At 73.5% G+C, this 57,671-nt stretch carries 41 protein-coding genes, 3 pseudogenes and 1 riboswitch (1 of these 45 running past the window's edge); of the genes and pseudogenes, 8 read left to right on the plus strand and 36 right to left on the minus strand.

Annotated features, from left to right (window positions below):
• A pseudogene (locus ABT238_RS30980) lies at positions 1–102 on the plus strand (ATP-binding protein); the annotation flags it as partial.
• A gap of 100 nt (positions 103–202) precedes the next feature.
• On the opposite strand, the gene cimA reads toward ABT238_RS30980, so the two are convergent.
• The 22 genes and pseudogenes from cimA to ABT238_RS31090 all read right to left on the minus strand — a co-directional run bounded on the left by cimA (position 203) and on the right by ABT238_RS31090 (position 32,785).
• Positions 203–1,813, minus strand: a complete 1,611-nt coding sequence (cimA, locus tag ABT238_RS30985; protein ID WP_350570158.1) for a citramalate synthase — start codon at positions 1,811–1,813, stop codon at positions 203–205.
• Positions 1,814–2,177: 364 nt separating this feature from the next.
• Entirely contained in the window at positions 2,178–3,290 is a 1,113-nt protein-coding gene (locus ABT238_RS30990) for a branched-chain amino acid aminotransferase (protein ID WP_350570157.1), read from the minus strand.
• A gap of 218 nt (positions 3,291–3,508) precedes the next feature.
• Positions 3,509–4,546, minus strand: a complete 1,038-nt coding sequence (locus ABT238_RS30995) for a 3-isopropylmalate dehydrogenase (RefSeq protein ID WP_350570156.1) — start codon at positions 4,544–4,546, stop codon at positions 3,509–3,511.
• Positions 4,547–4,621: 75 nt separating this feature from the next.
• Positions 4,622–5,186: pseudogene (locus ABT238_RS31000) on the minus strand (Uma2 family endonuclease).
• A gap of 114 nt (positions 5,187–5,300) precedes the next feature.
• Positions 5,301–8,699, minus strand: a complete 3,399-nt coding sequence (locus ABT238_RS31005; RefSeq protein WP_350802043.1) for a S8 family serine peptidase — start codon at positions 8,697–8,699, stop codon at positions 5,301–5,303.
• Positions 8,700–8,934: 235 nt separating this feature from the next.
• Positions 8,935–9,096, minus strand: a complete 162-nt coding sequence (locus ABT238_RS31010) for a hypothetical protein (protein ID WP_350570152.1) — start codon at positions 9,094–9,096, stop codon at positions 8,935–8,937.
• A 319-nt stretch (positions 9,097–9,415) separates the two neighbouring features.
• Positions 9,416–10,999: a phosphoglycerate dehydrogenase gene (gene serA / locus ABT238_RS31015; RefSeq protein WP_350570151.1), complete on the minus strand. Its 1,584-nt coding sequence runs from the start codon at positions 10,997–10,999 to the stop codon at positions 9,416–9,418.
• A gap of 239 nt (positions 11,000–11,238) precedes the next feature.
• Positions 11,239–12,237 carry a ketol-acid reductoisomerase gene (gene ilvC / locus ABT238_RS31020; protein ID WP_350550163.1) on the minus strand — a complete coding sequence of 333 codons (999 nt, stop codon included), beginning with the start codon at positions 12,235–12,237 and terminating at the stop codon, positions 11,239–11,241.
• 156 nt (positions 12,238–12,393) lie between these two features.
• Complete coding sequence (gene ilvN, locus ABT238_RS31025; RefSeq protein ID WP_030302941.1) at positions 12,394–12,918, minus strand: acetolactate synthase small subunit; 525 nt, start codon at positions 12,916–12,918, stop codon at positions 12,394–12,396.
• A gap of 35 nt (positions 12,919–12,953) precedes the next feature.
• Positions 12,954–14,807 (minus strand): acetolactate synthase large subunit, encoded by a 1,854-nt coding sequence (locus ABT238_RS31030; protein WP_350570149.1) that lies wholly within the window; start codon positions 14,805–14,807, stop codon positions 12,954–12,956.
• Between the two features lie 308 nt (positions 14,808–15,115).
• The gene (locus ABT238_RS31035; protein ID WP_350570165.1) at positions 15,116–18,025 is read right to left on the minus strand and encodes a putative bifunctional diguanylate cyclase/phosphodiesterase; all 2,910 of its coding nucleotides are present in this window, start codon (positions 18,023–18,025) and stop codon (positions 15,116–15,118) included.
• Between the two features lie 619 nt (positions 18,026–18,644).
• The gene (locus ABT238_RS31040; RefSeq protein ID WP_350570148.1) at positions 18,645–21,692 is read right to left on the minus strand and encodes a helix-turn-helix transcriptional regulator; all 3,048 of its coding nucleotides are present in this window, start codon (positions 21,690–21,692) and stop codon (positions 18,645–18,647) included.
• A 119-nt stretch (positions 21,693–21,811) separates the two neighbouring features.
• Positions 21,812–21,973 carry a hypothetical protein gene (locus ABT238_RS31045; RefSeq protein WP_350570147.1) on the minus strand — a complete coding sequence of 54 codons (162 nt, stop codon included), beginning with the start codon at positions 21,971–21,973 and terminating at the stop codon, positions 21,812–21,814.
• A gap of 222 nt (positions 21,974–22,195) precedes the next feature.
• Positions 22,196–23,704 (minus strand): Asp-tRNA(Asn)/Glu-tRNA(Gln) amidotransferase subunit GatB, encoded by a 1,509-nt coding sequence (gene gatB, locus ABT238_RS31050; RefSeq protein ID WP_350570145.1) that lies wholly within the window; start codon positions 23,702–23,704, stop codon positions 22,196–22,198.
• 92 nt (positions 23,705–23,796) lie between these two features.
• On the minus strand, positions 23,797–24,057 hold the full coding sequence (locus ABT238_RS31055; RefSeq protein WP_350570143.1) for a hypothetical protein: 261 nt from the start codon (positions 24,055–24,057) through the stop codon (positions 23,797–23,799).
• Positions 24,054–25,547, minus strand: coding sequence for an Asp-tRNA(Asn)/Glu-tRNA(Gln) amidotransferase subunit GatA (gene gatA / locus ABT238_RS31060; RefSeq protein ID WP_350570141.1), 1,494 nt, complete (start codon positions 25,545–25,547; stop codon positions 24,054–24,056). Before gatA ends, ABT238_RS31055 begins: the two co-directional genes overlap by 4 nt.
• A gap of 5 nt (positions 25,548–25,552) precedes the next feature.
• Complete coding sequence (gene gatC, locus ABT238_RS31065) at positions 25,553–25,849, minus strand: Asp-tRNA(Asn)/Glu-tRNA(Gln) amidotransferase subunit GatC (RefSeq protein WP_035845952.1); 297 nt, start codon at positions 25,847–25,849, stop codon at positions 25,553–25,555.
• A 209-nt stretch (positions 25,850–26,058) separates the two neighbouring features.
• A pseudogene (locus tag ABT238_RS31070) lies at positions 26,059–27,711 on the minus strand (putative bifunctional diguanylate cyclase/phosphodiesterase); the annotation flags it as partial.
• A 374-nt stretch (positions 27,712–28,085) separates the two neighbouring features.
• Positions 28,086–30,467: an NAD-dependent DNA ligase LigA gene (gene ligA, locus ABT238_RS31075; protein WP_350570163.1), complete on the minus strand. Its 2,382-nt coding sequence runs from the start codon at positions 30,465–30,467 to the stop codon at positions 28,086–28,088.
• Positions 30,468–30,492: 25 nt separating this feature from the next.
• Complete coding sequence (locus tag ABT238_RS31080; protein WP_350570137.1) at positions 30,493–31,521, minus strand: methionine synthase; 1,029 nt, start codon at positions 31,519–31,521, stop codon at positions 30,493–30,495.
• A gap of 36 nt (positions 31,522–31,557) precedes the next feature.
• Complete coding sequence (locus ABT238_RS31085; RefSeq protein WP_350802076.1) at positions 31,558–32,247, minus strand: SDR family oxidoreductase; 690 nt, start codon at positions 32,245–32,247, stop codon at positions 31,558–31,560.
• Positions 32,248–32,260: 13 nt separating this feature from the next.
• Positions 32,261–32,785 (minus strand): LOG family protein, encoded by a 525-nt coding sequence (locus tag ABT238_RS31090; RefSeq protein WP_350570134.1) that lies wholly within the window; start codon positions 32,783–32,785, stop codon positions 32,261–32,263.
• A gap of 109 nt (positions 32,786–32,894) precedes the next feature.
• Between ABT238_RS31090 and ABT238_RS31095 the strand changes: the two genes are divergently transcribed.
• Complete coding sequence (locus ABT238_RS31095; RefSeq protein WP_350570132.1) at positions 32,895–33,275, plus strand: hypothetical protein; 381 nt, start codon at positions 32,895–32,897, stop codon at positions 33,273–33,275.
• Between the two features lie 127 nt (positions 33,276–33,402).
• On the opposite strand, the gene mnmA is transcribed toward ABT238_RS31095, so the two are convergent.
• Together mnmA and ABT238_RS31105 are read right to left on the minus strand one after the other, a co-directional pair.
• Positions 33,403–34,542, minus strand: coding sequence for a tRNA 2-thiouridine(34) synthase MnmA (gene mnmA / locus ABT238_RS31100; RefSeq protein ID WP_350570130.1), 1,140 nt, complete (start codon positions 34,540–34,542; stop codon positions 33,403–33,405).
• A 62-nt stretch (positions 34,543–34,604) separates the two neighbouring features.
• Positions 34,605–35,786 (minus strand): cysteine desulfurase family protein, encoded by a 1,182-nt coding sequence (locus ABT238_RS31105; RefSeq protein ID WP_350570128.1) that lies wholly within the window; start codon positions 35,784–35,786, stop codon positions 34,605–34,607.
• Positions 35,787–36,010: 224 nt separating this feature from the next.
• Here ABT238_RS31105 and ABT238_RS31110 point away from each other — a divergent pair, with 224 nt between their 5' ends.
• The gene (locus tag ABT238_RS31110) at positions 36,011–36,766 is read left to right on the plus strand and encodes an IclR family transcriptional regulator (protein WP_350570126.1); all 756 of its coding nucleotides are present in this window, start codon (positions 36,011–36,013) and stop codon (positions 36,764–36,766) included.
• Here ABT238_RS31110 and ABT238_RS31115 read toward each other — a convergent pair.
• From ABT238_RS31115 to ABT238_RS31150, 8 genes are all read right to left on the minus strand, one after another.
• The gene (locus ABT238_RS31115) at positions 36,702–37,361 is read right to left on the minus strand and encodes a trimeric intracellular cation channel family protein (protein WP_350570125.1); all 660 of its coding nucleotides are present in this window, start codon (positions 37,359–37,361) and stop codon (positions 36,702–36,704) included. The genes ABT238_RS31110 and ABT238_RS31115 overlap by 65 nt on opposite strands.
• A gap of 94 nt (positions 37,362–37,455) precedes the next feature.
• Entirely contained in the window at positions 37,456–38,538 is a 1,083-nt protein-coding gene (locus tag ABT238_RS31120; protein ID WP_350802091.1) for an ABC transporter ATP-binding protein, read from the minus strand.
• Between the two features lie 34 nt (positions 38,539–38,572).
• Entirely contained in the window at positions 38,573–39,643 is a 1,071-nt protein-coding gene (locus ABT238_RS31125) for an ABC transporter ATP-binding protein (RefSeq protein WP_350802093.1), read from the minus strand.
• Entirely contained in the window at positions 39,640–40,650 is a 1,011-nt protein-coding gene (locus ABT238_RS31130) for an ABC transporter permease (RefSeq protein WP_350570121.1), read from the minus strand. Before ABT238_RS31130 ends, ABT238_RS31125 begins: the two co-directional genes overlap by 4 nt.
• A gap of 98 nt (positions 40,651–40,748) precedes the next feature.
• On the minus strand, positions 40,749–42,527 hold the full coding sequence (locus tag ABT238_RS31135) for an ABC transporter substrate-binding protein (protein WP_350570120.1): 1,779 nt from the start codon (positions 42,525–42,527) through the stop codon (positions 40,749–40,751).
• A gap of 56 nt (positions 42,528–42,583) precedes the next feature.
• Positions 42,584–43,573: an ABC transporter permease gene (locus ABT238_RS31140; RefSeq protein ID WP_350570118.1), complete on the minus strand. Its 990-nt coding sequence runs from the start codon at positions 43,571–43,573 to the stop codon at positions 42,584–42,586.
• Between the two features lie 489 nt (positions 43,574–44,062).
• On the minus strand, positions 44,063–45,010 hold the full coding sequence (locus ABT238_RS31145; RefSeq protein WP_502884354.1) for an enhanced serine sensitivity protein SseB: 948 nt from the start codon (positions 45,008–45,010) through the stop codon (positions 44,063–44,065).
• 175 nt (positions 45,011–45,185) lie between these two features.
• Positions 45,186–45,989, minus strand: coding sequence for an enhanced serine sensitivity protein SseB (locus ABT238_RS31150; RefSeq protein ID WP_350570117.1), 804 nt, complete (start codon positions 45,987–45,989; stop codon positions 45,186–45,188).
• Between the two features lie 178 nt (positions 45,990–46,167).
• A riboswitch (glycine riboswitch) is annotated at positions 46,168–46,274 on the plus strand.
• Between the two features lie 216 nt (positions 46,275–46,490).
• On the opposite strand from ABT238_RS31150, the gene gcvT reads away from it, so the two are divergent.
• From gcvT to ABT238_RS31175, 5 genes are all read left to right on the plus strand, one after another.
• Entirely contained in the window at positions 46,491–47,612 is a 1,122-nt protein-coding gene (gcvT, locus tag ABT238_RS31155; protein ID WP_350570116.1) for a glycine cleavage system aminomethyltransferase GcvT, read from the plus strand.
• Positions 47,613–47,698: 86 nt separating this feature from the next.
• Complete coding sequence (gene gcvH / locus ABT238_RS31160; RefSeq protein WP_350570114.1) at positions 47,699–48,082, plus strand: glycine cleavage system protein GcvH; 384 nt, start codon at positions 47,699–47,701, stop codon at positions 48,080–48,082.
• A 125-nt stretch (positions 48,083–48,207) separates the two neighbouring features.
• Complete coding sequence (glyA, locus tag ABT238_RS31165; protein ID WP_350570112.1) at positions 48,208–49,476, plus strand: serine hydroxymethyltransferase; 1,269 nt, start codon at positions 48,208–48,210, stop codon at positions 49,474–49,476.
• A 186-nt stretch (positions 49,477–49,662) separates the two neighbouring features.
• Positions 49,663–51,030, plus strand: coding sequence for an L-serine ammonia-lyase (locus tag ABT238_RS31170; protein ID WP_350570110.1), 1,368 nt, complete (start codon positions 49,663–49,665; stop codon positions 51,028–51,030).
• 157 nt (positions 51,031–51,187) lie between these two features.
• Positions 51,188–51,766, plus strand: coding sequence for a CAP family protein (locus ABT238_RS31175; protein WP_350802105.1), 579 nt, complete (start codon positions 51,188–51,190; stop codon positions 51,764–51,766).
• Here ABT238_RS31175 and ABT238_RS31180 read toward each other — a convergent pair whose 3' ends face one another.
• The 4 genes from ABT238_RS31180 to ABT238_RS31195 form a co-directional block, all read right to left on the minus strand.
• Positions 51,767–55,558, minus strand: a complete 3,792-nt coding sequence (locus tag ABT238_RS31180; protein ID WP_350802110.1) for an nSTAND1 domain-containing NTPase — start codon at positions 55,556–55,558, stop codon at positions 51,767–51,769.
• A 201-nt stretch (positions 55,559–55,759) separates the two neighbouring features.
• Positions 55,760–56,224: a VOC family protein gene (locus tag ABT238_RS31185; protein WP_350802113.1), complete on the minus strand. Its 465-nt coding sequence runs from the start codon at positions 56,222–56,224 to the stop codon at positions 55,760–55,762.
• A gap of 466 nt (positions 56,225–56,690) precedes the next feature.
• Positions 56,691–57,188, minus strand: a complete 498-nt coding sequence (locus tag ABT238_RS31190) for an ATP-binding protein (RefSeq protein ID WP_350570104.1) — start codon at positions 57,186–57,188, stop codon at positions 56,691–56,693.
• A 183-nt stretch (positions 57,189–57,371) separates the two neighbouring features.
• On the minus strand, positions 57,372–57,671 hold the final stretch of the coding sequence (locus tag ABT238_RS31195) for a L,D-transpeptidase (protein ID WP_350802117.1). Its footprint extends 978 nt past the window's final position; the window shows 300 of its 1,278 coding nt (coding positions 979–1,278); its start codon lies off the right edge, out of view — the gene reads right to left on this strand; the stop codon is at positions 57,372–57,374.

Below are 57,671 nucleotides of genomic sequence, written 5' to 3' on the forward strand. Positions count from 1 at the left end.
AGCGACACCCCCGTCATCACCCTCGACGCCCGACGCCGCGACAGCGCCAAGAGCGCCCTCATCACCCTCGTCGAACACGCCCTCCTCGCCCGGCTGCGGTGAGCCGGGGGCACTGCCCGACGACGCACGGCGCGGCCCGCGGACCCTCCGGTCCACGGGCCGCGCCGTCCTGCCTCCGCCACCCGGCGGTGCGGCGGGTCCGCTACTCGGCGTCCGGCTCCAGGCCGGCCCGCAGCAGGCCGTGGGTGTAGGCGTCCTCCAGCGCCAGCCAGGAGGCGGCCACCACGTTGTCGGCCACCCCGACCGTGGACCAGGTCGCGGTGCCGTCGGCGGTGTCGATCAGCACCCGGGTCTTGGAGCCGGTGCCGTGCTGGCCCTCCAGGATGCGGACCTTGTAGTCCACCAGCTCCAGCTTGGCCAGCTGCGGGTAGATCCGCTCCAGCGCGGTGCGCAGCGCCCGGTCCAGCGCGTCGACCGGGCCGTTGCCCTCGCCGGTGGCGATCATCCGCTCGCCCTTGGCCCAGAGCTTGACCGTCGCCTCGTTGCCCGCGGTGCCGCCCGGGCCCTGCTCGCTGATCGTCCGCCAGGACTCCAGGGTGAAGAAGCGCTCGCGGCGGCCGCGCACCTCGTCGCGCAGCAGCAGCTCGAAGGAGGCGTCGGCGGACTCGTAGGTGTAGCCGAGGTTCTCCTGCTCCTTGACCTTGGCGACCACCCGGCCGGCCAGGTCCCGGTCGGCGGAGAGGTCGTAGCCCAGCTCCTTGCCCTTGAGCTCGACGGAGGCGCGGCCGGCCATGTCGGAGACCAGCATCCGCATGGTGTTGCCGACCGTCTCCGGGTCGATGTGCTGGTAGAGGTCCGGGTCGACCTTGATCGCCGAGGCGTGCAGGCCGGCCTTGTGGGCGAAGGCGGAGAAGCCGACGTAGGGCTGGTGGGTGGAGGGGGTGAGGTTGACCAGCTCGGCGATCGCGTGCGAGATCCGGGTCATCTCGGCGAGGCTGCCGGGCGGCAGCACCCGGCGGTCGTACTTGAGCTCCAGCGCGCCGACCACCGGGAAGAGGTTGGCGTTGCCGACCCGCTCGCCGTAGCCGTTGGCGGTGCACTGCACGTGGGTGGCGCCGGCGTCCACCGCGGCCAGGGTGTTGGCCACCGCGCAGCCGGTGTCGTCCTGGGCGTGGATGCCGAGCCGGGCGCCGGTCTCGGCGAGGACGTCGGCGACGGTCTCGCGCACGCCCGACGGCAGCATCCCGCCGTTGGTGTCGCAGAGCACCACCACGTCGGCGCCGGCCTCGTGGGCGGCGCGGACCACGGCGAGCGCGTACGCGCGGTTGGCCCGGTAGCCGTCGAAGAAGTGCTCACAGTCGATGAAGACCCGGCGGCCCTGGGCCCGCAGGTACGCGACGCTGTCGCGGACCATCTCCAGGTTCTCCTCCAGGGTGGTGCGCAGCGCCAGTTCGACGTGCCGGTCGTGGGCCTTGGCGACCAGGGTGATCACGGGCGCGCCGGAGTTCACCAGCGCGGCCAGCTGCGGGTCTTCGGCGGCGCGGCCGCCGGCCCGGCGGGTGGCGCCGAAGGCGACCAGCCGGGCATGCCGCAGGTCCAGCTCCTCGGCGGCGCGGGCGAAGAACTCGGTGTCCCGGGGGTTGGCACCGGGCCAGCCGCCCTCGATGAAGCCGACGCCGAACTCGTCCAGGTGCCGGGCGATGGCGAGCTTGTCGGCCACCGTGAGGTTGATGCCCTCGCGCTGGGCGCCGTCGCGCAGGGTGGTGTCGAAGACGTGGAACGCGTCGTCGGGGAGGTTGGTCGCCTGGGTCATGACCCTGGGTTCTCCGTTCCGGGAGGTCGGTTACTGCTCTGCCGGTTCTGATCCGGCTCCACTGTCCAGCATCCCGCGCGCACCCGGTGTCCCTCGGCCCCTTGTGGGGGCTCCGGCCGGTCCGGGGTAAACAAAAAGACCCCTCGCGGGTGCGAGAGGTCTGCGCGCGGGTCTGGACGCTGGTGGTCGCCCCGCATCGGGTGGTGCGGTGGGCGGTCACTGCGGACCGGCGCGCCTGCTGCTAATCATCAGCGACAGCGAGGACACGTTCGCAGTGTAGGCACATCATCCGCACCGCGGCCCGCCCGTCTCGCCATCCGGGACGGGCGGGCCGGGCGGGCCTCGGGGGCGGCGGCGGGCGGCGTCAGGCGATCTTGTGCAGCCAGCCGTGGGTATCGGGGGCCTGGCCGCCCTGGATGGCGAGGAGGGCGCGGCGCAGCTCCATGGTGACCGGGCCGGGCTCGCCGGCGCCGACGGTCCAGTCGCCGCCGCGGGACTTCACCGAGCCGACCGGGGTGATGACGGCGGCGGTGCCGCAGGCGAAGACCTCGGTGAGGGTGCCGTCGGCGTTGCCCCGCTTCCACTCGTCGGTGGAGATCTTCCGCTCCTCGACGGCGTAGCCGAGGTCGGCGGCGAGCTGGAGCAGCGAGTCGCGGGTGATGCCGGGCAGCAGGGCGCCGGACAGCTCGGGGGTGACGATCCTGGCGTCCTCGCCCTCGCCGAAGACGAAGTACAGGTTCATGCCGCCCATCTCCTCGATCCACCGGTGCTCGGCGGCGTCGAGCCAGACCACCTGGTCGCAGCCCTTGGCGGCGGCCTCGGCCTGGGCGACCAGCGAGGCGGCGTAGTTGCCGGCGCACTTGGCGGCGCCGGTGCCCCCCGGAGCGGCGCGGACGTAGTCCTCGGAGAGCCAGACCGAGACCGGCTTGACGCCACCGGGGAAGTAGGCGCCGGCCGGCGAGGCGATGATCATGAAGAGGTAGGAGTTGGCCGGGCGGACGCCCAGGCCGACCTCGGTGGCGAACATGAACGGGCGCAGGTAGAGGCTCTGCTCCGGCTCGTTCGGGACCCAGGCCTGCTCCTGCTGGATGAGCAGCTCGACGGCCTCGACGAAGGTCTCGACCGGCAGCTCCGGCATCGCCAGGCGGCGGGCGGAGGCCTGCAGGCGACGGGCGTTGGCCTCCGGGCGGAAGGTCGCGATCGAACCGTCGGCCTGGCGGTAGGCCTTGAGGCCCTCGAAGATCGCCTGGCCGTAGTGGAGGGTCATGTTGGCCGGGTCCATCTCGATCGGCGCGTAGGGCGCCAGCTGGGCGTCGTGCCAGCCCACGCCCTCCGTCCAGCGGATGGTGACCATGTGGTCGGTGAACACGCGCCCGAAGCCCGGGTTGGCCAGCCGGGCCTCGCGCTCCGCCGGGGACAGCGGGTGCGCGGAGGGCTTGAGGTCGAACGTGATGGGCGCCTGGGTGGGCGTGCTCATGGCTGTGTGTCCTTCACCGTGGGGTTGGTCCGGGCCGCCCCGCCGGTGGACGTTCCACCCATCTCGGACGGAACGGACGCACGGCGGCACGACCCACTGTCGATACTCGCATCCAGAGGGCCGTGCCGAACAGCCGCGGACTCCTTGGAGATCCGCAAGCTGCCGTTATGGGGTCCGGCCCGCGGGGACCGGAACGCCGTTTGTCGGGTTCCGGCCTCCTAGGCGGATACTCGGGCGGCGAGCGCGTCGCCGACCTGGGCGGTGGTGCGGGCCCCGGTGCGCTCGGCGAGGTCCGCGGCGACCGCGTCCTCGATCCGGGCGGCCTCGGCGGGGTACCCGAGGTGCTCGAGCAGCATGGCGACCGACAGCACGGTGGCGGTCGGGTCGGCCTTGCCCTGGCCGGCGATGTCCGGCGCCGAGCCGTGCACGGGCTCGAACATCGACGGGAAGGCACCGCTCGGGTTGATGTTGCCGCTGGCGGCCAGTCCGATCCCACCGGTGACGGCGGCGGCCAGGTCGGTCAGGATGTCGCCGAACAGGTTGTCGGTCACGATGACGTCGAACCGCTCGGGCTGGGTGACGAAGAAGATGGTCGCCGCGTCGACGTGCAGGTAGTCGGTGGTGACCTCGGGGAACTCCCGGCCGACCTGCTCGAAGATCCGGGTCCACAGGTGACCGGCGTGCACCAGCACGTTGTTCTTGTGCACCAGGGTCAGCTTCTTGCGCGGGCGGGCCTGGGCCCGCCGGTAGGCGTCGCGCACCACGCGCTCGATGCCGTACGCGGTGTTGAGGCTGACCTCGGTGGCCACCTCGTGCTCGGTCCCGGTGCGCAGCGTGCCGCCGTTGCCGACGTACGGGCCCTCGGTGCCCTCGCGGACGACCACGAAGTCGATCTGCGGGTCGCCGGCCAGCGGGGACTTCACCCCGGGGAAGAGCCTGCCGGGGCGCAGGTTGATGTGGTGGTCGAAGGCGAACCGCAGCTTGAGCAGCAGCCCGCGCTCCAGGACTCCGGACGGCACGCTCGGGTCGCCGATGGCGCCGAGCAGGATCGCGTCGTGGGCCTTGAGCTCCGCCAGGACGCTGTCCGGGAGCGTCTCACCGGTGCGGTGGTAGCGCCGGGCCCCGAGGTCGAACTCGGTGGTCTCCAGCTTCACATCGGCGGGAAGCACCGCCCCCAGCACCTTGAGGCCCTCGGCCACCACTTCCTGGCCGATACCGTCACCGGGGACGACTGCGAGACGAATCGTGCGAGACATGCTCGGAGGCTACTCCGGTGTCCCACAGCCTGACATCCCACGTCCACTATCCGGACAACGGCACCGGGGGCCGGATCAGGTGAGATCGATGTCGACCGGGAAGGGACGGTCCAGCTTCAGCTGCTTGTGGTGGATCCCGGTCAGCCCGTAGAGCCCGGTCGCCGGGTCGATCTCGTAGGTGTGGACGATCGCCTGCCCGTGCTCGTCCCCCTCCCCGCCAGAAGTGCGCGATACCGGCGGCGGCGTACTTGCGCGGCTTGACCTCACGGTCGCGTTCCCGGGACTCCGTGGACACGATCTCGATGGCGAGCAGGACGTCCTGGGCGTCGCAGTAGCTTCCGTCGGGCCCCGGGTCCGCGTGCTCGTTCACGACGATGAGATCCGGTTCGGGGCGGTTGCGCAGGTTCAGCCGGATCGTCATCTCCCGCCACACCTGCCAACCGTCCGGGACGGCGGTCTCCAGTGCTCGCTCCAGCCTGCGCAGCGTACGCATGTGGAAGAGGGGCTGCGGGCTCACGAAGATCAGGCTCCCGTCGAGCAACTCGGTGTGCGGCGGGAGATCCGGCAACCGGTCGAGGTCCTCGGCCGTGTACCCCTCGGCCGGGGGCCTGATCCAGTCGGGGTACGGCGCGACGCTCATGGTTCCTCCCGTACGGGCATCCTCGTGGCCGTTCTCAGGCTACTCGGACCGATCCCCCGCTTCTTCACCCTCACGAGGGGCGTGCGCAGATCCGTGCACGCCCCTCGGCACGTGCTACGGCAGGCGCAGGACCTGGCCGCGGTGGGCCTCCGGGTTGAGGTGGTGGAGGAGGAGCAGGCGGGCGGGGGCGGGGTCGGTGCGGTGGATGTCGAGGACGGTGGCGGGGTGGACGGGGGCGGCGAGGGCGGTGGGGCCGCCGGGGCCGGTGCGGACGTCGAGGGCGGGGTGCAGGACGTCGATCGGGAGGGTCGGCCGGGTGCCGTGCAGGCCGATCGCGGAGAAGGCCTCGGCCGGGTCGGGCGTCCCGGGGCCGGCGAGGCCGGTCCACAGCGCGTAGTGGACGGTGCTGCGGCCGGGGGCGATCCCCGGCAGGGCGGACAGGCGGACCGGCAGGACCACGCTGTCGGAGTCCAGCAGCGCGGTGTCGGTGTCGCCCCAGCGGGCGTTCAGCGGCTGGACGTCCAGCTCGGCGCCGGTGCGGGCGTCCAGGGCGCGGGCCACCAGGACGTCGCTGCCGCGCTGCCGGTCGGCCTTGACCACCACGTCGGTCGCGCCGTCCCCGTCGGTGTCCAGCGAGGCCCGGACGGCGAACACCCCGACCGGGGTGGCGGCCGGGGCCCACACCCGGGTGCCGAGGTAGAGCCGGCCCTCGGCGAGCGGGTCGCCGGCGACGGCGGGCGCGTCGGTGGCGGCGCCGGCGGCGCGCAGGTTGGCGGCCCGGTCGCCGGGGCGTTCGACGCAGAGGTCCTGGAGGTGCTCGGCCTCCTCGGTGCTGCCCTCCGGGACGACGCCCGCTCCGGGGCCGACCGCCGCCCCGCTGTCCGGCGGGCAGTCGGGCCAGCGGTCGCCCTCCCCGCCGAGCGCGAGGGCGCTGATCAGACCGGGCGCGCCGCCGGGGGCGTCGGTGCCGGTCAGGGCGACCAGCGCGCCGCCCCGGGCGGTGCGGACCGGGGTGGTGGCGGCCAGGTCGGAGGCCGCCCGCGGCGCGGCGAACAGCGGCACCCGCAGCCCCGGGGCGGCCGGGGCGGCCGGGGCGTCCGGGGTGAGCAGCAGCCGGCCGGAGAGCTCGCCGCGGTAGCTGCGGGCCCGGCCGCCCTGGAGGGTGGCGATCGTCGGGTCGGGGGCACGGCCGAGCGCGCCGGGCACCCGCAGGGTGACCCGCACCCGCGCGGCGCCGCCGGGCGGGACCTCGACCCGGTCGGGCGCGAGCTCGAAGCGGGCGCCGGGCGCATCGGTGGCCGCCGCGTAGCCGGTGCGGTAGGCGACCGGGGCGGCGGAGAGGTTGCGCACCTCCACCTCTCGGACCAGGGCGAGCGGCCCGGTGACGGCGACCGGGCCGAAGGAGACGCCGACGGCGCCCTCGACCGCCCCCTCCCCCGCCGCGTAGGCGACGGCCGGGGTGCGCACGGCGCGGTCCACGGCGGCCCGGCCGGCGCCGGTGCGCTCGGGTCCGTAGACCGGGCCGGTGGCGCCGTCGCCGAGCCAGGTGTCCCCGGCGGTGTTCATCAGCGCGGCCTTGACCTGCTCGACGGTCCAGTCCGGGTGCGCGGCGCGGACCAGCGCGGCCAGCCCGGCGACGTGCGGGGTGGCCATCGAGGTGCCGTCCTCGCGCTGGCCGCCGGCGCCGCTGCCGACCAGGGCGGACCAGATGGTCTCGCCGGGGGCGGCGAGGTCCGGCTTGACGACACCGGGCACGCCGATGCCGCGCGAGGTGAAGTCGGTGAGGGTGTCCAGCCGCTGCGGCTGGTCCTGGGCGACGGCGCCGTGCAGCGGGTTGCCGGGGGCGGCGAGGCGGACCCGGACCGGACCGGCGGCGGCGCCCGCGCGCAGCCGTTCGCCGTCGGCGCGGCCGAGCAGGGCGAGCGGCACCCGGTCGTTGCCGGCGATCTCGGCGAGGTGGTCGTCGTCGGCGGCCAGCAGGGCGCCGATCGCGCCCGCCTCGGCGACGTGGTCGGCGCGCGGGCCCGAGCCGCAGGCGCGCTCGGACTCGCGGGTGCTCCAGGCGAGCACCGCGATCCGCCCGGCGAGCCGCTGCCGGTCGGCCTCGGAGAAGGCCTCGCAGCCGTCCGACTGGTCGGCGGGCAGCGTGAGTTCGCCGGTCACGTCGGCGGTGGACCAGTCCCGGTAGCGGGCGCTCCAGTGGGCGGGGACGGCGCCGGCGAGCGCGGGCGGGTCGAGCACGGTGATGCCGTCGGCGTCGCCGTGCGGGTCGACGGAGGCGGCGACGGCGACCGCCCGGGCGGCGGTGCCGGGGCTGCCGCCGATGCCGTAGACGTCGCCCTCGTTGCCCGCGGCGGCGACCACCACGGTGCCGAGCGCGGCGAGCCGGTCGACGGCCAGGGCGTCGGCGTCGTCGGTGGCGCCGAAGCGGCTGCCGAGCGAGAGGTTGAGGACGTCCAGCCGGTCGCTCGGGTCACCGTCGCCGTCCGGGTCGGCGGCCAGGTCGAGGGCCTGGCCGAGCTGGTCGGTGGAGCCGTCGCAGCCGAAGACCCGGATCGCGTACAGCTGGGCACCGGGCGCGGCGCCGGGGCCGACCCGGAAGCCGGCCGGGTCCAGGCCGGGCCGGTAGGGGCCGCGGTAGGGCTGCCCGTCGGCGGTGACGCCGAGGCCGGCGGCGGTGCCAGCGACATGGGTGCCGTGGCCGTTGAGGCCGCAGTCGATCGGGTTGTCGTCGGGGTGCGGGTCGGGCTGGTAGTGCGGGGCGCCCGGGTCGGGCTGGTAGTCGTCGCCGACCAGGTCGCGCCCGCCCACCACCTTCGCGCTGGGGAACAGCCCCGCGGGCGCGGGCTTTGCGCCGTCGACGGACCGGAACGCCTCCTCGGTGCCGGGGCCGCCGAAGTCGGCGTGGGTGTAGTCGATGCCGCTGTCGGCGACACCGATCCGCACGCCCTGCCCGGTGGTGCCGGCCGCCCCGCCGTCGGAGGAGCCGCCCGCCCAGACCGCGGGCGCGCCGGTGACCGGCACCGAGTGGGCGTTGTCGCGCCGTTTGCGGACGATCGGGTGCACGGCCGCGACCCCGGGCAGGGTGCGCAGCGCGGGCAGCCGGCCGGCCGGCGCGCTCACCGCGAGGCCGGTGACCAGGGTGCGGGTGCGGTAGAGCTCCCGGGCGGCGGGCACGGCGCCGTGGACGGCGTCGGCCAGCCGGTCCAGCGCCGCGGAGGCGCGGGCCCGCTGGGCGGCGCCGGCCCGGGCGGCCTCCCGGTGGGCGGCCTCCGGGGAGCTCCGCCGGCTCCGGGCCTCGTCGCCGGCCCGCCGCCAGACGGGGGCGACGGGCTCGGTGGCGAGTTCCAGCAGGACGGGGACGGGCGTGCCGGCGGCCCGGGCGGCCGGGGCCGCCGGCGGGCTCCCGGCGGCCGGGGCGGCGCCGGCGAGCAGCGCCGGCCCGGCCAGCAGGGCCAGGGCCAGGGCCAGGCCGATCCGGGCGCGCGGTCGGCGGACGGTGGGACGACGCATGGGGTCCTCTCCCCCCGGCCGGGGGAACTGATCCGCATACCGTGCCGCTGACGCCCGCCCGTGCGGCCGTCGATCACCCTTCCGGGGGCCCCAAATTAGGAATATCGCGCCGGTCGGGGCGAGCAACCTCCCCCGAACGGTGGCAAGTTGCACCCTTCAGGGTGATGCTCCGTCAGCCCGTTCGGCCCATTCGGCGGATGAACGCCACCGTGCACGGCGGCCCGGCGGCGACCGGTCAGTGGTGGCCGGTCACGCCGCCGTTGTCGCGGCGGTCCAGCGCCCGCTGGAGCGCGGCGGCGGCGAAGGGGTTCCGCTCGGCGGCCCGGCGGCGGCGCGGGACGCGGGTCTGCGGGGTCGCGGGGGCGGAAGCAGCGTGGCGGTCGGCAGTCGGGGGCATACCGGGGCTCCTTGGTGCGATACGCGCCGTGGGAACGGACGCGGCGGTTGGGGAGGAGGGAGGGGTACACCGGGCGGGGGTCGCCTGCCCATCGGGCGTACGCGCACGCACGGGCCGCTCACCCTGGCTACAGGGGCGGCGCACCGTACGGCTTCCACCACCGTACGGCCCCGGCCCGGCGGTGTCTGCACGAATACTTGGATTTCCTACTATCTGAGACGGCCGTCACCCGGAGGAACGCAAATGTCCGACACGCCCAAAGGCCCGGACCGCCGTGGGGACGGCGGTCCGGGCCCTGGTCAGGGGCCTTGCGGGGCGGTCAGGCGCCCAGGTCGACCGAGCGGGCGAAGCGGGCGCCGATCTCGGCGGCGATGGCCGACAGCACCTCCTGCGGGATCTCGCTGTCCACCGTGAGGGAGGCCAGCGCGCCGCTGCCGTCGCGGGCGACCTGCATGCCGGCGATGTTGATGCCGGCGTCGCCGAGGTGGCGGCCGAGGACGCCGACCACGCCCGGGCGGTCCTCGTACTTGAAGAAGGCCATGTGGTCGGTGAGCGCCACGTCCACGTCGAAGGCGTCCACGCCGACGATCTTCTGGACCTGCTTGGGGCCGGCCAGCGTGCCGGAGATGGCGATCTCCTCACCGTTCGCGAGGGTGCCGCGCACGGTGATGACGTTGCGGTGCTCGGGGCTCTCGCTGGAGGTGGTCAGCCGGACCTCGACGCCGCGCTCCTGGGCGAACAGCGGGGCGTTGACGTAGGACACCGTCTCCGCCACGACGTCCTCGAACACGCCCTTGAGCGCGGACAGTTCGAGCACCTTGACGTCGTGCTGGGTGATCTCGCCGCGCACCTCGACGTCGAGCCGCACGGCCACCTCGCCGGCCAGCGCGGTGAAGATCCGGCCGAGCTTCTCGGCCAGCGGCAGGCCCGGGCGGACGTCCTCGGCGATCACGCCGCCCTGGACGTTGACCGCGTCCGGCACCAGCTCGCCGGCCAGCGCCAGGCGCACCGAGCGGGCGACGGCGATGCCGGCCTTCTCCTGGGCCTCGTCGGTCGAGGCGCCCAGGTGCGGGGTGGCCACCACGTTGTCGAGGGCGAACAGCGGGGAGTCGGTGCACGGCTCCTTGGCGTACACGTCCAGGCCGGCGCCGGCCACCCGGCCGTCGCGCAGGGCACTGAGCAGCGCGTCCTCGTCGACGATGCCGCCGCGGGCGGCGTTGACGATCCGGACCGACGGCTTGACCTTGTGCAGCGCCTCGTCGCCGATCAGGCCGATGGTCTCCGGGGTCTTCGGGAGGTGGACGGTGATGAAGTCCGAGACCTCCAGCAGCTCCTCCAGCGAGACCAGCTTGACGCCCATCTGCGCGGCGCGGGCGGCCTGGATGTAGGGGTCGTACGCGACGATCTTCATGCCGAACGCGGACATCCGCTGGGCGACCAGCACGCCGATCCGGCCGAGGCCGACCACACCGAGGGTCTTCTCGCTCAGCTCGACGCCGGTGTACTTGTTGCGCTTCCACTCGCCGCCCTTGAGCGCGGCGTTGGCCGGCGCGATGTTGCGGGCGACGGAGATCAGCAGGCCGCAGGCCAGCTCGGCGGCGGTGACGATGTTGGAGGTCGGGGCGTTCACGACCATGACGCCGGCCTTGGTGGCGGCGGAGACGTCGACGTTGTCGAGGCCGACGCCGGCCCGGGCGACGACCTTGAGCCTGCGGGCGGCGGCCAGCGCCTCGGCGTCGACCTTGGTGGCGGAGCGGATCAGGACGGCGTCGACGTCCGCGATGGCGGTCAGCAGTTCGGTGCGGTCCGCGCCGTTGCAGTGGCGGATCTCGAAGTCGGGGCCAAGGGCGTCGACCGTGGCGGGCGAGAGCTCTTCGGCGATCAGAACTACGGATTTGCTCACGACAGTGGTCCTTAACTGTCCGGTTCCCCCGGGCACGAAGGTGGCGTGGAGGGCGGGGGAAGGTGGCATGCCGCGTAGGTAGACGCACGACGCTGTGGGCCTGACGCGCACTCGGAAGTGTATCGACGGGCTGGGTACCGGGCTGCTCCCGTCCGGCGAAATCACCCGGACGGGAGCAGCCTAGTTGTACAAGGGCGTTACAAAATCGAGAGGGTCCGATTCCGCGCGCCCGGCGTGGATCAGGCCTCTTCCTTGACCCAGCTCATCAGCTTGCGCAGCTTCTTGCCGGTGGTCTCCAGCAGGTGGTCCTCGTCGGCCTTCTTGTACTCGTTGTACTTGGGCAGACCGGCCTTGTACTCGGCGATCCAGGTGTTGGCGAAGGTGCCGTCCTGGATCTCGGCGAGGACCTTCTTCATCTCGGCCTTGGTGGCGTCGGTGATGATCCGCGGGCCGGTGACGTAGTCGCCCCACTCGGCGGTCTCGGAGACCGACCAGCGCATCTTCTCCAGGCCGCCCTCGTACATCAGGTCGACGATGAGCTTCAGCTCGTGCAGGCACTCGAAGTAGGCGATCTCCGGCTGGTAGCCGGCCTCGACCAGGGTCTCGAAACCGGCCTTCACCAGGGCGGCGGTGCCACCGCAGAGGACGGCCTGCTCACCGAACAGGTCGGTCTCGGTCTCCTCGGTGAAGGTGGTCTTGATGACGCCGGCCTTGGTGGCACCCAGGCCCTTGGCGTAGGACAGCGCCAGGTCGAAGGCCTTGCCGGAGGCGTCCTGCTCGACGGCGACGATCGCCGGGACGCCGCGGCCCTCCTCGTACTGGCGGCGGACCAGGTGGCCCGGGCCCTTCGGGGCGACCATGCAGACGTCGACGTCGGCCGGCGGCTTGATGAAGCCGAAGCGGATGTTCAGGCCGTGGCCGAAGAACAGGGCGTCGCCGGCCTTCAGGTGCGGGGCGATGTCCGCCTCGTAGACGTCGGCCTGGATCGGGTCCGGGACCAGGATCATGATGACGTCGGCCTCGGCCGCGGCCTCGGCGGGGGTGACCACGCGCAGGCCGGCCTCCTCGGCCTTCTGGCGGGACTTGGACTCCGGCTTCAGGCCGACCCGGACGTCCGCGCCCGAGTCGCGCAGGGACAGCGCGTGGGCGTGGCCCTGGCTGCCGTAGCCGATGACCGCGACCTTGCGGCCCTGGATGATGGACAGGTCGGCGTCGTCTTCGTAGAACAGCTCGGCCACGGGGGCACATCTCCTTGCGAGTGGTTTGCCTGGGTCTGCGTCGGTTCCTACCGTATGCGGACCCGGTGAAGGGGTGGAGCGGTGATTCGGAAAGGGGTGCCGCGCGCCAGCGCGCCGTTGGAAGGGCGGTGGTGGGCGACGGGTGGGCGGCGGCTGCTAGGCGCTGCGGTCGAGGGCGCGCAGCGAGCGGTCCGTGATCGAACGGGCGCCGCGTCCGATGGCGACCAGGCCGGACTGGACCAACTCCTTGATGCCGTAAGGCTCCAGCATCCGGAGCATGGCCTCCAGCTTGTCCGAGCTGCCGGTGGCCTCGATGGTCACCGCGTCCGGGGACACGTCGACCGTCTTGGCGCGGAACAGCTGGACGATCTCGACGATCTGCGACCGGGTCTCGTTGTCGGCGCGGACCTTCACCAGGACCAGTTCCCGCTGGATCGCAGCGGACTGGTCGAGTTCGACGATCTTTATCACGTTGACGAGCTTGTTGAGCTGCTTGGTGACCTGTTCCAGCGGGAGGTCCTCGACGTTGACCACGATGGTCATCCGGGACACGTCCGGATGCTCGGTGGGGCCGACGGCGAGGGAGTCGATGTTGAAGCCCCGACGGGAGAACAGCGCGGCGATCCGGGCGAGCACGCCGGGCTTGTTCTCGACCAGGACGGAGAGGGTGTGCTTGGACATGGGGCGTGGGTTCCCTTGGTCGTTCCGGAAGGGGCTCAGTCGAGGTCGTCGCCGAAGTCGGGGCGCACCCCGCGGGCGAACTGGATCTCGTCGTTGCTGGTGCCGGCCGCGACCATCGGCCAGACCATGGCGTCCTGGTGGACGATGAAGTCGATGACCACCGGGCGGTCGTCGATCGCCATCGCCTGCTCGATCACCGCGTCGAGGTCCTCGGGGCGCTCGCAGCGCAGGCCGACGCAGCCCATCGCCTCGGCGAGCAGGACGAAGTCGGGGATCCGGGTGCCCTGGGCGGGCGGCTCGATGCCGTCGTGGCCGGGGCCCGCGTGCAGCACGGTGTTGGAGTAGCGCTGGTTGTAGAACAGCGTCTGCCACTGACGGACCATGCCCAGCGAACCGTTGTTGATGACCGCGACCTTGATCGGGATGCCGTTCAGGGCGCAGGTGACCAGCTCCTGGTTGGTCATCTGGAAGCAGCCGTCGCCGTCGATCGCCCAGACCGCGGCGTCCGGGCGGCCCGCCTTGGCGCCCATCGCGGCCGGCACGGCGTAGCCCATGGTCCCGGCGCCGCCGGAGTTGAGCCAGGTGCCCGGCTTCTCGAAGCGGATGAACTGCGAGCTCCACATCTGGTGCTGGCCGACGCCCGCCGCGTAGATGGCGTCCGGGCCGACCAGCCGGCCGATCCGCTCGATGACCTGCTGCGGGGAGAGCTGGCCGCCCGCCGCGGGGTCGTAGCCCAGCGGGTAGGTCCGCTTCCACTCGTCGAGCCGCTCCCACCAGTCGCTGTAGTCGCCCTTGTGGCCGGCGTCGAACTCGGCCTGGACCGCGACGATCAGGTCGGCCAGCACCTCGCGGGCGTCGCCGACGATCGGCACGTCGGCCGGGCGGTTCTTGCCGATCTCGGCCGGGTCGATGTCGGCGTGGACGACCTTGGCGTACGGCGCGAAGCTGTCCAGCTTGCCGGTGACCCGGTCGTCGAAGCGGGCGCCGAGGGTGAAGAGCAGGTCCGCCTTCTGCAGCGCGGTGACGGCCGGGACGGAGCCGTGCATGCCGGGCATGCCCAGGTGCTGCGGGTGGCTGTCCGGGAACGCGCCGAGCGCCATCAGGGTGGTGACCACCGGGGCGCCGGTCAGCTCGGCGAGGATCCGCAGCTCGGCCGTGGCGCCGGCCTTGATGACGCCGCCGCCGACGTACAGCACCGGGCGCTTGGCGGTGACCAGCATCTTCGCGGCCTCGCGGATCTGCTTGGCGTGCGGCTTGGTCACCGGGCGGTAGCCGGGCAGCGAGGTCTCGACCGGCCAGCGGAAGGTGGTGGTGGCCTGCAGGGCGTCCTTGGCGATGTCGACCAGGACCGGGCCCGGGCGGCCGGTGGCGGCGATGTGGAACGCCTCGGCGATCACCCGGGGGATCTCGGCCGGGTCGGTGACCAGGTAGTTGTGCTTGGTGATCGGCATCGTGATGCCGCAGATGTCCGCCTCCTGGAAGGCGTCCGTGCCGATCGCCTGGGAGGAGACCTGGCCGGTGATCGCGACGATCGGCACCGAGTCCATGTACGCGTCGGCGATCGGGGTGACCAGGTTGGTCGCGCCCGGGCCCGAGGTCGCCATGCAGACGCCGACCCGGCCGGTGGCCTGCGCGTACCCGGTGGCGGCGTGGCCGGCGCCCTGCTCGTGACGGACCAGGATGTGGCGCACCTTGGTGGAGTCCATCAGCGGGTCGTACGCGGGAAGGATGGCCCCGCCGGGGATGCCGAAGACGGTGTCCGCGCCGACGGCCTCCAGCGAGCGGATGAGCGACTGCGCGCCGGTCATGGTCTCGACGACGTGCTGCGGAGCGGGAGCGTGGGCGGCCGGGGTGTCCCCGCGGCGGGGGGCTGCGGCGTGCTCAGTCATCTGCCTGTCTCTTCTCGGTTCTGGCCGGCCCGGAGGTTGCGGGCCCCGGGGTCGAGGGATGGGGTCCCGCTTGCGGGCCGATCGCCGGCTCTGCCCCAATCGTCCCTTTCGAGGGGCCACGGGGCCAGGGGTATTGCAGTGGTGGAACGGCGTCAGTGCAACAAAAAACCCCTCGTGCCCAAGGGCATGCGAGGGGTGGCGCGTCGGTCTGTCACAAGCGGGGCATGGCCCGCTCAGCCGACGCGCCCGCCAAGTACGAGAATTCGGGTGCGCATGGCAACGACCTTCCTCCCGTCAAGGCCCGGCTGTCAAGCAGGTGGGACGACCGTCTCGCCATGCGGACCCGCTCCCGGACCGCTCACGGCCTGGTGTTCGGGCAGGTCGGAGGGGTTGTGGTGAGCTGCGACACGTCCCTGCCCGGCCTCGGCGCGCCCACTCGTCCGGGTGTCCGCGGCCGGATAGGCTCGCCGGGCCGGCGGCGGGCCGGGCGGTCGCGGCACGGGGTAGGCGCGGCGGGCCAGGGCGCGCCGCAGCCTGGTCTCGTCCAGTGGCGCGGAGAAGGCCGAGCCCTGCACCTGGCGGCAGCCCAACTCCTGCAGCACGGCCACCTGTCGCGGCAGGTCGACGCCCTCGGCGCCGGTGACCAGGCCGAGGTCCCGGCCGAGCCGCAGGGCGTGCCCGGCGAGCGTGCGGGCGAGCGCGGAGTCGCCCAGGTCGTGCACCAGCGAGCGGTCCAGCTTCAGGCCGTCGAAGGGCAGCCGGGCGAGCGCGCCGAGCGAGCCGCCGCCGGCCCCGAAGCCGGCCAGCGCGGTGGAGACGCCGAGCCGGCGCAGCGCGGCGAGCCGGCGGCCGAGTTCGTCGGCGAACTCGTCCGGGCCCATCCGGGCCACCTCGACGATCAGTTGGCCGCCGGGCAGCCCGCTGTCGCGCAGCGCGGCGGCGACCGTCTCGTACAGGCCGGGCGCGCAGAGCCGTTCGGCGGAGAGCCGGACGGACACCGGGACCGGCGGCGGGGCGGGGCGGCCGCGGGCGGGCATGCCTCGGCGCAGGGCGGCGGCGGAGACCGCCTCGCGGACCAGCCAGCGGGAGAACCGGGCGGCGGCGTCGCCGTGTTCGGTGGAGCGCAGGAACTCGGCGGGGGTGAGCAGCAGCCCCTGCGCGGAGCGCCAGCGGGCCTGCGCCTCGACGGCGGTGACCGCGCCGCTCGCGAGGTCCACCACGGGCTGGTGGAGCAGCGCGAAGCCGCCCTCCCGGACGGCCGCCCGCAGCCGCTCGTCCAGTTCGGTACGGCGCTCCAGGTCGGCGCGCATGGCGGGGGTGTAGAGCATCACCCGGCCCTTGCCCTCGGACTTGGCGCGGTACATCGCGAGGTCGGCGTTGCGCATCAGCTCGTCGGCGGCGGCGCGCGGGTCGGCGGCGGGGCCGCGTTCGGGGCTGCCGAAGGCGATGCCGATGCTGGCGGCGACGCTGAGCTCGCTGCCGCCGATCCAGTACGGCTCGGAGAGCGCGGTGCGTAGCCGTTCGGCGAGCTCCTGGACCTGGAGGCGGCCGAGCGGGCCGCAGACCAGGGCGGCGAACTCGTCGCCGCCGAACCGGGCCACGGTGTCGCCGCAGCGGACGGCGGCCTGGAGCCGGCGGGCGGCCTGGACCAGCAGTTCGTCGCCGACCTGGTGGCCGGCGGAGTCGTTGACCGCCTTGAAGCCGTCCAGGTCGAGGAAGAGCACGGCGACCCCGGTGCCGGCCTCCTCCTGCGGGCCGCGGGCGGCCAGGGCCGCCCGCAGCCGCTGGGTGAACAGCGCCCGGTTGGGCAGGTCGGTGAGCGGGTCGTGGAAGGCGTTGTGCTGCAACTGGGCCTGCAGCATGACCCGTTCGGTGACGTCGCGGCTGTTCAGGATGAGGCCGTCGCGGTACCGGTCGACGGTCGACTCGACGTGCAGCCACTCGCCGGCGCCGGAGCCGATCCGGCACTCCACCCGGGCGGCGGGCAGCGGTTCGGCGCCCGGGTCGCGGTGGGCGGCCAGCCGGCCGCGGGCCAGGAACCGGCGGACCTCCAGCAGCACCCGGTCGACGTCCTCGGGGTGGATGAGGTCCAGCAGGTTGCCGCCGACCAGCTCCTCCGGGTCGCGCCCGTAGACGCCGAGCGCGGCCGGGGAGACGTAGGAGAGCACGCCGTTGGCGCCGGCGATCATGATGACGTCGCTGGAGCCCTGCACCAGGGAGCGGAAGTGCGCCTCCTTGTGGGCGAGTTCCTGGGCCAGCGAGAGGTTGTCGAGCAGCATGATGCCCTGGCGCAGGATCAGCGCGAGGCCGACGGTGCAGGCCGCGGCGGCCACCACCCGGTCCAGCGAGCGCCCGCCGAGGGCGTTGTAGAGGATCCCGGCGGTGCAGACGGCGGCGGCCGCGTACGGGGTGAGCGCGCTGAAGGTGGTGGCGACCCGGCGGCGCGGCAGGCCGCCGAGCGCGGGGTGCTCGCGCAGCGGGCGGCGCCAGCGCGGGGACCACGGCGCCCAGGCGAGCAGCAGGCTGCCCGCGAACCAGCCGGCGTCCAGCAGTTCGCCGGAGTGGTAGCTGCTGCGCAGTTCGGGCGAGGTGAACAGGGCGTCGCAGAGCACGGTGACGGCGAGGCCGACCATGGCGGTGTGGACGGCCGCCCGGTTGCCGTCCCGGCCTCCGAAGCGCAGGCCGACGACCAGCGAGACCAGCAGGATGTCCAGCACCGGGTAGGCCAGGTTGAGGGCCAGCCGCAGCGGGGAGCCGGCCTCGCCGGCGGCGGTGCGGCCGAGCGCGAGGCTCCAGCTGAGGGTGAACAGCGAGCCGGCCACCAGCCAGCCGTCGAGCAGCAGGCAGAGCCAGCCGGCGGCGGTGCGCGGGCGCTGGGCGAGCACCAGGACGCCGGTGATGGCGAGCGGGGCGAACAGCAGGAAGGCGTACTCGGCGAGCGAGTCGGGCGGCAGCGGCTTGCGTTCGACCAGCTCGTACCAGCCCCAGGTGCCGTTGCCGAAGGCGACCATGAGCGAGGAGAGGCCGAACAGCAGCCAGGCCGGGCGGGCGTGGCCGCCGACCGTGCAGCCGTACGCGAGACAGGAGAGCGCGGCGGCGAGGGCGGCCGCGGCCAGGCCGAAGTCGCCCATGAAAACCGCCACTTGGCGCGATCCCCAGCCGAGCGCCGCGCCGAGGACGTAGGCCAGGCAGAGCACTCCGAGGACGGCTCCGGGCAGCTTGCGGCTGTAGAGCGCGCGGCGGAGCGGCCCGGGTCTGCCGCCGCCGGACGGCGGGGCGGGTACGCGGTCGGCGGGGCGGGACGGGCCGCGCGGGAAGGGGCCCGGCGGGCGCGGGGTGTCGGCGGGCGGACCGGCCACGGGCGGCGGTCCGCCCGCGAGCAGGTCGGTGTCCGGCGCCTGCGGCCGTCCGGCTCCGGGCAGCACCGCGTCGGTGGAGCTCACTCGGCCTCTCCCCCTCCGGCCCGGGACCTCGCGCCCCGGTCACGGACCACCGGCCGCGCGCCTGGTGGCCGTACGCGGTGACCTGGCGCCCCGTCGGGGCGGTGGCCCAGGGGGCGGGGGGCCTGCCGGCCGTCCCGCCACACCGATGTTCCCGCTCGGGACCCTACACCACTTCGGTCACTCAATGACACGCACACTCAACTTAGAGTAATGGCCTTGAGGTGGGGAATTGCGCCCGATTCCACCGGAACGGGCCGGTTGGCGGGGGCGCGCGGGCGGGGGCTCACGCGGCGCGCACGGGAGCACGGGGCGGCGCCCGGGCGGCGCCGGCCGGACCGGCGGCGCGGCGGCCGGCCCCGCGGCGCCACGCGGCCGGCCGGTCGGCGGCGGGCGCTCAGCGGCCGGCCGGGGCCAGATCCTCGGGGAACAGCCGCAGACGGTGGGCCAGCGCGGCGGCTTCGCCCCGGCCGGCGACCGCGAGCTTGCCCAGGATGTTGGAGACGTGCACGCTCGCCGTCTTCGGCGAGATGTACAACTCCTCGGCGATCTGCCGGTTGGTGCGCCCCCGCGCGAGCAATCGGAGCACGTCCCGCTCACGGGGGGTGAGGCCGAAGGAGTCCCCGGCCGGCGCCCCCGCGGCGGGGGCGGGACGGCCCGCGACGAGGGCCAGGCCCGCCCGCTCGGCCAGCGCGTCCACCTCGGCGCGCAGCCCGGCGTCGCCCCGGACGGACGCCAGTTCCCGGGCCTCGCGCAGCAGTTCCACCCCCGCCTCGCGCCGTCCGGCCAGCACCTCGGCCTCGCCCGCCCGCAGCAGGGCGAGCGCCAGCGGGTACGGCAGCCCGGTCGGGCGCAGCCACTCGATCGCGGCGGCCCAGTGCGCCGGGGTGTCCGCCCCCTCGGCCCGGGCCAGTTCGCCCTCCAGCAGCCGGGCCCAGCCGTGGTGCAGCGGTACCGTCGGGGTCAGCCCGGCCGCCACCTCGACGATCCTGGCCAGCACCGCGGCCCGGCCCGCCTCGGCCTCCGGCAGGCCCCGGCTGTCCGCCTCGGCCCCCGCGCCGTCGACCAGCAGCGGGAAGAAGTCGGCCAGGTAGCCGCAGGGGAACTCCCCCGCCAGGGCGGCGAGCAGTTCGGCGCGGGCCTCCAGCGGCCGGCCGGCCAGGGCGGCGGTGCGCACCGCGAGCCGGCTGATCGGCACCGAGTGCTGGATCTGGCCGACCCGGTTGGCCGCCCGGGCCTGGGCGAGCAGCGCGGCGGCGCCGGCCAGGTCGCCGCGCAGCAGGGCCAGCTCCCCGCGCAGGCGGTCCAGGAACTCGGCGTGGGTGCCGGTCGGGCTGGTCAGGTCGCCCTCGGCGAGCACCTGTTCGGCCTCGCCGATCCGCCCGAGGTCGATCAGCGCCTCGGCGAGGTTCCCGGTCAGGATGGTGCCGATGTTGCGCTGCAGGCCGTTGCGGCGGGCCGAGTCCAGCCCCTCGCGGGCCAGTTCCGCGGCCTGCTCGGCCCGGCCGAGGCCGCGCAGCAGCGAGGAGAGGTTGTTGAGGCCGCGCAGCAGCAGGTCCGTGGCGCCGAGCCGGCGGGTGGCCGCCACCGCCGCGGTCAGCTGGGCCACCGCCGCCTCCGGGTCGGCGTCCAGGTCGTTGCGCAGCCCGCCGAGGGTCATCAGGGCGTGCTGCTCGACCGCGTGCGCACCCACCTCACGGGCGATCCGGGCGGCCCGCTCGGCGAGCACCACCAGCTCGGGGCGGGGGTTGGCGAGCATGCCGGCGCCGGCCCCGAGGGCGAACACCTCGGCCTGCACCGCGGACGGCGGCAGGTGCTCGACCAGCCGGTGCGCGTAGGCGATCTCCTCCTCGTCACCGGAGCGGCGCAGGTGTCCGAGCATCCGGGCGCGGTTGATCCGGAACCAGGCGGCGCGGGCCGGGTGCTCGGTCTCGTCGACGAGCTTGAGCGCCCGCTTGGCCAGGCTCAGCCCGCGCTCCCGGTCACCGCTGCGGCGGGCCGCGACCACCGCCTCGGCGAGCACGTCGATCAGGCAGAGCCGGTGACAGTCCTCGCCGTGCCGGTCGTCGTCGCAGGAGCAGGGCGGATAGGTCTCGGCCCAGTCGTACGGGCGCAGGGTGCCGGCCAGCTGCTCGGCGGGCACCTCGTCCCACAGTTCCAGGGCCCGCTCCAGCATGCGCAGTTGCTCGGCGAAGGCGTTGCGGCGACGGGCGGCGCGGGCGGCGTCCAGCGCGGTCGGCAGGGCCCGGGCCGGGTCGTGCGCGTGGTACCAGTAGTTGGCCAGCCGGGCCGGCCGGACGTCCGCGCCGACCAGCTGCGGCTCGGCCTCCAGGGCCTCGGCGAACCGGCGGTTGATCCGGTGCCGTTCGCCGGGCAGCAGGTCGTCCGAGACGGCCTCGCGGACCAGGGCGTGCCGGAACCGGTAGCCGTCGCCGTCGGGGTCCGGGCGCAGGATGTTGGCGCCGACGGCGGCGCGCAGCGAGGCGATCAGCTGCTCCTCGTCCTCCAGGACGGCGGCGAGCAGGGCGTGTTCGACGAGCGAGCCGCCCTCGGCGGCGATCCGCAGCACCCGCTGGGTCTCCTCGTCCAGCGCCTCGACCCGGACCAGCAGGATGTCCCGCAGGGAGTCGGTCAGCCCGGTCGAGCAGCCCTCCCGCAGGGCGGTGGCCAGCTCCTCGACGAAGAACGGGTTGCCCTCGGAGCGGCGGTGGATGCGCTCGACCAGCTGCCGGTCGGGAGTGGCGGTGCCGAGGATGCCGGCCAGCTGGGCGGCCACCTCGCCGGGGCCGAAGCGCTCCAGCTCGATCCGGCGCACGGTGCGCAGCCGCTCCAGCTCGGCCAGGAAGGGCCGCAGCGGGTGGCGGCGGTGCAGGTCGTCGCTGCGGTAGGTGGCGACCAGCAGGACCCGGGCCCGGTGCAGGGTGCGGACCAGGTAGGCGAACAGCTCCCGGGTGGAGCGGTCGGACCAGTGCAGGTCCTCGACGGCGAGCACGAAAGTACGGTCCGTGCCGAGCCGTTCGAACAGCCTCGCGGTGTGCTCGAACAGCCGGGCCCGGCCGTACTCGTCGTTGGGTTCGCCGTCGGCCTCGCCGATGTCGGGCAGCAGCCGGGCGAGATGGCCCTCCATCCCGGCGGCGGCGGTCTCCAGCCCGGTGCCCAGGCAGCGGTGCAGCCGGCGCAGCGCGGTGGCCAGCGGCGCGTACGGCAGCCCCTCGGCGCCGACCTCCAGGCAGCCCCCGTCGGTGGTGAGCACGCCCTGGGCGTCCGCCATCCGCAGGAACTCCTCCAGCAGCCGGGTCTTGCCGACGCCCGCCTCGCCGCCGATCAGCACGGTCTGCGGCTCGCCGCGCCCGGCGCGGTGCAGCGCGTCCGTCAGGTCGGTGAGCTCCGGGTCGCGGCCGACGAAGACGGGACTCACCGAGGTCTGCTGCATGGAGGCGAGCATGCCACAAAGGTCCGGCGCCCTCCGAGGGGTTATCGCCGCCGGCGAACGCCCGGAGGGGGAGGCGCTCCCCCGTCGCGCCTCCCCCTCCGTTCCCCGCACGGCACCGTGGTGCCGGTCCGTCAGCATTCGCCGGGACGCACGGCGCGGCGCTGGGTGCGCAGGCCCACGTCGGGGCGCCATCCGGTGCGCTTGGCGGTCCTCGCCGCGCGGACCAGGCGCTGGTGCTCGGCCTGGGCCTGGAGTTCCCGTCCCTGCTGCTTGATGAGCTCGTACTCGATCACGGTGGTTCCCCTCGTGGGTTTCGGTGTCTCTCTCGTTCTGAGTAGAGACTCCTCTCCCAGGGGGGTGGGCGGCATCGGCAGCCTGCCGGATCTTCCCGGGCCGGTGGACCTTAGGCACCCGGGCCCGGGAACGACGAAGGCCCGATCCCACCCCTTATCAAGGGTGAGACCGGGCCTCAGACGACTAAGTAGGCCTTAGATCGCCTTAGACGCCTTGGAAATTCAGGCGGAGACGCCCAGCTTCTCCAGGATCAGATCCTTCACGCGGGCCGCGTCGGCCTGGCCGCGGGTGGCCTTCATGACCGCGCCGACCAGCGCGCCGACGGCCGCGACCTTGCCGTCGCGGATCTTGGCCGCGATCGCCTCGTTCTCGGCGATGGCCTGGTCGACGGCGGCGCCCAGCGCGGAGTCGTCCGAGACGACGGCCAGGCCGCGCTTCTCGACGATCTCGTCCGGCTCGCCCTCGCCGGCCAGCACGCCCTCGATGACCTGGCGGGCCAGCTTGTCGTTCAGCTTGCCCTCGGCGACCAGCGCGGTGACCCGGGCGACCTGCGCCGGGGTGATCGGCTGCTCGGTCAGCTCGGTGCCGGTCTCGTTGGCGCGGCGGGCCAGCTCGCCCATCCACCACTTGCGGGCCTGGTCGGCCGGGGCGCCGGCGGCGATGGTCTCCTGGATCGGCTCGACGGCGCCGGCGTTCAGCACCGCCTGCATGTCCTTGTCCGACAGGCCCCACTCGGCCTGCAGCCGGGCCCGGCGCACCCGCGGCAGCTCGGGCAGCGCGGCGCGCAGCTCCTCGACCCACGCGCGGGACGGCGCGACCGGGACCAGGTCCGGCTCCGGGAAGTACCGGTAGTCCTCGGCGTTGTCCTTGATCCGGCCGCTGGTGGTGCTGCCGTCGTCCTCGTGGAAGTGCCGGGTCTCCTGGACGATCGTGCCGCCGTCGGTCAGCACCGTGGCGTGCCGCTGGATCTCGAACCGGGCGGCCCGCTCGACGCTGCGCAGCGAGTTGACGTTCTTGGTCTCCGAGCGGGTGCCGAAGGTCTCGGTGCCGTTCGGGCGCAGCGACAGGTTGACGTCGCAGCGCATCTGGCCCTTGTCCATCCGGGCCTCGGAGACGCCCAGCGAACGGATCAGCTCGCGCAGCTCGGCGACGTACGCGCGGGCGACCTCGGGGGCCCGCTCGCCGGCGCCGGTGATCGGCTTGGTGACGATCTCGATCAGCGGGATGCCGGCCCGGTTGTAGTCCAGCAGCGAGTGGGTCGCGCCGTGGATGCGGCCGGTGGCGCCGCCGACGTGGCTGGACTTGCCGGTGTCCTCCTCCATGTGGGCGCGCTCGATCTCCACGCGGAAGGTCGAGCCGTCCTCCAGCTGCACGTCGAGGTAGCCGTTGAAGGCGATCGGCTCGTCGTACTGCGAGGTCTGGAAGTTCTTCGGCATGTCCGGGTAGAAGTAGTTCTTCCGCGCGAACCGGCACCACTCGGCGATCTCGCAGTTCAGTGCCAGGCCGATCTTGACGGCCGACTCCACGCCCACCGCGTTGACCACCGGCAGCGAGCCCGGCAGCCCCAGGCAGGTCGGGCAGACCTGGCTGTTCGGCTCGGCACCCAGCTCGGTCGAACAACCGCAGAACATCTTGGTCTTGGTACCCAGCTCGACGTGGACCTCCAGGCCCATCACCGGGTCGTACGACGCGAGAGCGTCCTCGTAGGAGACCAGGTTCTTGACGCTCACAGCGTCCCCTTCACTCAAAAAGTCTTCGGTGGTGCGGGCCCGGCCCGTACCCCTTCGTACGGCGGGTACAGGCCGGGGCCCCACAGGCTGGGTCAGCCCAGCAGGACGTCGTCGTCGCCGAGGCGGCGCAGCTCGCGCACCAGCAGGGCGGTGCCGGTGACCAGGGCGGCGGCGCCGACCAGGGCGTTGACCAGCTTGAGGGTGTCGCTCTCGTCGCGGGCCTTGCGGACGTCCTTGACGATGGAGATCGCGCCGAACGCGCTGGTCCCGATGGACAGCCAGAGCCCGGGCTTGGAGTGCTTCCACCCCTTCAAAGAAGTGGACTGGGCCTTCGCCTTGTCGATCTTGCTCACAGTGCCGGTGCCTCCTCCAGCAGGGTGTGCCCCCACTTGTCGTTGAGCGCGGCCTCGACGGCGCCGCCCACGCGGTACAGGCGGTCGTCCGCCATCGCGGGTGCGATGATCTGCAGGCCGACCGGGAGATTGTCCTCCGGGGCCAGGCCGCACGGCAGCGACATGGCCGCGTTGCCCGCCAGGTTGGACGGAATCGTGCAGAGGTCGGCCAGATACATCGCCATCGGGTCGTCGGCGCGCTCGCCGATCGCGAAGGCGGTGGTCGGGGTGGTCGGCGACACCAGGACGTCCACGCCGGCGAAGGCGGCGTCGAAGTCGCGGGAGATCAGCGTGCGCACCTTCTGGGCCGAGCCGTAGTAGGCGTCGTAGTAGCCCGAGGAGAGCGCGTAGGTGCCCAGGATGATGCGGCGCTTGACCTCGGGGCCGAAGCCGGCCTCACGGGTCAGCGCGGTGACCTCCTCGGCGGAGCGGGTGCCGTCGTCGCCGACCCGCAGGCCGTAGCGCATCGCGTCGAAGCGGGCCAGGTTGGACGAGGCCTCACTGGGCGCGATCAGGTAGTACGCGGGCAGCGCCAGGGTGAACGACGGGCAGGAGACCTCGACGACCTCGGCGCCCAGCTCGCGCAGCAGCTCCACCGACTCGTTGAAGCGCTGCATCACGCCGGCCTGGTAACCCTCGCCGGCGAACTCCTTGACCACGCCGATCCGCATGCCGCGGATGTCGCGCATCCGGGCGGCCTCGACCACGGCCGGGACCGGCGCGTCGATCGAGGTGGAGTCCAGCGGGTCGTGGCCGGCGATGGCCTCGTGCAGCAGCGCCGCGTCCAGCACGGTGCGGGCGCACGGGCCGCCCTGGTCCAGGCTGCTGGAGAAGGCCACCAGGCCGTAGCGGGAGACCGAGCCGTAGGTCGGCTTCACGCCGACGGTGCCGGTGACGGCGCCGGGCTGGCGGATCGAGCCGCCGGTGTCGGTGCCGATCGCCAGCGGGGCCTCGAAGGCGGCCAGCGCGGCCGCCGAGCCGCCGCCGGAGCCGCCGGGGATCCGGGAGAGGTCCCACGGGTTGCCGGTGGTGCCGTAGGCGGAGTTCTCGGTGGAGGAGCCCATCGCGAACTCGTCCATGTTGGTCTTGCCGAGGATGACGACGCCGGCGTCCTTGAGCCGCGAGGTCAGGGTGGCGTCGTACGGCGGGATCCAGCCCTCAAGGATCTTCGAGCCGCAGGTGGTCGGCACGCCCTTGGTGGTGAAGACGTCCTTGAGCGCCAGCGGGACACCGGCCAGCGGGCCCAGCTCCTCGCCCTTGGCGCGCTTCTCGTCGACGGCCCGGGCCGCGCTCAGCGCGCCCTCGGTGTCGACGTGCAGGAAGGCGTTGACCTTCTGGTCGACGGCCTCGATGCGGTCCAGGTGCGCCTGCGCGACCTCGACGGCGGAGACCTCGCCCTTCGCGATGGCGGTGGCCGTCTCGGCGGCGGTGTAACGGATCAGGTCGGTCATCTCGGTCAGTCCTCCCCGAGGATCTGCGGCACACGGAAACGCTGCTCCTCGGCGGCCGGGGCGCCGGCCAGCGCCTGCTCCGGGGTGAGCGACGGCCGGACCTCGTCCGCGCGCATGACGTTGGTCAGCGGCAGCGGGTGGGAGGTGGGCGGGACGTCCTGTCCGGCGACCTCGGAAACGCGGGCGACCGCGCCGATGATCACGTCGAGCTGCTCGGCGAAGTGGTCCAGCTCTTCGGCCTGCAACTCAAGACGCGACAGCCGAGCGAGGTGGGCGACCTCCTCGCGCGTGATGCCAGGCATGCAGCGATCCTCAGGGTGAGTTCTGGTGAGGCCCGGCTCCGCCTTCCGGCGGCACCGGGCCCGGGCCGGGAGCGGCCGGTCCGGCACTCCCGTCCTCGTGGTCTGTGGTCCCCATCCTATGGGGCGCGGCCCGGCCACCGGCCAACGACCAGCGGCGGCCCGGGGTCACCCCCGCCGCGCGGCCCGGCCCGCGGCGGCCCGCGGCCGTCCTACTGCGGGCGGGTCGGCGCCCAACTCTGCTGCGGGGACGCCTGGATCTCCAGCGCGGCGGCCTGCACCGCCTGGACCACCGGCGGCAGGGCGGGCTTGATCACCGGCGGCAGCCGGTCGGCGGTGGCGGCGAGCCGCTCCACCGGCGGGGCGCCGGTGCGGTGCACCCGCAGCCAGGCGGTGGCCTGCTCGGCCGGCAGCGCGGCGGAGACCAGCCAGCCCTGCACCGCGTCCACGCCCATGCAGTTCAGCCGCTCCCAGGTCTCGTCGTCCTCGACGCCCTCGGCGACCACGGTCAGGCCGAGCGAGTGCGCCAGCTCGACCGAGCAGCGGACCACCGCCGCGTCGTGGTCGTCGGCGACCATCCGGGAGACGAAGGAGCGGTCGATCTTCAGCTCGCCCACCGGCAGGCTGCGCAGCCGTACCAGCGAGGAATGACCGGTCCCGAAGTCGTCCAGGGACATCCCGACCCCGTAGCCGCGCAGCTCGGCGAGGGTGTCGGCGGCCCGCCGGGAGTCGTCCAGCAGCAGCCGCTCGGTGATCTCCAGCTGGAGCGCGTGGGCCGGCACCTGGTGGCGCACGAGGTGGCCGGCGACCCGCTGGGCGAAGCCGGGGTTGAGCACGTCGCGCGGCGAGACGTTCACCGCGACCTGCACCTGCAGGCCCTGCTCGCGCCAGTGGGCGAGCTGGCCGACGGCGGCCTCCAGTACGTAGTCGGTCAGCCGGGGCATCAGCCCGCTGGACTCGGCGAGGCCGACGAACTCGTCCGGCGAGACCCGGCCCTGGCCCGGGCGCTCCCAGCGCAGCAGCGCCTCCAGCCCGACCACCCGGCCGTCGAAGGCGACCTTGGGCTGGTAGTGCAGCTGCACCTCGCCGGTCTCCAGGGCCCGCCGCAGGTCGCCCAGCAGGCCGATCCGGTACGGGGTGTCGGCGTCCTGCGCCTCGTCGTACTGCTCGACCGAGGTGCGGCCGCGCTGCGCGTGACCCATCGCGACGTCGGCGCGGCGCAGCAGCGACTCGGCGTCCTGGGCGTGCTGGGGGAAGACGCAGACGCCCGCGCTGGCCTCCAGGACGAGCAGCAGGCCGTCGAGCCGGATCGGCGCGGCCAGTTCGGCGATCAGCGCCTTGGCCACCTTCTCCAGCGAGTCCGGGCAGCCGATGCCGGGCAGCAGGACGGCGAACTCGTCGCCGCCCATCCGGGCCACCATCGGGCGGCCTCGGTAGTGCCGGGGCAGGCCGGCGAAGACGTCGTCGATGGACTCGCGGGTGGCGCTGCCCGCGGCCCCGCCGGAGCGCAGGGCGCGGTGCAGCCGGCGGGCGATGTGGACGAGCAGCCGGTCGCCGGCGGTATGGCCGAGGGTGTCGTTGAGCGACCGGAAGCGGTCGAGGTCGAGCAGGATCAGACCGACGCTGTACCCCTCGGAGTGCTCGGCGATCGACTCCTGGGCGGCGAGGAGTAACGCCTGGCGGTTGGGCAGGTCGGTCAGCGGGTCGGTGAGCTGGTCGCGCGCCCGGTCCCGGGCGATCCGCCAGGCGGCGACCAGGACGGCCAGCGGCACCGCGAACAGCGGCAGCAGTTCCGCCTCGTAGCGGTAGACCAGCACGGCCAGCGGGATGAGCGGCGCCGCGCCGGCCAGCAGCACGCCGAGCAGCAGGACGGCCCCCGCCACCCCCTGCGGCGGGCGAGTGGGCGCGCCGCCGGTCGTATGATCCATAAGCCCTGTCCTCCGTCGGGCCCGCCCCGTCAGGCCGCCTAGCGGTGAGGCACCGTACCGGTACCGGCAGCCTGCCGGGCATGGAGCGGCCCCGCGAAGTCCGGCTCGGCCGGTACCCCCACCCCTGCTGACACTCTGTTGCGCTCCAGGGTATGCGCGGCTTCACCCGACGGGCAGACTTTCGGACAACCGGACGGACGCCACCGTGCCCCGGTACCGCACCGTGGCACGATGCCCGGTACCACTGTGCGGCACCCGGTGACGTTGCATCAGGACGATAACAAGCCGGATTCGGGGCTTCCGCGCGCGGGTCAGTCCTCGGCGGGCTCCTCGGGGGCCGTTCCGGCGGCGGGCTCCTCGGCGGGCTCCGTCACGGGAGCCTCCCCCTCCGCGGCCTTCCCGGCGGCGGCCTTCTTGCGCGCGGGCGCCTTCTTCACCGGCTCCTCCTCCGGCTCCGGCGGCAGCCCCAGGTGGACCCGGGCGGCGGCCGGTCCCTGCTCCAGCAGGATCGCGAAGCCCGCGTCGTCGAGGACCGGCAGCCCCAGCTGGACGGCCTTGTCGTACTTGGACCCGGGGTTGTCACCGGCGACCACGAAGTGGGTCTTCTTCGACACCGAACCGGTCACCTTCGCACCCCGCGAGGTCAGCGCCTCCTTGGCGCCGTCCCGGGTGTGCCCGGCCAGCGTGCCGGTGACGACGACCGTCAGCCCCTCCAGCGGACGCTCGCCCTCGTCCTCGGCCGCCTCCTCGGTGAAGCGGACGCCGGCGGCGCGCCACTTCTCGACGATCTCCCGGTGCCAGTCCACCTGGTACCACTCGATGATCGACCGCGCGGTGCCCGCGCCGACGCCCTCGGTGGCGGCCAGCCGCTCCTCGCTCGCCGCGAAGATCGCGTCCAGGTCGCGGAACTCGCGGGCGAGGTCCTGGGCGGCCACCGGGCCGACGTGCCGGATGGAGAGGCCGTTGAGGAAGCGCCAGAGCGGGCGGTCCTTGGCCTTCTCGATGTTCTCCAGCATCAGCCCGGTGTTCTTCTTCGGCGCACCGGTGGTGGTGGCGAAGAAGAACACCTCCTTCTCCTCGCCGGTCTCGTCGTCGAGCTTCGGCATGCCGGTCTTCTGGTCGCGCACCAGCACCTTGATCGGGAGCAGTTGCTCGACGGTGAGGCCGAAGATGTCGCCCTCGTTGCCCACCGGTGCCTCGGCCGGCTCCAGCGGCTGGGTCAGCGCGGTCGCCGCGACGTAGCCGAGGCCCTCGATGTCCAGCGCCGAACGGCCGCCGAGGAAGGCGATCCGCTCGCGGATCTGGGCCGGGCAGAACTGCGCGTTGGGACAGCGCAGGTCGATGTCCCCCTCCGCCATCGCCCGCAGTTCGCTGCCGCACTCGGGGCAGTGCGAGGGCATCACGAAGGCCTGCTCGGTGCCGTCGCGCAGGTCGTACACCGGGCCGAGGATCTCCGGGATCACGTCGCCGGCCTTGCGCAGCACCACGGTGTCGCCGAGCAGGACGTCCTTGGCCTTGACGACCTCCTGGTTGTGCAGCGTCGCGTACTGCACCATCGAGCCGGCCACCTTCACCGGCTCGGCGAGCACCGCGTACGGGGTGGCCCGGCCGGTGCGGCCGATGCCGACCTTGATCGCGGCCAGCCTGCCGGTGACCTCCTCCGGCGGGTACTTCCAGGCGACCGCCCAGCGCGGGGACTTCGAGGTGGAGCCGAGCCGGCCCTGCAGGGCGATCTCGTCCACCTTGACGACCACGCCGTCGATCTCGTGCTCGACCGAGTGCCGCTGCTCGCCGAAGTGCTCGATGAACGCCCGCACCTCGTCCAGCGTGCCGACCACCCTGTTGTGCCGGGCGGTGGGCAGCCCCCACTCGCGCAGCAGGTCGTAGGCGTGCGACTGGTTGTCGATGTCGAAGCCGGAGCGCGCGCCGATGCCGTGCACCACCATGTGCAGCGGGCGGGAGGCGGTGACGTGCGGGTCCTTCTGGCGCAGCGAGCCGGCGGCGGCGTTGCGCGGGTTCATGAAGAGCCGGATCATCGCCCGGGGCCGCTTGCCCTCCTTGGCGCGCTCCTCGTTCTCCACCCGGCGGCGCTCGTTCTCCTCCGAGAAGGAGGCGTTGAGCGCCTCGAAGGCCTCGGTCGGGAAGTAGACCTCGCCGCGGATCTCCACCAGCTCCGGGACGTCGTCGCCCTTGAGCCGGTGCGGGATCTCCTTGATGGTGCGGACGTTGGCGGTGATGTCCTCGCCGACCCGGCCGTCGCCGCGGGTCGCCGCCTGCACCAACTGGCCGTTCTCGTAGGTGAGGTTGACGGCCAGGCCGTCCACCTTGAGCTCGCACAGGTAGTGGTACTCGATGCCGGCCAGCTCGGTGGCGACCCGCTCGGCCCAGGCGGCCAGTTCCTCGTCGTCCATCGCGTTGTCCAGGCTGAGCAGGCGCTCGCGGTGCTCGACCGGGGCGAACAGCGGGGTCGGCGCGCCGCCGACCTTCTGCGAGGGGGACTCCGGGGTGACCAGCGCGGGGTGCTCGGCCTCCAGCCCCTCCAGCTCGCGCATCAGCGCGTCGAACTCGGCGTCGCTGACGACCGGCGCGTCCTGCTCGTAGTAGCGGGCCCGGTGGTCGGTGATCTCGGCCGCCAGCTCCGCGTGCCGCTTGCGCACCTCCGCGGGGACGTCCTCCCAGCCCTCGACAGCCACCACCGCAAGCTCCTCCGTCAATCTCTCATTCCGGGTTGTCCACCAGGCTCTGGCCCGCCCTCACGCTGAGTGACAGCGCCTTGCGCGCATGGGCCGGGGAGGCCCCGGCCAGCCCGCAGGTGGGCGTCACCAGCACGCGGCGGCCCAGCAGCTCCGGGGCGAACCCGAGCCTGCGCCACAACGTCCTGACACCCTGGACACTACCGGCCGGGTCCGACAGTGCCCTTGATTGAGCAGGGGCGCTGTCCGTGGGGGGAACGACGCCGGCGAGGATCACGAGGCCCGCCTCGACCGCCTCGCCGAGGTCGTCGTCCTCACGCTCGGTCAGCAGCGAGAAGTCCAGCGAGACACCCGCCACCCCGGCCCGGCGCAGCAGCGCCAGCGGCACCCGGGGGGCGCAACTGTGCACCACGACGGGCGCGTCGAGCCCGCGGATCACCTCGCGCAGCGTCTCCTCCGCCACCTGCCGGTCCACGGCGCGCAGCCGCTGGAAGCCGCTGGCGGTCTTCACCTCGCCGGCCAGCACGGCGGGCAGCGAAGGCTCGTCCAGCTGCAGCACCACCTCGGCGCCGGGCACCCGCTTGCGGACGTCGGCGAGGTGGCGGCGCAGGCCCTCGGTGAGCGAGCCGGCGATGTCCCGGCAGGCGCCGGGGTCGGCGAGCGCCTTCTCGCCGTGCTTGAGCTCGACGGACGCGGCCAGCGTCCACGGGCCGACCGCCTGCACCTTCAGCGCGCCCCGGTAGTCCTGGGTGAACTCCTCCAGCGCGTCGAGGTCCTCGCCGAGCCAGGAGTGGGCGCGCCGGGTGTCCCGGCCGGGGCGGTCGGTGAACCGCCAGCCGCTCGGCTCGGTCTGCGCGAACAGCTCGACCAGCAGGCCGGCGGAACGCCCGATCATGTCGGCGCCCGGCCCGCGGGCGGGCAGCTCCGGGAGGAACGGCAGGTGCTCCAGCGCACCGGTGGACGTCTTGGCGGCCTCCCGGGCGTCGGTGCCGGGCAGCGAGCCGACGCCGGTGGCGGCGCCGACCAGGTCGGGGAAAAGGTGTCCGTTGCTCACCCGCCCGAGCCTAGTGCGCGCGCCGCCCCTCCTCGCTCAGCGTCCCGGGCGGACCGTGATGTCGGTGATCTCCGCGTCCCGGGAGGCGTCCAGCGCCGCCAGGACGGCCTTGGCCACCGACTCGGGCTCGATCCACTGCCCGGCGTCGTACTGCTTGCCCTCCTGCTGGTGGACCTTGACCTGCATCGCGGTGGCGGTGCGGCCCGGGTACACCGAGGTGACCCGCACGCCGTTGCCGTGCTCCTCCAGCCGCAGCGAGTCCGCGAGCGCCTTCAGCCCGTGCTTGCTGGCCGCGTACGCCGACCAGTCGGCGCTCGCGCGCAGCCCGGCACCGGAGTTCACGAACACCACGTGCCCCTTCACCAGCCGCACCGAGGGCAGCATCAGCCGGGTCAGCTCGGCGGGGGCGACCAGGTTGACGTTCAGGGTGTCCTGCCAGGCCTTGACCGGCAGCTCGCCGACCGGGCCCAGCTCGACCACGCCGGCCACGTGCAGCAGGGAGTCCAGCTCGACCGGCAGCGCCTGGTGCCCGAAGGCCCAGGAGAGCTTCGTCGGGTCGCCGAGGTCGCCGACCAGGGTCCTCGCGCCGGGGAACCGCTCGCGCAGCTCGGCGGCGCGGCGGGCGTCGCGGGCGAGCAGCCAGAGTTCGTCGCCGCGCGCGGCGAGACGTTCGGCGAGGACGGCGCCGATGCCGGAGCCGGCGCCGGTGATCAGATGAGTGGCCATGGTCCCGATCCTCTCAGGCCTTCAGCTGCTCGAAGACCCGGGCCGGGGTGTCGGCGAAGGTGATCAGCTCGGCGAGCGGGCGCGGGAGGAAGCCCTCCGTCTCCATCCGCTCCATCTGGGTGCGCAGGCCCGCGTAGAACCCCTCGGTGTCCAGCACGACGACCGGCTTGTCGTGCAGCGCGTGCTTCTTGAGCTCCAGCACCTCGGTGACCTCGTCCAGCGTGCCCAGCCCGCCGACCAGTACGACCACCGCGTCCGCGCGCGAGAGCAGCATCGCCTTGCGCTCCGCGAGGTCGGCGGTGACGACCAGCTCGTCGGCCCCCTCGTACCCCTTGTGCCGCAGGAACTCGACGGAGATCCCGACCAGCCGGCCCCCGGCCGCCTTGACCCCGTCCGCCAGCTCGCCCATCAGCCCGGTGTTCGATCCGCCCCACACCAGCGTGTGCCCACCCTCCCCGAGGAGCCGGGCGAACTCGGCGGCGGGCACGGAGTAGCGGTCGTCGAGCGAGTACGCGGAGCAGAAGACGCAGATATTCATAGTGGGAACCGGTCTATCACGATGGCCGATTCGCCCACTACCCAATTGGTCCAGTCCTCCCGCTTACTTGTCATAGACACATCATGTCCTGCCGACTTGAAAGGACCGCATGATGAAGCGTTTCAAGGCCATGCTCGGGACCGCCGCCGCCACCGCCACCCTCGCCGTCGGCCTGCTGGGCACCGCCGGCACCGCCGAGGCGGCCACGACGGGCAGCTGGCTCGGCTGTGACGACGGCTGGGTCTGCGTCTACGCCGAGGGGCAGGAGCCCACCGCCGGCACGGTGACCTCCGGCTACTACACCTACGGAGCGCACAACTTCGTCAACGAGCTCAACTTCCACTGGGTCACCAACAACCAGACCGGCGGCGCGACCGCCACCCTGTGCTACGGCTACGACGGCACCAACTGCACGGGCCCGACCATCCCGGCGGGCGTCGCCATCAACGTGAACCTGACCGACTTCAACTCGATCGTCCTCAACCCGTAGCACCCGGGCCCTCGGCGGACGGCATCGTCGTCCGCCGGGGGCCGGTCCTCGTAGGGCACGAGTGCCGCGGTGCTGCCCGTAGCAGCTCGTGCCGCCCCCTCCGGGCCTTTCACACCGCCCGCTGCGGTCAGGCGGTGACGGCGGGGCGGTGGGTGGTGGCGATGGTGGCGGAGCCGACGACGCGGGGGCCGTCGTAGAGGACGACGGCCTGGCCGGGGGCGATGCCGCGGGCGGGGGTGTCGAGGGTGACGTGGAGGGTGCCGTCGACGACGGCGGCGGAGACGGGGACCTCCTCGCCGTGCGCGCGGAGCTGGGCGGTGTAGCGGCCGTCGGCCAGCGGCTCGGTGCCGCACCAGCGGGGGCGGATGGCGGTGAGGCCGGTGACGTCCAGGCCCTCGACCGGGCCGACGGTGACGGTGTTGTTCACCGGGGAGATGTCCAGCACGTACCGCGGCTTGCCGTCGGGGGCCGGGCGGCCGATCCGCAGGCCCTTGCGCTGGCCGATGGTGAAGCCGTACGCGCCGTCGTGCTCGCCGAGCTTGGTGCCGTCGACGTCCAGGATGTCGCCGGTCGCGGTGCCCAGGTGCCGGGCCAGGAACCCCTGGGTGTCGCCGTCCGCGATGAAGCAGATGTCGTGCGAGTCCGGCTTCCTGGCGACGGCCAGGCCGCGCCGCCCGGCCTCCTCGCGGATCACGTCCTTGGTGGTGTCGCCCAGCGGGAACAGCGAGTGGGCGAGCTGCTCGGCGTCCAGCACGCCGAGCACGTAGGACTGGTCCTTGGCCGCGTCCACCGCGCGGTGCAGCTCGCGCGAGCCGTCCGGCAGGTCGACGATCCGGGCGTAGTGGCCGGTGCAGACGGCGTCGAAGCCGAGGGCGATCGCCTTGTCCAGCAGGGCGGCGAACTTGATCTTCTCGTTGCAGCGCAGGCACGGGTTGGGCGTGCGGCCGGCCGCGTACTCGGCGACGAAGTCGTCGATGACGTCCTCGCGGAAGCGCTCGGCGAGGTCCCAGACGTAGAACGGGATGCCGATCACGTCGGCCGCGCGGCGCGCGTCCCGGGAGTCCTCCAGGGTGCAGCAGCCGCGCGCGCCGGTCCGGAAGGACTGCGGGTTGCTCGACAGCGCCAGGTGCACGCCGGTCACCTCGTGCCCGGCTTCGACGGCGCGGGCGGCGGCGACGGCGGAGTCCACCCCGCCGGACATCGCCGCGAGCACGCGCAGGCGGCCAGTGGCGGACGGAGCGGTCGGGGCACCCGGGAAGTCAGTCATGATGCGTCCAAGCGTACGTGGTGCCGCCCGGCATTCCGCCGGGGTTTCCCCGCGGCCCGCGCTCAGCGCCGGACGGCCGCCAGACCCGCGTTGCGGGCCCGCTGCACGGCCGGGGCGATGGCCTCGGCGAGGGCGGTGACGTCGGCCCGGACGGAGGTGTGGCCGAGCGAGAAGCGCAGCGACGCGCGGGCCAGCAGCGGGTCGACGCCCATCGCCAGCAGCACGTGGCTGGGCTGCGGGACGCCGGCCGAGCAGGCCGAGCCGGTGGAGCACTCGATGCCCCTGGCGTCGAGCAGCATCAGCAGCGCGTCGCCCTCGCAGCCGGGGAAGGAGAAGTGCGCGTTGGCGGGCAGCCGCCCCTCCCCCGCCGGGTCGCCGTTGAGCACCGCGTCCGGGACGCCGGCGAGCACCGCCGCGACCAGCTCGTCGCGCAGCGCGCCCAGCGTGACGGCGTGCTCGGCCCGCCGCTCGACGGCGACGGCCGCCGCCGCGGCGAAGCCGGCCGCGCCGGGGGCGTCCAGGGTGCCGGAGCGGACGTCGCGCTCCTGGCCGCCGCCGTGCAGCAGCGGGACGGGCGTCGCGCCGCGCGACAGCAGCAGCGCGCCGATGCCGAACGGGCCGCCGATCTTGTGGCCGGTGACGGTGAGCGCGGTCAGCCCGGAGTCGGCGAAGGAGACCGGGACCTGGCCGAGCGCCTGCACCGCGTCGGCGTGCACCGGGATGCCGTACTCGGCGGCCACGGCGGCGAGTTCGGTGACCGGCTGGACGGTGCCGACCTCGTTGTTCGCCCACATCACGGTGACCAGCGCGACCGAGGCCGGGTCGCGCTCGATCGCCTCGCGCAGCGCCGCCGGGTGGACCCGGCCGAACGCGTCCACCGGCAGGTAGTCGACGGTGGCGCCCTCGTGCTCGGCCAGCCAGTGCACCGCGTCCAGCACCGCGTGGTGCTCGACCGGGCTGCACAGCACCCGGGTGCGCGCAGGGTCGGCGCCGCGGCGGGCCCAGTACAGGCCCTTGACGGCCAGGTTGTCGGACTCGGTGCCGCCGCCGGTGAGGACGATCTCGCTGGGCCGGGCGCCGAGCGACTCGGCCAGCGACTCGCGGGCCTCCTCGACCACGCGCCGGGCCCGGCGGCCGGACGCGTGCAGGGAGGAGGCGTTGCCGACGACCCCCAGGTGCGCCGTCATCGCGGCGATCGCCTCGGGCAGCATCGGCGTGGTCGCCGCATGGTCCAGGTATGGCATAACCATCCGATTGTAGAGGTCCCCCGGGCCGCACCCCACCGGCACGGACGGACGCGGTCCACCGCACCGAACCGATCCGGCCAGCGCCCGCACGTGATCCGGCCAGCGGACGCGGTGCACCGGCCCGCTGCCCGTCCGGGCAACCCCGGTACGGCGTGCCGCCCGCGAGCGGTTAGCCTGACGGCCACCACCACGCGGCCGGAACCACGAGTTGGGGGGGCGGAATGTCACAGTCGGTCGATCGCGCGCTGACCCTGCTCGGCTCGCTCGGCGACGGCCCGGTCACCCTGGAGCGGGCCGCCGGCTCGATCGGCGTGCACAAGTCCACCGCGCTGCGCCTGCTGCGCACGCTGGAGGAGCACGGGTTCGTCCACCGGCTGTCCGACCGCCGCTACCGGCTGGGCGGCCGGGTGCTGTCGCTGGCGCAGCAGGCCCTGCAGGAGATCGACGTCCGGCAGGTCGCCGCGCCGTACCTGGCCTCGCTGCACGAGCGCTGCGGCTGCACGGTGCAGCTGGCGGTGCTGCAGGACGACGAGGTCCTCTACCTGGACGAGCTGACCGGGCGGTGGAGCGCCGCGGCGCGCCGGCCGACCCGGATCGGGCGGCGGGCGGCGGCGGCCGGGACGGCGATCGGCCGGGTGCTGCTGGCCGGGCTGCCGCAGGACGGCCGGGCGGAGGAGGAGCTGCCGGCCGAGCTGGCGGCGGTGCGCCGGCGGGGCTGGGCGGCGGAGTCGGCCGAGCACCCGGAGGCGGTGATCTCGGTGGCGGCGCCGGTGGCGGGCAGCGACCGGCGGACGGTCGCGGCGTGCGCGATCTCGGCGCCGGCGGACCGGGTGTCGCCGGCCGAGCTGGTGAAGCTGGTGCCGGAGCTGCTCTGCACGGCGGAGGCGATCTCGCTCGCGTACGGCGGCTCGCCTACTCCTCGCTGGTGCGAGAACCGTTGCGGTGCCAGGCCCGCGGTGCGCGCCAGCCGTACCTGAGGGCGCACATCCGCAGGCCGAAGGCGGTCAGGGCGGCGGCGGTGCCGGTGGCGGCGGTGAGGCTGTCGAGGGCGATCAGGAGCGCCACCAGCGCGGCGCCGACCAGGGCGGGCACGGCGTAGATCTCGCGGTCCCAGCGCAGCAGCGAGGGGATCTCGCCGGCCAGGACGTCGCGCATGACGCCGCCGCCGGCGGCGGTGACCATGCCGAGGGCGACGGCGGCGACGGCGCCGAGGCCGAAGTCGTGGGCCTTGGCGGTGCCGGTGACGCAGAACAGGCCGAGGCCGAGGGCGTCGAGGGTCTGCACGGCGCGGTTGATCCGTTCGACCTCGGGGTGCAGGAAGAAGACGACCAGGGCGGCGACCATCGGGGTGACGAAGTAGCCCAGGTTGGTGAAGGCGGCGACCGGGGTGGCCCCGATGACGAGGTCGCGCATCACACCGCCGCCGAGCGCGGTGACCTCGGCGAGCACACAGATGCCGAAGATGTCCATGTTCTTGCGGACGGCGAGCAGCCCCCCGGAGAGGGCGAAGACGAAGATGCCGACGAGGTCCAGCGACTGCTGCACGTCGGAGGGGAAGATCTGCGAGGTCACCGCACCAGTGTGACCCGGCCGAGCCTCCCCTCCGGTCCAGCGGTCACGCGGTGGCGAGCGTCTCCTCTCCCGCGACGGCGTCCTCCGGGCCGTGCTAGTCGTTGCCCTCGTTGCCCTCGTTGCCCTCGTTGCCCTCGGGGAAGTGGCACGCGACCTGGTGCCCCGCCGAGGCGGCGGCGAGCGGCGGCTCCTGGCTCGCGCAGATCTCCTGGGCCTTCCAGCAGCGGGTGCGGAAGCGGCAGCCGCTGGGCGGGTTGATCGGCGAGGGCACGTCGCCCTTGAGCAGGATCCGCTCGCGCCCGGCGCGCTGGCGCCGGCGCGGGTCGGGCACCGGCACCGCGGACATCAGCGCGGTGGTGTACGGGTGCATCGGGCTGCGGTAGAGCGAGTCCCGGTCGGCGATCTCGACGATCTTGCCGAGGTACATCACCGCGACCCGGTCGGAGACGTGCCGGACCACCGAGAGGTCGTGCGCGATGATCAGGTAGGTCAGCCCGAGCTCCTTCTGGAGGTCGTCGAGCAGGTTGACCACCTGGGCCTGGATGGAGACGTCGAGCGCGGAGACCGGCTCGTCCGCGACGATCATCTTGGGCCGCAGGGCGAGCGCCCGGGCGATGCCGATGCGCTGGCGCTGGCCACCGGAGAACTCGTGCGGGTAGCGGTTGTAGTGCTCGGGGCTGAGCCCGCACAGCTCCAGCAGCTCCTGGACGGCCTTCTTGATCCCGCCCGCGGGCTCCGCCTTCTGCAGCTTGAACGGCGCGCCGACGATGGTGCCGACGGTGTGCCGGGGGTTCAGCGAGGAGTACGGGTCCTGGAAGATCATCTGGATGTCGCGGCGCAGCGGCCGCATCGCCCCGGTGCCCAGGTGGGTGATGTCGGTGCCCTCGAACTCGACCGTGCCGCCGGTGGGTTCGTCGAGGCGGGTGACCAGCCGGCCCATCGTCGACTTGCCGCAGCCGGACTCGCCGACGACGCCCAGCGTCTCGCCGGCGTGGACGGCGAAGTCGATGCCGTCGACCGCCCGGACGGCGCCGGTCTGGCGCCGCAGCAGGCCGCTGTGGATGGGGAAGTGCCGGGTCAGCCCGGTCACCTTGAGCAGCGGCTCGCGGTCGGAGGCGGGCGCCGGCGCGGGCACCTTCTTCAGAGGTTCGGGGCTCGCCGCCCGGGTGTCCGTCATCGGTTCTCTCCAGAATGGTGGTACGAGGCCGGGCTCACAGCCGGGGCGCGATCTCTTCGGCGAAGATGCGGTGCCGCTCGGCGAGCGCGAGGTGACAGGCTGCGTGGTGTCCGGGCGTGACCTCGGTGAGCTTCGGGGTCTCCTCGGCCGAGCGCCCGCCGGTCAGCGCGGCGTAGGGGCAGCGCGGGTGGAAGGCGCAGCCGGACGGCACGTTGATCAGGCTGGGCGGGGTGCCCTTGACCGGGACGAGGCGGTCCTGCAGCTCGCGGTCCAGGCGCGGCATCGAGCCCAGCAGGCCCCAGGTGTAGGGGTGCTCGGGCGCGTCGAAGAGGGTCTCGGCCGGGCCGCGCTCGACGCACTTGCCGCCGTACATCACCAGGATGTCGTCGGCGAGTTCGGCGACCACCCCGAGGTCGTGGGTGATGATGATGACGGCCGAGCCGAACTCCTCCTGGAGGTCCCGGATGAGGTCCAGGATCTGCGCCTGGACGGTGACGTCCAGGGCGGTGGTGGGCTCGTCGGCGATCAGCAGGGAGGGGTCGTTGACCAGCGCCATGGCGATCATGGCGCGCTGGCGCATGCCGCCGGAGAACTGGTGCGGGTAGTCGTCGACCCGGCGGTCGGGCTGCGGGATGCCGACCCGGTCGAGCATCTCGACGGCACGGGCGCGGGCCTGCTTCTTGTTCGCCTGCGGGTGGTGCACCCGGTAGGCCTCGACGATCTGCTGCCCCACCGTGTAGTAGGGGTGCATCGCGGTGAGCGGGTCCTGGAAGATCATCGCCATCTGCCGGCCGCGCAGTTCGCGCACCCGGTCCGGCCCGGCCGCGATCAGGTCCTCGCCGTCGAGCCGGATCTCGCCGCTGATCCGGGCCCGCTTGGAGCGGTGCAGGCCCATGATGCCGAGCGAGGTGACGGACTTGCCGGAACCGGACTCGCCGACGATGCCCAGGGTGCGGCCCTTGGCGAGGTCGAAGCTGACCCCGTCGACGGAACGGACCAGGCCGTCGTCGGTGTCGAAGTGGATCCGCAGGTCCCGCACGGAGAGGAAGGCGTCCTGGCCGCCCGGGGCGGCCGCGCGGGCCGGGGTCTTCTGGAGCTCGGTCACGACAGCCTCACCCGGGGGTCGACAGCGGCGTACAGGAGGTCAACCACGAGGTTGCAGAGGACGATGAAGAAGGCGGCGAGCAGGGTGACGCCGAGGATCTTCGGCAGGTCGTTGTCGGAGATCGCCTGGACGGCGAACTGGCCGACGCCCTGCAGCGAGAAGACCTGCTCGGTGATCAGCGCGCCGCCGAGCAGCAGGCCGAGGTCCATGCCGAAGATGGTGACGATCGGGGTGAGCGCGGCCCGCAGTCCGTGCCGGGTGACGACCTTGGACTCGGCCAGGCCCTTGGCCCGGGCGGTGCGGATGTAGTCCTCGCTCATCGTCTCCAGCATTCCGGCGCGGGTGAGCCGGGCGTAGAGCGCGGAGTAGAGGAAGGCCAGCGAGATCCACGGCAGGATCAGGTTGCGGGCCCACATCACCGGGTTGTCGGTGAAGTTGACGTACTGGAGGTTGTCCAGGATCGGCCACTCGTAGCTGAACACCGTGAGCAGCAGCGCGCCGGTGAAGAAGACCGGCAGCGAGACGCCGGCGAGCGCGATGCCCATGGAGAGCCGGTCGAAGATCGAGCGCGGCTTGAGGGCGGAGATCACACCGGTGGTGACGCCGGAGGTCAGCCAGATCACGGCGGCGCCGATGGCCAGCGAGATGGTCACCGGGATGCGCTTGGTCAGCTCGGGCCAGACCTCCAGGTGATTCTTGAAGGAGTAGCCGAAGCAGGGCACGTGGCAGGTGGCCGGCTCGGGGCCGAACTTGTACTCGGCGCCGCTGACCAGCGCCTTGAGGAAGTTCCAGTACTGCGTGTACAGCGGCTGGTCGAGGCCGAGGTTCTGCTTGACCGCCTTGATCGCGTCCGGGGAGGGGTTCTTCCCGATGTACTGGGTGGCCAGCTGGTCGGCCGTCTGTCCGGCGAGGCGCGGGAGCAGGAAGAAGATCGCGAAGGTGACCGCGCTGACGACCAGTAGCAGCACCACGGCCGCGAGGATCCTGCGGATGATGTAGGCAAACACAGTTGGTCGGCTCCGGCCGCCCGCCGCCGTCCGGGGTCCTCCGGACGGCGGCGGGCGCCGCTGCCTTCACCTGCCTTCAGGGATGCGGAGCCAGGCTCTTACTTGGTGGTGCCGATGTTCAGGTAGTCGTACTCACCCGAGAAGGCCGCCGTGGACACGAGGTTGGTGGCGCTGTCCGGGCGGTACAGGAAGACCTTGAAGTCGGTCAGCGGGACGTAGACCGCCTGCTCCATGACCTTCTTGTCGATGTCGCCGTAGATCTTCTCGCGGGCCGCCCGGTCCGGGTTGGTGGCGGCGTCGTCGAGCAGCTTGTTGACCGCGGGGTCGTTCAGCGAGGGCAGGTTGCTGTTGCCGGAGGCCTTGATCGCGCGGCCGTCGACGATCTGCTGCAGGAAGCCGTAGCCGGTCGGCCAGTCGGCGCCCCACTGCATCATCATCAGGCCGATGTTGTGGTCCTTGGCGAACTGCGGGGCGCCGGCACTGTCGGCCAGGTACTTGCCCTGCGGGAACTGCTGGATCTCGGCGTTGATGCCGACCTTCTTCAGCGCGGCCTGGATCGAGGTGGCGGCGGCGACCTCGGTGGCGCGCTCGGTGCGGGCGGAGAGCACGGTGGTGATGCTGTCCTTGCCGCAGGCCTTCAGGGCTTCCTTGGCCTTGGCCTCGTCACCCTTGTTGTCCTTGGTCTCCCAGACGTTGAAGTCCTGGTGGCCCGGGATGTCCGGCGGGAGCATGGTGTTGGCGACCTGGCCGCGGATCGGACCGCCGAGCGCGGTCTGCACCGAGACCTTGTCGACCGCGAACTGGACGGCCTTGCGGCACTCGATGTTGTCGAACGGCGCGACCTGGGTGTTGATCGCCATGTAGACCTTGCGGCCGCCGTAGGCGTTGTCGGTGTTGGCCTTCAGCTTCGGGTTCTGCAGGATCTGCGCCTGGGTCTGCGGGTCGACACCGCCGCCCACCAGGTCGACCTGGGCGTTGCCGGCCAGCAGGTCCTTGTCGATGGTGGCCTGGTCGATGTTCATCCGCAGCACGATCTTGTCCGGCAGCTGCTTGCGGATCGGGTCGGTGGCCGGGTCCCAGTTAGTGTTCGGGACCAGGACGGCCTGCTTGCCGTCCTCGTAGGACTCGAACTTGAAGGAGCCGGAGGAGACGATCTTCTTGACGTACTCGGAGCCGGTGTCCTTGGCCTGCGGGACCGGAGCCGTCTGCGGGGCGCTGACCAGGTAGTCGAAGTCGGCGAAGGCGTGCTTCAGGTGGAAGACGATCGTGGTGTCGTCGGGCGTCTCGATCGACTTCAGGTCGCCGGTCTTGTCCTTGTACGGACCCGCGTACGGCGCGTCCGGGTTGTCGACCAGCAGCTCCTTGAAGTACGTCGGGCCGTTGGAGTTGACCTCCGGCGCGAAGTTGGAGCGCTCGACGGCGTACTTGACGTCCTTCGAGGTGATCGGGGTGCCGTCGTCGTACTTCAGGCCCTTGCGCAGCTTGTACGTCCAGGTCAGGCCGTCCGGGCTGACCTGGCCGAGCGACTCGGCGAGGTCCGGGACGAGCTTGTTGCCCGCCTCGCCGGCGCCCGGCTGGAAGGTGGTGAGCGGACGGCCGTACAGGCGCGAGAAGTTGTAGATGTAGGCGTAGTACGTGTTGCCCGGGTCGAGCGAGTCCGGGGCGCCCTTCATCTCGAAGGTGACCGTCCCGCCCTTCTTGTCCGAGGCGTTGACGATGTTCTTGGTGGCCGCGTTGGCCCCGGAGCCGCCGGCGGCCTCGGTGCCGGTGGCGGTGGACTTGGCGTCGTCGCTCTTCGTGCTCGACGAGCAGCCGGTGACGACCAGGACCGCGGAAGCGGCCATGGCGGTCAGCGCGACGGTACGGGACCTACGCATGGGTGAGATCAACCCCTTGAGGAAGTTGTGGCTGTACGAGGGATCCTGACGCTTTGTCAGTTGCTCTTGGGATCGAGGGCGTCACGCAGCCCGTCGCCGAGCAGGTTGAAGGCGAGCACGGTGAGGAAGATCGCCAGACCGGGGACCACCATGTACTGGGGGTCCACCTGGTAGTACCGGATCGCGTCCTGGAGCATGCCGCCCCAGGAGGCCTGCGGGGGCTGGATGCCGACGCCGAGGAAGCTCAGCCCGGCCTCGAAGAGGATGTTGGTCGGGATCAGCAGGGTCGAGTAGACCAGGATCGGACCGACCAGGTTGGGCAGCAGTTCCCTGAACAGGATGAACGGCCCCCGGGCGCCCAGGCTGCGGGCCGCGTAGACGAACTCGCGCTCGCGCAGCGAGAGGGTCTGTCCGCGCACGATCCGGCCGATGTAGGGCCAGTTGAAGAAGCCGATCACGAAGATCAGCACCATGATGTGCAGCGGCAGGCCGTGCAGGCCGAACGCGCCGCCCTGCAGCGACGTGGAGATCGCGATGGCGAAGAGCAGCAGCGGGAAGGCGAGGAAGACGTCCATCACCCGGCTGATCACGGTGTCCACCCAGCCGCCGTAGTAGCCGGCCATGATGCCGAGCACGGTGCCGATGGTGTTGGACAGCACGGTCGCGCCGAAGGCGACCAGCAGGGAGACCCAGGAGCCCTCGATCACGCGGGTGAGCAGGTCACGGCCCTGCAGAGGGTCGACGCCGAGCGGGTGGTCCCAGCTCATGCCGCCCCAGTCGCCCAGGGGCAGGCCGCCGAGGTCGGCGTCCAGCAGGTCCTGGTGGAGGGCGTCGGGGTCGAGGCCGAAAACCGATTCGATCGGCTTGGCCAGCACGGCGAGCAGGATCAGCAGGATCACCACGACGCCGCCGGCGACGGCGGCCTTGTCCCGCTTGAAGCGGGTCCAGGCGATCCGGCCGAGCGAGCGGCCCTCGATCTTCTTGGCCGGGCTCGCGGCGGCGTCTGCCTCCGGTGCGCTGCCGGCGGTCTTGATGGGTGCGGTCATGGTCAGTTCGGTCCCCTCGCCGACGGTGGCCGGCCCACGGGTGCCGGACGCCGGGATCGGCGGCTCGGCTGGTGCGGACGTGCTTGGGTGCGGACGTGCGGAGGTACAGGGTGCGGGGGTGCTTCCCAGCGGTACGACGTGCTCAGTACTGCTGCCACGCGGGATGGGCGTCACGTGGATCATGCGGTCCGCCAGCGCGTTCGCCTTTGTGGGGCGCCAACCACGCGCGGTGGGCTGTTGCAGAACTCTCTGCCATCCGAACTGGCTTGCGCCAGCCCTGCCAACCGACAGATGCCCAACTGTGATCTGTGCGCATGCACCTCCCGGATCTTCGGCATATCCCTCTTCACACAGCTGTAACAGCCATGTCAAGATGTCTGCCACCCACTCCGGGGAGAACGTCCGGAAAGACGCCGGAACCGGCCTGACATGGAGTCAAGCCGGTTCCGGTGATCGGACTTTGATGTTGTACGACGATTTCCGTCCGGGTCAGCGCCCGGGGTAGCCGGGCCACGGCTGCTGCGGCGGCGGCTGCTGCCCCGGCCAGCCCTGCGCCGGCGGATGCGTGCCGTAGCCGTAACCCGGCCCCTGGGCCGGACCCTGCTGCGAGGCGTACGGCGGCGGGGGCACCGGCGGGTAGGGCCCCGTCGACGGCCGGCCGTGGCCGCCCGCCTCCCGGTCGTAGAACGGGCGCGCGTTGGCCCGCATCCACAGCGCCACCGGGTCGTACTCGTCCGCCATCGCCACCGTCGAGACCGCGAGCCCCTCCGGCGCCACCGCGATCGCCCGCTGCATCAGCGCCCGCACCGCCTCCACCGTGGGCGGCGAACTCTCGTACAGGTCAAGACCGATGGCCAGGTACGGCTCGCCCACCGACGGCCGCACCCAGGCCCGGCGCAGCGCCTTCACCGCGCGCACCTCGACCGCCTGGCGCTCCAGCAGCGCGAAGAACTGCTGGGCCGGCACCTGCGGCTCGCTCAGCTTCAACGGACCGGCCGGCAGCCGGTCCAGGCCCGCGGCGACCCGCCGCAGGTCCGCCCAGGGCACGCCCACCCCGCCGCCCGGTGCGTGCGGGTTCAGCCAGAGCCCCCACCGGGTCCGGTACAGCGAGGCCGCGATCTCCCGGCCGGAGATCACCTCGTGCGCCCGCGCCCAGCCGGACGCCGCCAGCTGCTCGGGCGAGGTGACCGCCGGCGCGTACCCGTGGCCGCTGATCTCCATGTTCCCGTACTGGGCGTCCGGACTGCCCGGCGTGCCGTGCCAGAGCAGCATCCAGACCCGGCCCTCGGCGAGCGCGTGCAGCATCGTCTCGTAGGCCTCGTAGCGCTCCGGCGCCACCTCGCGCAGCGCGCGCTCCAGCGCGCCCGGATCCGGGCGTCCGGTGGGCGCCTGGCCCCAGGGCCCCGGTGCACCGCCAGCTACCGATCCCGCACTCATGCGCCCACCTCGCTGCGCTTCTTCGATCCTCGTCCGTCACCGGCGGCCCGGCGGCCGTCAGCACGCACCCTATGGGGAGGCCGCCGACCGCCGCCACGCCGACGTGCCAGGGCCCGTACCGCCGTCCCGCCCGCACCCTGTCCGGCGGATGCCGGACGGACGGCCGGAGGCCGGGTCAGCCCCGTACGTAGAAGGGCGCGACCCGGTTCACCAACCAGTCGACCACCGGATCGTCCGCGAGGTCGAGCAGTACGAGGTGGACGCCTCCGGGCAGCGGCGCGGTTCCCAGCGCTCGCCCGAGCGCCTCGTTCACCGCGCCCGGGTCGGCCGGGGCCCGCGGGTCCAGCTGGACGCCCACGAGCATCACGGTCGGCTCGCCCTCGACGCTCGCCAGCGCCCGCCGCGCGCTCAGCACCCCGGGCAGGGCGGCGAGTTCTCCGCGGCAGGCGGCCAGGAACGCCTCCGGGTCCTCCCCCGGCACCGGCTCGCGCAGCGCCACCCGGCCGCCGCCGGGAGCGTCCGGCGCGTCCGGGGCGGTGTCCCAGCGGTCCTCGCGCGGCCCGCGGCGCAGCTCGGCCACGCCCTCCGGCGGCACCGGGATGCCCACCGCCGCCTCCGGGTTGACCGCGATGCCCACGCCCAGCGGCAGACCGCGGGCGAACTCCCACACCGGCGCGACCGCGAACGGCATCCCCGGCGCCTGCTGGAGGAACACCTCCTGCGAGGAGAACACCGGGACATAGGGGTCGCCGGCCAGTTCGATCGTCGGAATGTCCAGCGACTGCCCCTGCGGGTCGCCGCCGGACGGCAGCGGGATCCACACCTGGCTGCGCGCCAGCACCTCGATCACCCGGGGGGTCGCGCCCGGGTCGCCGAGCGCGGCGGCGAGCACCTGCTCCAGCTCGTTGGCCGGCCACCCGCCGCCCGGCGGCGCCGCGTCCGCCCCGCCCCACCCCTGCTGCTCCACCGGGTACCCCATGCGCCGCCGTACCGCCCTCTGCTCGCCGATGCCCGCAGCCTAGCGTTTCGGCGCCCCCTCCCGGCCCGGCGGACCGAACGTGACGGAGGCCCCTCTCCCCTCATTCCCGTGGACGTGCCATGATGTGCGCGTCTGCGGTGGCATCCACCCAGGCCCCTCCAACTCCATACCGGCCGCTCGAACCCGCGCGGGAGAGTCCGGAGTGCCACCGTCAGGCGGCACAGCCGGCGCCGAAGGAGCAAGTCCTCCCCGGAATCTCTCAGGCACCCCTACCGCACGGGTTAGGCACATCTGGAAAGCGGTGCACGGCCCTGCCGTCCGCCCACCCACGGTGCAAGCCGCCATGCTGTTCCTACAGGGCAGTGGACGGTGAAGCTCTCAGGTTCGACGACAGATGGGGAGACCCAGCCGCCGCATGCCCGCGTGCAGGGTCCGCCGCCCCGAGCAGGGCCGGTCCCGGCGCGCGCACCCCTGAGTGCCCCGACCGAGGAGTTCCTGGCCATGTCGTCCCTCCGCCTCACCGCGCTCGACGCGCTGCACCGCGCCCTCGGCGCCACCATGACCGACTTCGCCGGCTGGGACATGCCGCTGCGCTACGGCAGCGAGCGCGAGGAGCACCTCGCCGTCCGCACCAAGGCGGGTCTGTTCGACCTCTCCCACATGGGCGAGATCACCGTCGCCGGCCCGCAGGCCGGCGAGATGCTGGACCACGCCCTGGTCGGCTTCGTCTCCGCGCTCGGCGTGCTGCGCGCCCGCTACACCATGATCTGCGCCGAGGACGGCGGCATCCTGGACGACCTGATCGTCTACCGCCTGCGCGAGGACGCCTTCCTGGTCGTCGCCAACGCCTCCAACGCCCAGCTGGTGCTGGACGAGCTGATCGCCCGCGCCAAGGGCTACAACGCCGTCGTCTCCGACGACCGCGACGCCTACGCGCTGATCGCCGTCCAGGGCCCGGAGTCCACCGAGATCCTGGCCGGCACCACCGAGGCCGACCTGCCCGGCCTGAAGTACTACGCGATCCTCCCGGCCCAGGTGGCCGGCCGCGACGTGCTGCTCGCCCGCACCGGCTACACCGGCGAGGACGGCTTCGAGATCTTCTGCAACCCGGGCGACGCCGAGCAGATCTGGCAGGCGCTCACCGAGGCCGGCGCCGACCGCGGCCTCATCCCCTGCGGCCTGTCCTGCCGCGACACGCTGCGCCTGGAGGCCGGCATGCCGCTGTACGGCCACGAGCTGTCCACCGACCTGACCCCGTTCGACGCGGGCCTCGGCCGGGTCGTCCGCTTCGACAAGACCACCAACGACGGCGCCTTCGTCGGCCGCAAGGCCCTGGAGCGGGCCGCCGCCGAGGCCGAGGCCAACCCGCCGCGGGTGCTGGTCGGCCTGGTCTCCGAGGGCAAGCGCGTGCCGCGCGCCGAGTACACCGTGGTCTCCACCGACGGTGAGCCGATCGGCCGGATCACCTCCGGCTCGCCCTCCCCCACCCTGGAGAAGCCGATCGCGATGGCCTACGTGGACGCGGCCCACGCCACCCCGGGCACCACCGTCGCGGTGGACGTGCGCGGCAAGCACGAGCCGGTCCAGGTCGTGGCGCTGCCGTTCTACAAGCGCGCCCGCTGACCCTCCCCCCACCTGTTTCCCCGCGAGGAACGTCCGCGCGCCGGGCCGCTTCGTCGTACCCGCTTCCCATCCTGGAGAATGACGCCATGAGCAACCCCCAGCACCTGCAGTACACCGAGGAGCACGAGTGGCTGACCGCCGCCGACGCCGACGGTGTGTCCACGATCGGCATCACCCAGCACGCCGCCGACGCCCTCGGTGACATCGTCTACGTGGAGCTCCCCGAGGTCGGCTCCACCGTGACGGCCGGCGAGACCTGTGGCGAGCTGGAGTCGACCAAGTCGGTCAGCGACCTGTTCTCGCCGGTGACCGGTGAGGTCACCGAGGTCAACGAGGACGTCAAGAACGACAACGGCCTGGTCAACAGCGAGCCGTTCGAGGGTGGCTGGCTGTTCAAGGTCCGCGTCGAGGCGACCGGCGCCGTGCTGACCGCCGACGAGTACACCGCGCTCACCAACCCCTCGGCCTGAGCCACCGCCGGGGCGGCCGCCGCACCGCGGCCGCCCCGCGCCGTCCCACCCGTCGCCCGCCGCCACCCTTCCGGCGACGCGCGGGGCGCGGCCCCTCCTGACTCTCCTCCCGGGAAGACTCCACCATGACGGTTCTGAACCAGTCCCTGCACGCCCTCGACCCGGAGATCGCCGCCGCGGTCGACGCCGAGCTGCACCGCCAGCAGACCACCCTGGAGATGATCGCCTCCGAGAACTTCGCCCCGGTGGCGGTCATGGAGGCCCAGGGCTCGGTGCTGACCAACAAGTACGCCGAGGGCTACCCCGGCCGCCGCTACTACGGCGGCTGCGAGCACGTCGACGTGGTCGAGCAGATCGCCATCGACCGGATCAAGGCCCTGTTCGGCGCCGAGCACGCCAACGTCCAGCCGCACTCCGGCGCGCAGGCCAACGCCGCCGCGATGTTCGCGCTGATCAAGCCGGGCGACACCATCCTGGGCCTGAGCCTGGCCCACGGCGGTCACCTGACCCACGGCATGAAGATCAACTTCTCCGGCAAGCTCTACAACGTGGTGCCGTACCACGTGGACGACAAGAGCGGCCAGGTCGACATGGACGAGGTCGAGCGCCTCGCCAAGGAGCACCGGCCGCAGCTGATCATCGCCGGCTGGTCCGCCTACCCGCGCCAGCTCGACTTCGCCGCGTTCCGCCGGATCGCCGACGAGGTCGGCGCGCTGCTGATGGTCGACATGGCCCACTTCGCCGGCCTGGTCGCCGCGGGCCTGCACCCCAACCCGGTGCCGTTCGCGGACGTGGTCACCACCACCACCCACAAGACCCTGGGCGGCCCGCGCGGCGGCGTCATCCTCTCCAAGGCCGAGCACGCCAAGAAGATCAACTCCGCGGTCTTCCCCGGCCAGCAGGGCGGCCCGCTGGAGCACGTCATCGCCGGCAAGGCCGTCGCCTTCAAGGTCGCCGCCTCGGAGGAGTTCAAGGAGCGCCAGCAGCGCACCCTGGACGGCGCCCGGATCCTGGCCGAGCGCCTGCTGCAGGCCGACGTCACCGAGGCCGGCGTCTCCGTGCTGTCCGGCGGCACCGACGTCCACCTGGTCCTGGTCGACCTGCGCAACAGCCAGCTCGACGGCCAGCAGGCCGAGGACCGGCTGCACGAGGTCGGCATCACCGTCAACCGCAACGCCATCCCGAACGACCCGCGCCCGCCGATGGTCACCTCCGGCCTGCGGATCGGCACCCCGGCGCTCGCCACCCGCGGCTTCCAGGCCGAGGACTTCCGCGAGGTCGCCGACATCATCGCCGAGGCCCTGAAGCCGGCCTTCGACGAGGGCACCGCCGAGGCGCTGAAGGCCCGGGTCACCGCCCTGGCCGAGAAGTACCCGCTCTACCCGAACCTGTAGAGCCTCCCGTTCGGCCGCGGGTGACCGGGCTCACCCCGCCCGGACACCGGGGATTCCGGGGCACCGCGCACACTGGAGAGTGCGCGCGGTGCCCCGTCCCGTGTCACCGCCCGACCGACCCTCCCGCCACCGCCGTCCTCCCTCCCCGCCGGCACCACCCACGAGACCAGACAAGGACGTCCCTCCGTGGCCATCAGCGTCTTCGACCTCTTCTCCATCGGCATCGGCCCGTCCAGCTCCCACACCGTCGGCCCGATGCGCGCCGCCCGGATGTTCGCCCGCCGCCTGAAGTCGGAGGGCCTGCTGACCGGGGTGACGGCCGTCCGCGCCGAGCTCTACGGCTCGCTGGGCGCCACCGGCCACGGCCACGGCACCCCCAAGGCGGTGCTGCTCGGCCTGGAGAACAACTCCCCGCGCGGCGTCGACGTCGACCAGGCCGACCGCGACGTCGAGCGGATCACCGCCGAGAAGCGGATCAACCTGCTCGGCGTCCACGCCATCGACTTCGACCCGGACACCCAGCTGGTGCTGCACCGGCGCCGCTCGCTGCCGTACCACGCCAACGGCATGACCCTGTGGGCCTACCGGGCCGACGGCTCCACCGCGCTGGAGAAGACCTACTACTCGGTCGGCGGCGGCTTCGTCGTCGACGAGGACGCGATCGGCGCGGACCGGGTCAAGCCCGACGACACCGTGCTGAAGTACCCCTTCCGCACCGGCGAGGAGCTGCTGCGGCTGACCCGGGAGACCGGCCTGTCCATCTCCGGCCTGATGCTGGAGAACGAGAAGGCCTGGCGCTCCGAGGAGGAGATCCGCGCCGGGCTGCTGGAGATCTGGCGGGTCATGCAGGAGTGCGTGCGGGCCGGCATGTCCCGCGAGGGCATCCTCCCCGGCGGCCTCAAGGTGCGCCGCCGCGCCGCCGCTGCCGCCCGCGCGCTGCGCGCCGAGGGCATCGGCCCGGCCAACGCGATGGAGTGGGTGACCCTCTACGCGATGGCGGTCAACGAGGAGAACGCCTCCGGCCGCCGGGTGGTCACCGCCCCGACCAACGGCGCGGCCGGCATCATCCCCGCCGTCCTGCACTACTACCTGAACTTCATCCCGGGCGCCGACGAGGACGGCATCGTCCGCTTCCTGCTCGCCGCGGGCGCGATCGGCATGCTCTTCAAGGAGAACGCCTCCATCTCCGGCGCCGAGGTCGGCTGCCAGGGCGAGGTCGGCTCCGCCTGCTCGATGGCCGCCGGCGGCCTCGCCGAGGTCCTCGGCGGCAGCCCGGAGCAGGTCGAGAACGCCGCCGAGATCGGCATCGAGCACAACCTCGGCCTCACCTGCGACCCGGTCGGCGGCCTGGTCCAGATCCCCTGCATCGAGCGCAACGGCATGGCCTCCGTCAAGGCCGTCACCGCCGCCCGGATGGCCCTGCGCGGCGACGGCCGCCACCACGTCTCCCTCGACAAGGCGATCAAGACCATGAAGGAGACCGGCGCCGACATGAAGATCAAGTACAAGGAGACCTCGCGCGGCGGCCTCGCCGTCAACGTCATCGAGTGCTGACCTGACACCCGCCGGCGCCCCCGCCCTTCGCGGCGGGGGCGCCGCCGTGCTCCGGCCCTCTCACTCGCCCGGGTGAACCCGCCGCATTCGGCCACCCGGGTGGTCCGGCGGCTGCCATCGTGACGGGACAACACCCCCACGAGCCCCCGGAGCGCGGATGAAGCACACCCGAACCGGTGTCCGCACCCTCACCACCCTGCTGCTGGCCGCCCTCCTCGCCGCCGTCGGCGCCGCCCCCGCGGCGGCCCGCGCCGCGCTGCCGGACGCCACCGACGCGGCCTTCGCCGACGACTGCCTGCGCGCCCACAACGAGTACCGCGCCCGCCACGGCGTCCCGGCGCTGGCGCTGGACCCCGCCGCCCAGGAGTACGCCAGGAGCCGCGCCGCCCGGCTCTCGACCTTCGAGCGCCTCTCCGGCGGCCACGCCGGCCTCGACCCCGCGTACGGCGAGAACCAGTCCTGGTTCGCCTCCACCGCCCCCGACAGGGCCGGCTGCCGCCGGGCCGTCGACGCCTGGTACGCCCAGGCCGGGGCCTACGACTACACCCGCCCCGGCTTCTCCGCCGCCACCGGCCTGTTCACCCAGATGGTCTGGAAGTCCTCCACCCGCCTCGGCTGCGCCCGCGCCCACGGCCGGGGCGACACCTGGTACGAGACCTACGTCGTCTGCGACTACGGCCCCCCGGGCAACGTCTCCCCCCAGTACGCCGAGAACGTCCTGCCCCCGCTCCGCTGATCAGCAGGTCTCCCGGTACGGGACGCCGGGCAGGTGGGTGCGCCACTCCGCCCGGCCCAACCCGCCGCCCGCCCGGCGGCACACGCCCGCCGCGGCGGCGGCCGGGGCGACCTCGATCCGCTGCCGCACCTGCCCCCCGGCGACGTACAGGGCGGCCGAGTCCGGCGAGAACGCGAGGTCCTGCACCGTGTCGCCGGCGGTGGGGAAGGGGGCGCCGACCGGAAGGTGCGAGTCGAGGTCCCAGAGCTGGACGGTGCTGTCCAGGTACGCGACGGCGAGCGTGCGGCCGTCCGGCGAGAAGGCGAGGGCGAGGACCATCGACGCGCCGAGGTCGGCGCGGGTCAGGATGCCGAGCCGGCGTTCCAGGCCGCCGTCCCACAGGGTGACCCGGCCGGCCGACTCACCGGCCGCGAGGTACCGGCCGTCGGCGCTGAACTCCAGCGCCTCCGCGGCCGCGAGGTGCCGCGGGTGCGGCATGGCCGTCAGGCGCGGCAGGTCGACGACGTCGCCGGAGGACGTGACCAGCAGCCGGCCGTCGGGACGGATGGCGAACTCCTCCCCCTGCGGCCCCGGGACGGTCGCGGTCACCCGGCCGGCGCCGGGGTCCCAGAGTTCGAGCCCCGCCGTCCCGGCCCGCAGCACCACCCGGCCGTCCGGGGCGAGCGCCATGCCCGACCAGCGCTCCGGCGGATCGCCCGCCGGAACCACCGGCCCGCCCCGCCGGGCGTCCCAGAACCCGATGCTCCGCGCGAGGCCCGGCCCCCAGGTGCTGTAGCCGAGCCCGCTCCCGTCCGGACGGAACGCCAGCGACACGGCGCAGGGCGGCGTGAACCGTGCGAAGGGACCTCGGGACGGCTCCCGCCGGCAGGGCTGCCCGGGCAGCCCGGCGACCGGTGCACCGGTACGGCCGTCGACGAGCGCGAAGCGGGCGAGCCCGTCCGCGCCGGGCAGGCCCGCGGTGGCGAGCAGGGACCCGTCCGGGCTGAACCTCGCCTTCAGCAGCTCCGGCTGCCAGTCGGCCCGGACCGTCCCGCTCACGTCCAGGGTGCGGACCACGGAGCCGGTACCGTCGCCCGGACCGGCCAGATAGCGGAGCAGCCCGGTCCGCGGGTCGATCCGGGGGTCGACGGCGATCTCGCCGTCGGTCGGATAGACGAGGGCCGGCGAGTTCGGGCTGTCCAGCCGCCAGAGGAGCACCTCCGTGCCGGTCATCGCGACCAGGTAGCGGTCGTCCGCGCTGCTCCCCAGCTCCCTCATCCGGCGGAACTCCAGCGGCAGGCCCTCGGTGCCGGTGGCGGTGTCCCAGGTCCGGACGGTGCCGTCGGTGACGTGGGCCAGCACCCGGCCGCCCGCGACGAACCGGTACGGCTCCCGGTAGCAGTCCCGGTCGGCGGTCCAGGGCACCGCCAGCTGCCGGCGCTCGGCGACGTCCCAGAGCTGGAGCGGGCGCCCGGGCACGCAGTAGGCGAGCAGCCTGCCGTCGGGGCCGAGCGTCACGTCCGGAGCGTCCGGGTCGAACAGGCGGTGGTCCCGCGCGTACCGGGCCGTCGTCGAGGCCGGCATGCTGCCGCCCGTCGGGTCGGCGGCCGGATCGCGGGGCGCCCGGAACTCCATGAGCGCCCCGCCGCCGCCCGCGTCCCACAGCGTGACCACGTACTCGGTGGGCGTGCGGTCGTACCCGACCACCTGCCGGCCGCTCGGGCCCATCTCGGCACCGCCCGACGCCGGGCCGAGGACCAGGTCGGGGGTGCGGCCGGTCAGGTCCCGTACCGCGACCCGGCCGGCGTTCTCCGGGGCCGGCTCGTCCGGGAAGAAGGTCACCAAGTCCCCATCCCCCTCCTTCCACCCCACCCGGCCGACATCCCCGCCCAGCCCGGGGAGGGTGCGCACGGGCGCGCCGGTCTCCAGGTCGCGGACGGTGACCCGGTCGGGGCCGATGCTGGTCAGCGTCCGGCCGTCGGAGCCGAGGTGGCGGACGGTGCCCGGGTCGCCGTCGGGGTCGGCGTAGGCGTCCAGTTCCCGCTGCGCCGCGGCGCCCAGCACGGCGGACCTGGTCTCCGGCAGGTCGGCGAGCCGCCAGGCGGCGAGGGCGAGCCGCATGGCGGTGCGGGGGTCGGACAGCCGCAGGACGGCGGCGACGCCGGCGGCCCGGCGCGCGTCCGCCTCGACGCGGCGCCGCTCGCCGGTCCGGTTCTGCTGCCACGCCGCCAGGCCCGCCGTCAGGGCGAGCGCCAGCACCGCGCAGAGCACGCCGGTGAGCGCCCGCCGCCGGCGGCGCTCGCGGCCCTGCGCGGCGGTGCTGGCGGCGAGGAACTCCCGCTCCAGCGGGGTGAGTTCGTCCGGCCCGTCGGGCCGGGCCGGGAACCGGTCCGCCGCGACGGACAGCCGCACCCCCCGGTACAGCGCGCCGGTGTCCCGGTCCAGCGCCGCCCAGGCCTGCGCGGCCTCGGTGAGGCGGCGCTGGGTGTGCAGGCGTTCGCGGTCCTCGTCGATCCAGCCGCGCAGCCGCGGCCAGCCGGTGAGCAACGCCTCGTGGGCGAGGTCCACGGTGGAGCCGGTCAGGGTGATCAGCCGGGCGCGGGCCAGCTGTTCGAGGACGGGCGCGGCGCCGGGGCCCGCCGCGGCGCGCTCGGCGAACTCGGCGCGGTCAGCGGGCCGCCGGGTGTCATGGGTGCCCTGACCCGGTGCGACCAGCCGCAGCAGCACCCTGCGGGCGACCGCGGCCTGCGCGGGGGTGAGGCCGGCGTGGAACTCCTCGGCGGTGCGGGCGAGCGCGCCGTGCAGTCCGCCCGCCGCCTCGTACGCGCTCTCCGCGAGGGTGCGGCCGCGGCGGCGGCGCCAGGTCTCCAGCAGGGCGTGCGAGAGCAGCGGCAGGCCGCCGGGCTCGTCGGCGAGGTCGCGGACGATCCGGGCGGTGAGCGAGCGTTCGACGACCAGCCCGCGGGCGGCGGCGGGCCGCACGACGGCGTCGCGCAGTTCCTCGGGGCTCATCGGGGTGACCAGCTGGGTGGTCTCCCGGACGGCCTCGGCGAGCGGGCCGTGGGCGGCGCAGTGGCCGAAGAAGTCGGCCCGTACGGCGAGCACCACGCGGGCGCCCCGGTCGGGCCCGGCGGCGGCGAGCAGCAGGCCGACGAAGCGGGCGCGCTCGGCGGCGTCGGCGCAGAGCGTGAACACCTCCTCGAACTGGTCGACGAGCAGCACCACGCCCCGGCCGGTGTTCTCCGGCGCGAGCAGTCCGGCGTGGCTGCGGACGGGGTGCGGGCCGGGCGTCAGGATGCGGATCGCGGTCGGCCGGTGCGGGCCGGCCTCCTCGCGCAGGGCGGGCACCAGGCCGGCCCGCAGCAGCGAGGACTTGCCGCTGCCGGAGGGCCCGACCAGCGCGACGACCCGTCGTTCGCGCACCAGCGCGACGAGCCGGGCGACCAGGTTCGCGCGGCCGAAGAACAGCTCCCGGTCGCCGGGCTCGAACCGGGCCAGCCCGAGGTACGGCGCGCCGGCCGGGTCGTCGCCCGCGGCCGCCCGCTCGGCGAGCTCCCGGCTCGCCCGCTGCCAGCGCCCGGTCCAGTCGTCGGCGTCGCCCCCGCACGCGCCGACGTAGGCGAGGACGACGGGCAGGGTCGGCAGCCGGTCCCCGGAGGCGGCCTGGGCGAGCGCGGCCGGCGAGTAGTGCGCGCGGGCGGCCATGGCCCGGTAGGTGAGGCCGCCGGCCTCCTGTCTGAGCTCGCGCAACTCGTGGGCGAACCGCTCCACCGGCCCGTCCGCCGGATCCACCGGCCGTTCACGGCGTCCCATCCCGTTCCCCTCGCCCCCCGACGTCGGCCCGGGCCACGGTAGGTGCGGGGATCCCCGGCCCACAAGGCGCCCGGGCGGCGGGGCGGGCTTTGTCCACGGCGGTCCGGAGGGCCTTCTGGACAACGCCCGGACGGCGAAGACTGCGGTCATGGCGCCGGGCCTCCCCGACGGGGGTGGGGAGGCCCGGGGCCCGGCCGGCCGTCAGCCGGTGGGCAGGCGGCGGTGGAGCTCCTCCGGCGAGAGGTCCTCCAGGTGGGTGAGGAAGATCCACACATGGCCCGAGGGGTCCTTGAGGACGGTGGTGCGGTCGCCGTGGAACATGTCGGTCGGCGGCTGGAGGACCTCCGCGCCGACCGCCTCTGCGCGCGCGGCGAGGGCGTCCACGTCGGGCACGTAGACGTGCAGGGCGACGCTGGTGCCGCCGAGCACGGACGGGGCGGTGAACGGCGCGCCGTCCCCGCCGGCGTCCCCCAGCATCAGCACGGACCGCCCGATGCTGATCTCCGCGTGCAGGACCCCGCCCCCGGGCGCGTCGATCCGGATGTCCTCGCGGGCCCCGAAGGCCCGCTCGTAGAAGTCGATCGCCGCAGCGGCGTCCGCGACCATGATGTGCGGGACGGCCGCGTAGCGGTACCGGTCGGGAACGACGCCGTCGGTGGCGGTCATGGGCGGATCCCCCTCGGAGAGTGCCGCCGGCCGTTCACCGGCGGTCCGGGAGGACGGTAGGAGGTGAAGCCGACTTGAGGTCAAGCGCCACGCGGTGGCGGGCCGCCCGGGAAGCCCCGGAGGCGGGCACGGAATAGTGTCGATCATGAATAATCTCAGGCCACGGCGTGAACCTATGCAAATTCCCAAGGTGAACTAAGTTACAAACCTTGAAATCGAAGCCACCTGGTTTGCCCACATGCTGAGATCCATGCGATAGTCGAGATGTCCGAGGGCGGACGCCAGCGACTGGCACGCCCCTGGGCGCGAGAAGACTTCGGCCGGCCCGACCTGGCGCGGCCGACGCCCATCGCGCGGCACGCACCCCCTTGGCCGGCGCGATGACCTGCAGGGGCCCCCAGCCGCCGGACCACGGTGAAGTCGGGGGCCCCGCGTGTTTTCCCGGCCGGACGGCCGCCCTCCGGAGTCAGGCCCGCTCGCGGACCTTCAGCTCGAACCAGACGCCCTTGCCGCGCGGCAGCAGGTCGGCGCCCCAGCGGTCCGCCAGGTCGTCGACCACCTGCAGGCCGCGCCCGCGCTCGTTCACCGGGAGCGGCTCCGCCACGACCATGCACGGCAGGGCCCGCGAGGAGTCCCGCACTTCCACCCGGACCCAGCCCGGCTTGCGCATCACGGCCAGTCCGATCGTCCGGCCGGCAGCGTGCCGCACCGCATTGGCGACGAGTTCACTGGTGAGTAACTCGCCGACCTCCAGGTGCTGGTGCAGGTCCCAGGTCTCCAGGGCCGCGAGCACCAGCCGGCGCGCCAGCGGGCCGGTCGCCGGCCGGGACGGCAACCGCACCTCGCGCGGCGCCTCCCGGTCGCACAGCTTCCCGACGTACAGCTGTTCCAGCTCCTCGGAGCTGAGCCGTTCCAGGGCCGCGAGGGCGTCCTGGAACGGAGCCCACGACGCGTCAGCGACCAAGCTGGCACCCGGAAGTGATGACTGATCTGTTTCGCCCCAACCCGCCATGCGACCCATCATTGCGGAACGCAAGCGGCCGCGTACGGACAATGAGCAAACGATCACGGGTGTTTCGGCATATGCCGCGTGCAACCCGAACCCGCGTTCGGGCAGGTCCGGGGCAGGGTCGCGACGGGCCGCGGGCTACCAGGCACTCCAGTCGAGGTTCCAGCCGCTGAGGCCGTTGTCCGGCGCGACCCGGCCGCGGGCGGAGTTCTGCACGGTGACCACGTCCCCGATCAGCGAGCCGTCGTAGAACCGGCCCGCCGAGGTGCCCGGGCCGCCGCCCTTGACGTCCTTGAGGCCCACGCAGCCGTGGCTGACGTTGTCCTCGCCGAAGGCGTTGCTCCAGTAGTTGCCGTGCACGTAGGTGCCGGAGTCGGTGAGCCGCATGGAGTGCGGGACCTGGAGGTCGTAGGGCTCGCCGGTCATCCCGGGCAGGGT

It is taken from the genome of Kitasatospora sp. NPDC001527 (genome assembly GCF_040298605.1).
Classification (GTDB): Bacteria; Actinomycetota; Actinomycetes; order Streptomycetales; family Streptomycetaceae; genus Kitasatospora.

What these genes read in the sequence shown, in the direction of transcription:
- cimA (WP_350570158.1), bottom strand. Translation starts at nt 1,813, where the DNA reads ATGACCCAGGCGACCAACCTCCCCGACGACGCGTTCCACGTCTTCGAC.
- ABT238_RS30990 (WP_350570157.1), bottom strand. Translation starts at nt 3,290, where the DNA reads ATGAGCACGCCCACCCAGGCGCCCATCACGTTCGACCTCAAGCCCTCC.
- ABT238_RS30995 (WP_350570156.1), bottom strand. Translation starts at nt 4,546, where the DNA reads ATGTCTCGCACGATTCGTCTCGCAGTCGTCCCCGGTGACGGTATCGGC.
- ABT238_RS31005 (WP_350802043.1), bottom strand. Translation starts at nt 8,699, where the DNA reads ATGCGTCGTCCCACCGTCCGCCGACCGCGCGCCCGGATCGGCCTGGCC.
- ABT238_RS31010 (WP_350570152.1), bottom strand. Translation starts at nt 9,096, where the DNA reads ATGCCCCCGACTGCCGACCGCCACGCTGCTTCCGCCCCCGCGACCCCG.
- ilvN (WP_030302941.1), bottom strand. Translation starts at nt 12,918, where the DNA reads ATGTCCAAGCACACCCTCTCCGTCCTGGTCGAGAACAAGCCCGGCGTG.
- ABT238_RS31030 (WP_350570149.1), bottom strand. Translation starts at nt 14,807, where the DNA reads ATGACTGAGCACGCCGCAGCCCCCCGCCGCGGGGACACCCCGGCCGCC.
- ABT238_RS31040 (WP_350570148.1), bottom strand. Translation starts at nt 21,692, where the DNA reads ATGCTCGCCTCCATGCAGCAGACCTCGGTGAGTCCCGTCTTCGTCGGC.
- gatA (WP_350570141.1), bottom strand. Translation starts at nt 25,547, where the DNA reads ATGACCGACCTGATCCGTTACACCGCCGCCGAGACGGCCACCGCCATC.
- gatC (WP_035845952.1), bottom strand. Translation starts at nt 25,849, where the DNA reads ATGCCTGGCATCACGCGCGAGGAGGTCGCCCACCTCGCTCGGCTGTCG.
- ABT238_RS31085 (WP_350802076.1), bottom strand. Translation starts at nt 32,247, where the DNA reads ATGGCCACTCATCTGATCACCGGCGCCGGCTCCGGCATCGGCGCCGTC.
- ABT238_RS31090 (WP_350570134.1), bottom strand. Translation starts at nt 32,785, where the DNA reads ATGAATATCTGCGTCTTCTGCTCCGCGTACTCGCTCGACGACCGCTAC.
- ABT238_RS31095 (WP_350570132.1), top strand. Translation starts at nt 32,895, where the DNA reads ATGATGAAGCGTTTCAAGGCCATGCTCGGGACCGCCGCCGCCACCGCC.
- mnmA (WP_350570130.1), bottom strand. Translation starts at nt 34,542, where the DNA reads ATGACTGACTTCCCGGGTGCCCCGACCGCTCCGTCCGCCACTGGCCGC.
- ABT238_RS31105 (WP_350570128.1), bottom strand. Translation starts at nt 35,786, where the DNA reads ATGCCATACCTGGACCATGCGGCGACCACGCCGATGCTGCCCGAGGCG.
- ABT238_RS31110 (WP_350570126.1), top strand. Translation starts at nt 36,011, where the DNA reads ATGTCACAGTCGGTCGATCGCGCGCTGACCCTGCTCGGCTCGCTCGGC.
- ABT238_RS31120 (WP_350802091.1), bottom strand. Translation starts at nt 38,538, where the DNA reads ATGACGGACACCCGGGCGGCGAGCCCCGAACCTCTGAAGAAGGTGCCC.
- ABT238_RS31135 (WP_350570120.1), bottom strand. Translation starts at nt 42,527, where the DNA reads ATGCGTAGGTCCCGTACCGTCGCGCTGACCGCCATGGCCGCTTCCGCG.
- ABT238_RS31140 (WP_350570118.1), bottom strand. Translation starts at nt 43,573, where the DNA reads ATGACCGCACCCATCAAGACCGCCGGCAGCGCACCGGAGGCAGACGCC.
- ABT238_RS31145 (WP_502884354.1), bottom strand. Translation starts at nt 45,010, where the DNA reads ATGAGTGCGGGATCGGTAGCTGGCGGTGCACCGGGGCCCTGGGGCCAG.
- ABT238_RS31150 (WP_350570117.1), bottom strand. Translation starts at nt 45,989, where the DNA reads ATGGGGTACCCGGTGGAGCAGCAGGGGTGGGGCGGGGCGGACGCGGCG.
- gcvT (WP_350570116.1), top strand. Translation starts at nt 46,491, where the DNA reads ATGTCGTCCCTCCGCCTCACCGCGCTCGACGCGCTGCACCGCGCCCTC.
- gcvH (WP_350570114.1), top strand. Translation starts at nt 47,699, where the DNA reads ATGAGCAACCCCCAGCACCTGCAGTACACCGAGGAGCACGAGTGGCTG.
- glyA (WP_350570112.1), top strand. Translation starts at nt 48,208, where the DNA reads ATGACGGTTCTGAACCAGTCCCTGCACGCCCTCGACCCGGAGATCGCC.
- ABT238_RS31175 (WP_350802105.1), top strand. Translation starts at nt 51,188, where the DNA reads ATGAAGCACACCCGAACCGGTGTCCGCACCCTCACCACCCTGCTGCTG.
- ABT238_RS31180 (WP_350802110.1), bottom strand. Translation starts at nt 55,558, where the DNA reads ATGGGACGCCGTGAACGGCCGGTGGATCCGGCGGACGGGCCGGTGGAG.
- ABT238_RS31185 (WP_350802113.1), bottom strand. Translation starts at nt 56,224, where the DNA reads ATGACCGCCACCGACGGCGTCGTTCCCGACCGGTACCGCTACGCGGCC.